This is a genomic window from Rhizobium sp. Root1220, from assembly GCF_001426265.1.
Lineage (GTDB): Bacteria > Pseudomonadota > Alphaproteobacteria > Rhizobiales > Rhizobiaceae > Rhizobium.
The window spans coordinates 113545-163534 of the sequence record NZ_LMDG01000004.1 but is presented as its reverse complement, the minus strand read 5'-3'; the positions used below and the strand labels follow the sequence as shown (position 1 = coordinate 163534).

At 58.8% G+C, this 49990-nt stretch carries 56 protein-coding genes and 2 pseudogenes (1 of these 58 cut by a window edge); 39 read left to right on the top strand and 19 right to left on the bottom strand.

All coding sequences use genetic code 11. The annotated features are described in order from the left end of the window. The first annotated feature begins 102 nt into the window (after positions 1-102). The 11 genes and pseudogenes from ASC90_RS05710 to ASC90_RS05665 all read left to right on the top strand — a co-directional run bounded on the left by ASC90_RS05710 (position 103) and on the right by ASC90_RS05665 (position 10204). Positions 103-525 carry a hypothetical protein gene (locus ASC90_RS05710; RefSeq protein WP_056536583.1) on the top strand — a complete coding sequence of 141 codons (423 nt, stop codon included), beginning with the start codon at positions 103-105 and terminating at the stop codon, positions 523-525. A gap of 10 nt (positions 526-535) precedes the next feature. Further along, positions 536-1636, top strand: a complete 1101-nt coding sequence (gene dinB, locus ASC90_RS05705) for a DNA polymerase IV (protein WP_056536656.1) — start codon at positions 536-538, stop codon at positions 1634-1636. Between the two features lie 109 nt (positions 1637-1745). Then, positions 1746-1840 (top strand): annotated as a pseudogene (locus ASC90_RS27785) (cold shock domain-containing protein); the annotation flags it as partial. A 29-nt stretch (positions 1841-1869) separates the two neighbouring features. Then, positions 1870-2073, top strand: coding sequence for a cold-shock protein (locus ASC90_RS05700; RefSeq protein WP_056536653.1), 204 nt, complete (start codon positions 1870-1872; stop codon positions 2071-2073). 146 nt (positions 2074-2219) lie between these two features. Beyond that, positions 2220-2441, top strand: coding sequence for a hypothetical protein (locus tag ASC90_RS05695; protein WP_056536581.1), 222 nt, complete (start codon positions 2220-2222; stop codon positions 2439-2441). 429 nt (positions 2442-2870) lie between these two features. Next, positions 2871-3500: a hypothetical protein gene (locus tag ASC90_RS05690; protein ID WP_056536578.1), complete on the top strand. Its 630-nt coding sequence runs from the start codon at positions 2871-2873 to the stop codon at positions 3498-3500. A 108-nt stretch (positions 3501-3608) separates the two neighbouring features. Beyond that, positions 3609-3938, top strand: a complete 330-nt coding sequence (locus tag ASC90_RS05685) for a restriction endonuclease (protein ID WP_056536575.1) — start codon at positions 3609-3611, stop codon at positions 3936-3938. A gap of 242 nt (positions 3939-4180) precedes the next feature. After that, the gene (locus tag ASC90_RS05680; protein WP_056536571.1) at positions 4181-4729 is read left to right on the top strand and encodes a hypothetical protein; all 549 of its coding nucleotides are present in this window, start codon (positions 4181-4183) and stop codon (positions 4727-4729) included. 41 nt (positions 4730-4770) lie between these two features. After that, entirely contained in the window at positions 4771-6720 is a 1950-nt protein-coding gene (locus ASC90_RS05675; protein ID WP_056536567.1) for an ATP-dependent helicase, read from the top strand. A gap of 4 nt (positions 6721-6724) precedes the next feature. Further along, positions 6725-7174 carry a hypothetical protein gene (locus ASC90_RS05670; RefSeq protein ID WP_056536564.1) on the top strand — a complete coding sequence of 150 codons (450 nt, stop codon included), beginning with the start codon at positions 6725-6727 and terminating at the stop codon, positions 7172-7174. A 300-nt stretch (positions 7175-7474) separates the two neighbouring features. Then, the gene (locus ASC90_RS05665) at positions 7475-10204 is read left to right on the top strand and encodes a hypothetical protein (RefSeq protein WP_056536561.1); all 2730 of its coding nucleotides are present in this window, start codon (positions 7475-7477) and stop codon (positions 10202-10204) included. Positions 10205-10347: 143 nt separating this feature from the next. Here the strand turns inward: ASC90_RS05665 and ASC90_RS05660 are convergent, their stop codons facing one another. After that, on the bottom strand, positions 10348-10980 hold the full coding sequence (locus tag ASC90_RS05660; protein ID WP_056536559.1) for a tyrosine-type recombinase/integrase: 633 nt from the start codon (positions 10978-10980) through the stop codon (positions 10348-10350). Between the two features lie 193 nt (positions 10981-11173). Then, positions 11174-12070, bottom strand: coding sequence for a LysR family transcriptional regulator (locus ASC90_RS05655; RefSeq protein WP_056536556.1), 897 nt, complete (start codon positions 12068-12070; stop codon positions 11174-11176). A 227-nt stretch (positions 12071-12297) separates the two neighbouring features. Here ASC90_RS05655 and ASC90_RS05650 point away from each other — a divergent pair, with 227 nt between their 5' ends. The 5 genes from ASC90_RS05650 (at position 12298) to ASC90_RS05630 (ending at position 15702) form a co-directional block, all read left to right on the top strand. Then, on the top strand, positions 12298-13032 hold the full coding sequence (locus tag ASC90_RS05650) for an SDR family oxidoreductase (RefSeq protein ID WP_056536553.1): 735 nt from the start codon (positions 12298-12300) through the stop codon (positions 13030-13032). A gap of 50 nt (positions 13033-13082) precedes the next feature. Next, positions 13083-13835: a glucose 1-dehydrogenase gene (locus ASC90_RS05645; protein ID WP_056536551.1), complete on the top strand. Its 753-nt coding sequence runs from the start codon at positions 13083-13085 to the stop codon at positions 13833-13835. Positions 13836-13866: 31 nt separating this feature from the next. After that, positions 13867-14469, top strand: coding sequence for an NAD(P)-binding domain-containing protein (locus tag ASC90_RS05640; RefSeq protein ID WP_056536548.1), 603 nt, complete (start codon positions 13867-13869; stop codon positions 14467-14469). An 80-nt stretch (positions 14470-14549) separates the two neighbouring features. Next, complete coding sequence (locus ASC90_RS05635) at positions 14550-14963, top strand: nuclear transport factor 2 family protein (protein ID WP_056536545.1); 414 nt, start codon at positions 14550-14552, stop codon at positions 14961-14963. A 106-nt stretch (positions 14964-15069) separates the two neighbouring features. Then, positions 15070-15702: a class I SAM-dependent methyltransferase gene (locus ASC90_RS05630; RefSeq protein WP_056536542.1), complete on the top strand. Its 633-nt coding sequence runs from the start codon at positions 15070-15072 to the stop codon at positions 15700-15702. Between the two features lie 198 nt (positions 15703-15900). On the opposite strand, the pseudogene ASC90_RS29650 reads toward ASC90_RS05630, so the two are convergent. From ASC90_RS29650 to ASC90_RS29235, 5 genes and pseudogenes are all read right to left on the bottom strand, one after another. Next, positions 15901-16119: pseudogene (locus tag ASC90_RS29650) on the bottom strand (MgtC/SapB family protein); the annotation flags it as partial. Between the two features lies 1 nt (position 16120). Then, positions 16121-16413, bottom strand: a 293-nt coding sequence (locus ASC90_RS29645) for an MgtC/SapB family protein (protein WP_244480315.1), incomplete at its 3' end; no start/stop codon positions are given. Between the two features lie 173 nt (positions 16414-16586). Beyond that, a partial coding sequence (locus ASC90_RS29245; RefSeq protein WP_244480314.1) for an MgtC/SapB family protein occupies positions 16587-16752 on the bottom strand: 166 nt, incomplete at its 3' end. A gap of 660 nt (positions 16753-17412) precedes the next feature. Then, positions 17413-17676: a hypothetical protein gene (locus ASC90_RS29240; RefSeq protein ID WP_200950848.1), complete on the bottom strand. Its 264-nt coding sequence runs from the start codon at positions 17674-17676 to the stop codon at positions 17413-17415. Next, positions 17657-17965, bottom strand: coding sequence for a hypothetical protein (locus ASC90_RS29235; protein WP_200950847.1), 309 nt, complete (start codon positions 17963-17965; stop codon positions 17657-17659). Before ASC90_RS29235 ends, ASC90_RS29240 begins: the two co-directional genes overlap by 20 nt. Before the next feature lie 228 nt (positions 17966-18193). Between ASC90_RS29235 and ASC90_RS05615 the strand changes: the two genes are divergently transcribed. After that, positions 18194-19390, top strand: a complete 1197-nt coding sequence (locus tag ASC90_RS05615) for a site-specific integrase (protein WP_082519825.1) — start codon at positions 18194-18196, stop codon at positions 19388-19390. Between the two features lie 51 nt (positions 19391-19441). On the opposite strand, the gene ASC90_RS05610 is transcribed toward ASC90_RS05615, so the two are convergent. Then, the gene (locus tag ASC90_RS05610) at positions 19442-19732 is read right to left on the bottom strand and encodes a DUF1330 domain-containing protein (RefSeq protein WP_056536538.1); all 291 of its coding nucleotides are present in this window, start codon (positions 19730-19732) and stop codon (positions 19442-19444) included. A gap of 251 nt (positions 19733-19983) precedes the next feature. Between ASC90_RS05610 and ASC90_RS05605 the strand changes: the two genes are divergently transcribed. Then, positions 19984-20790: an SDR family oxidoreductase gene (locus ASC90_RS05605; RefSeq protein WP_056536535.1), complete on the top strand. Its 807-nt coding sequence runs from the start codon at positions 19984-19986 to the stop codon at positions 20788-20790. Here ASC90_RS05605 and ASC90_RS05600 read toward each other — a convergent pair. After that, positions 20787-21698, bottom strand: a complete 912-nt coding sequence (locus ASC90_RS05600) for a LysR family transcriptional regulator (RefSeq protein ID WP_056536532.1) — start codon at positions 21696-21698, stop codon at positions 20787-20789. The genes ASC90_RS05605 and ASC90_RS05600 overlap by 4 nt on opposite strands. 95 nt (positions 21699-21793) lie before the next feature. Here ASC90_RS05600 and ASC90_RS05595 point away from each other — a divergent pair, with 95 nt between their 5' ends. Both ASC90_RS05595 and ASC90_RS05590 read left to right on the top strand, forming a co-directional pair. Further along, a complete protein-coding gene (locus ASC90_RS05595) occupies positions 21794-22123 on the top strand; it encodes a nuclear transport factor 2 family protein (RefSeq protein WP_056536644.1) in 330 nt (109 codons plus the stop codon). After that, entirely contained in the window at positions 22120-22908 is a 789-nt protein-coding gene (locus ASC90_RS05590) for an SDR family oxidoreductase (protein WP_056536530.1), read from the top strand. The genes ASC90_RS05595 and ASC90_RS05590 overlap by 4 nt, the downstream gene beginning before the upstream one ends. Before the next feature lie 87 nt (positions 22909-22995). Here ASC90_RS05590 and ASC90_RS27780 read toward each other — a convergent pair whose 3' ends face one another. The 4 genes from ASC90_RS27780 to repA form a co-directional block, all read right to left on the bottom strand. After that, the gene (locus ASC90_RS27780; protein WP_082519824.1) at positions 22996-23163 is read right to left on the bottom strand and encodes a diguanylate cyclase; all 168 of its coding nucleotides are present in this window, start codon (positions 23161-23163) and stop codon (positions 22996-22998) included. A gap of 352 nt (positions 23164-23515) precedes the next feature. Beyond that, positions 23516-24733 carry a plasmid replication protein RepC gene (gene repC / locus ASC90_RS05585; protein WP_056536527.1) on the bottom strand — a complete coding sequence of 406 codons (1218 nt, stop codon included), beginning with the start codon at positions 24731-24733 and terminating at the stop codon, positions 23516-23518. Between the two features lie 174 nt (positions 24734-24907). Continuing rightward, entirely contained in the window at positions 24908-25867 is a 960-nt protein-coding gene (gene repB / locus ASC90_RS05580; RefSeq protein WP_056536524.1) for a plasmid partitioning protein RepB, read from the bottom strand. 123 nt (positions 25868-25990) lie between these two features. Next, on the bottom strand, positions 25991-27187 hold the full coding sequence (gene repA / locus ASC90_RS05575; RefSeq protein WP_056536521.1) for a plasmid partitioning protein RepA: 1197 nt from the start codon (positions 27185-27187) through the stop codon (positions 25991-25993). Positions 27188-27555: 368 nt separating this feature from the next. On the opposite strand from repA, the gene trbB reads away from it, so the two are divergent. The 14 genes from trbB to ASC90_RS05505 all read left to right on the top strand — a co-directional run bounded on the left by trbB (position 27556) and on the right by ASC90_RS05505 (position 38504). Then, entirely contained in the window at positions 27556-28521 is a 966-nt protein-coding gene (gene trbB / locus ASC90_RS05570) for a P-type conjugative transfer ATPase TrbB (protein WP_056536518.1), read from the top strand. Then, on the top strand, positions 28511-28906 hold the full coding sequence (locus tag ASC90_RS05565) for a TrbC/VirB2 family protein (protein WP_056536515.1): 396 nt from the start codon (positions 28511-28513) through the stop codon (positions 28904-28906). The genes trbB and ASC90_RS05565 overlap by 11 nt, the downstream gene beginning before the upstream one ends. Continuing rightward, entirely contained in the window at positions 28899-29198 is a 300-nt protein-coding gene (locus ASC90_RS05560) for a conjugal transfer protein TrbD (RefSeq protein WP_056536512.1), read from the top strand. Before ASC90_RS05565 ends, ASC90_RS05560 begins: the two co-directional genes overlap by 8 nt. A gap of 10 nt (positions 29199-29208) precedes the next feature. After that, entirely contained in the window at positions 29209-31644 is a 2436-nt protein-coding gene (locus ASC90_RS05555; protein WP_056536508.1) for a conjugal transfer protein TrbE, read from the top strand. Then, positions 31637-32446, top strand: a complete 810-nt coding sequence (gene trbJ, locus ASC90_RS05550) for a P-type conjugative transfer protein TrbJ (RefSeq protein ID WP_056536504.1) — start codon at positions 31637-31639, stop codon at positions 32444-32446. The genes ASC90_RS05555 and trbJ overlap by 8 nt, the downstream gene beginning before the upstream one ends. Continuing rightward, on the top strand, positions 32443-32646 hold the full coding sequence (trbK, locus tag ASC90_RS27775) for an entry exclusion protein TrbK (RefSeq protein WP_082519823.1): 204 nt from the start codon (positions 32443-32445) through the stop codon (positions 32644-32646). Before trbJ ends, trbK begins: the two co-directional genes overlap by 4 nt. Beyond that, on the top strand, positions 32640-33821 hold the full coding sequence (trbL, locus tag ASC90_RS05545) for a P-type conjugative transfer protein TrbL (RefSeq protein ID WP_056536501.1): 1182 nt from the start codon (positions 32640-32642) through the stop codon (positions 33819-33821). The genes trbK and trbL overlap by 7 nt, the downstream gene beginning before the upstream one ends. Before the next feature lie 21 nt (positions 33822-33842). After that, complete coding sequence (locus ASC90_RS05540; RefSeq protein ID WP_056536500.1) at positions 33843-34505, top strand: conjugal transfer protein TrbF; 663 nt, start codon at positions 33843-33845, stop codon at positions 34503-34505. A gap of 14 nt (positions 34506-34519) precedes the next feature. Further along, positions 34520-35350, top strand: coding sequence for a P-type conjugative transfer protein TrbG (gene trbG / locus ASC90_RS05535; protein WP_056536498.1), 831 nt, complete (start codon positions 34520-34522; stop codon positions 35348-35350). Between the two features lie 3 nt (positions 35351-35353). Then, positions 35354-35800 carry a conjugal transfer protein TrbH gene (gene trbH, locus ASC90_RS05530; RefSeq protein ID WP_056536495.1) on the top strand — a complete coding sequence of 149 codons (447 nt, stop codon included), beginning with the start codon at positions 35354-35356 and terminating at the stop codon, positions 35798-35800. A 15-nt stretch (positions 35801-35815) separates the two neighbouring features. Next, on the top strand, positions 35816-37114 hold the full coding sequence (gene trbI, locus ASC90_RS05525; RefSeq protein ID WP_056536492.1) for an IncP-type conjugal transfer protein TrbI: 1299 nt from the start codon (positions 35816-35818) through the stop codon (positions 37112-37114). Positions 37115-37156: 42 nt separating this feature from the next. Then, positions 37157-37426 (top strand): hypothetical protein, encoded by a 270-nt coding sequence (locus ASC90_RS05520; protein WP_056536489.1) that lies wholly within the window; start codon positions 37157-37159, stop codon positions 37424-37426. Positions 37427-37820: 394 nt separating this feature from the next. Next, positions 37821-38033 (top strand): hypothetical protein, encoded by a 213-nt coding sequence (locus ASC90_RS05510; protein WP_056536483.1) that lies wholly within the window; start codon positions 37821-37823, stop codon positions 38031-38033. 171 nt (positions 38034-38204) lie between these two features. Next, complete coding sequence (locus ASC90_RS05505) at positions 38205-38504, top strand: transcriptional repressor TraM (RefSeq protein WP_056536480.1); 300 nt, start codon at positions 38205-38207, stop codon at positions 38502-38504. Here ASC90_RS05505 and ASC90_RS05500 read toward each other — a convergent pair whose 3' ends face one another. Then, complete coding sequence (locus ASC90_RS05500; RefSeq protein WP_056536478.1) at positions 38505-39209, bottom strand: autoinducer binding domain-containing protein; 705 nt, start codon at positions 39207-39209, stop codon at positions 38505-38507. A 268-nt stretch (positions 39210-39477) separates the two neighbouring features. Between ASC90_RS05500 and ASC90_RS05495 the strand changes: the two genes are divergently transcribed. Together ASC90_RS05495 and ASC90_RS05490 are read left to right on the top strand one after the other, a co-directional pair. Next, entirely contained in the window at positions 39478-41103 is a 1626-nt protein-coding gene (locus ASC90_RS05495) for a hypothetical protein (RefSeq protein WP_056536476.1), read from the top strand. Continuing rightward, positions 41093-42088, top strand: coding sequence for a dienelactone hydrolase-related enzyme (locus ASC90_RS05490; protein ID WP_056536473.1), 996 nt, complete (start codon positions 41093-41095; stop codon positions 42086-42088). The genes ASC90_RS05495 and ASC90_RS05490 overlap by 11 nt, the downstream gene beginning before the upstream one ends. Positions 42089-42260: 172 nt before the next feature. Here ASC90_RS05490 and ASC90_RS05485 read toward each other — a convergent pair whose 3' ends face one another. Genes ASC90_RS05485 through traA form a run of 5 tightly spaced genes read right to left on the bottom strand, consistent with a single transcriptional unit; the run spans position 42261 to position 49060 of the window. Next, complete coding sequence (locus ASC90_RS05485; RefSeq protein ID WP_056536470.1) at positions 42261-43067, bottom strand: DUF3800 domain-containing protein; 807 nt, start codon at positions 43065-43067, stop codon at positions 42261-42263. Positions 43068-43127: 60 nt separating this feature from the next. Continuing rightward, the gene (locus tag ASC90_RS05480) at positions 43128-43745 is read right to left on the bottom strand and encodes a TraH family protein (RefSeq protein WP_056536467.1); all 618 of its coding nucleotides are present in this window, start codon (positions 43743-43745) and stop codon (positions 43128-43130) included. Between the two features lie 14 nt (positions 43746-43759). Further along, positions 43760-44926, bottom strand: a complete 1167-nt coding sequence (locus tag ASC90_RS05475; protein ID WP_056536464.1) for a conjugal transfer protein TraB — start codon at positions 44924-44926, stop codon at positions 43760-43762. Further along, positions 44916-45482: a conjugative transfer signal peptidase TraF gene (gene traF, locus ASC90_RS05470; RefSeq protein ID WP_056536461.1), complete on the bottom strand. Its 567-nt coding sequence runs from the start codon at positions 45480-45482 to the stop codon at positions 44916-44918. The genes ASC90_RS05475 and traF overlap by 11 nt, the downstream gene beginning before the upstream one ends. Then, positions 45479-49060 carry a Ti-type conjugative transfer relaxase TraA gene (traA, locus tag ASC90_RS05465; RefSeq protein WP_056536458.1) on the bottom strand — a complete coding sequence of 1194 codons (3582 nt, stop codon included), beginning with the start codon at positions 49058-49060 and terminating at the stop codon, positions 45479-45481. Before traA ends, traF begins: the two co-directional genes overlap by 4 nt. A 265-nt stretch (positions 49061-49325) precedes the next feature. Here traA and traC point away from each other — a divergent pair, with 265 nt between their 5' ends. The 3 genes in view from traC to traG are tightly spaced (at most 4 nt apart) and all read left to right on the top strand, a layout consistent with a single transcriptional unit that may run on beyond the window. Beyond that, positions 49326-49598, top strand: a complete 273-nt coding sequence (traC, locus tag ASC90_RS05460; RefSeq protein ID WP_056536455.1) for a conjugal transfer protein TraC — start codon at positions 49326-49328, stop codon at positions 49596-49598. Positions 49599-49602: 4 nt separating this feature from the next. Next, positions 49603-49815 (top strand): conjugal transfer protein TraD, encoded by a 213-nt coding sequence (traD, locus tag ASC90_RS05455; RefSeq protein ID WP_056536452.1) that lies wholly within the window; start codon positions 49603-49605, stop codon positions 49813-49815. Next, positions 49805-49990 carry the 5' portion of a Ti-type conjugative transfer system protein TraG gene (gene traG, locus ASC90_RS05450; RefSeq protein ID WP_056536449.1) on the top strand. Its footprint extends 1764 nt past the window's final position, so the window shows 186 of its 1950 coding nt (coding positions 1-186); it begins with the start codon at positions 49805-49807; its stop codon lies off the right edge, out of view. Before traD ends, traG begins: the two co-directional genes overlap by 11 nt.

Here is a 49990-nt window from a genome sequence, read left to right as displayed (position 1 = left end):
CGCTGCTGTAGCTGCAAAACTCCTCAATTGCCTTCGCGCTATTTGACTCTACAGCCAAATGTTCTTATTTTGTTCCCTATTCCATTAGGGAAAGGATAGGACATGAGCTGGCTCAAACTCGACCCCGCACAATCGTCGATGCCGGAACCTCAATTTCGGCTCGCGGTCCAGGATCATTTTCTGAAACTGTTTCTGCCGCACCGCGACAGCTTCGACTGGGATGTCGCCGCCTTCTACCGGAGCCGGGACGAGCGACCGATCTACTATTTTTCGCCCGGCGCTGCGGACCTCCTCACGCGGTTCGACAAATTACCTTACGAGCCGTGCGGCCGGCCGGAATCCAGTGCAGTGGACTTGCAAGTTGGCTCGTCGCTTGCCCGCGACACGGCTTGGGTCGAACTGCCGGATGACACGCGGCCTTATCCGGAGTTGGAACAGGAACTCGATGAGGCCGAGACCGGTTACTGGGAGCAAGTCATGGGATCAGGTGGAAAGCGCGGGCCGAATGATGGCGGTTCCGCCTGAGATCGCACCGATGGATATCATGGCCGCTTCGACCATCCGGAAGATAATCCACGTCGACATGGATGCCTTTTATGCGTCGGTGGAACAGCGCGATAATCCGGCGCTGCGCGGCAAGCCGCTGGTGGTCGGCGGCGCTGCCGCGCGTGGCGTTGTCGCGGCCGCCAGCTATGAAGCACGAAAGTTCGGTGTTCATTCGGCAATGCCATCGGTTACGGCCGCGCGCAAATGCCTTGATCTGATTTTTGTGAAGCCGCGTTTCGACGTCTACCGCGCTGTCTCGCAGCAGATCCGCGAGATCTTTGCCGAATACACGCCGTTGATCGAGCCGCTGTCGCTCGACGAGGCCTATCTCGACGTCACGGAAAATCTGAAAGGCATGCCGATCGCGACCGAAATTGCTCTCGAGATCCGCGCGAAAATCAAGGCGGTCACGGGGCTGAATGCGTCAGCCGGCATTTCCTACAACAAGTTTCTCGCCAAAATGGCCTCCGACCTCAACAAGCCGAATGGCCAGGCCGTCATCACGCCGAAGAATGGGCAGGCATTCGTCGAACAGCTCGCCGTCAAGAAATTCCATGGTGTCGGGCCCGCCACGGCCGAGAAGATGCATCGACTTGGGATTGAAACCGGCGCCGACCTCAAGGCACAGTCGCTTCAGTTCCTGACCCAGCATTTCGGGAAGGCTGGCCCCTACTTCTATGGCATTGCCCGGGGGATCGACAATCGGCAGGTTCGTCCGGATCGCATCAGGAAGTCGATCGGCGCCGAAGATACGTTCATGCAGGACATCGAGACGCTCGATGTCGCCAACAGCGAGCTCAGGCCGCTCGCGAAAAAGGTATGGTCATATTGCGAGGCGAAGGGTTTCAGCGGCAAGACAGTCACCGTGAAGGTCAAATACTCCGACTTCACGCAGGCAACCCGAAGCAAAACGACCGCCCTGCCCTTCAGCAGTTGCAACGACATTCTCGACGCCGCCACAGATTTGCTCGCAACAGTCTATCCGTTCAAGCGATCAGTGCGACTGCTTGGTGTGACGCTCTCGTCCCTGACGAGTAGAGAACCCGACATGGACGGACAGGCGCAGCCGCAACTCGATTTCAGTCGATGAGATCCCCGACCGGCGCTTATATTGCCGGCCGAAACTACGCGGCAGCCTTGCCGCGCCTAACCTAGACCGCTAAAGCCGTTAGGACTTGGCATTTCAAAAAGAGGACACCATGGCAACTGGCATTGTAAAATTCTTCGCCCAGGACAAGGGCTTTGGCTTCATCACCCCTGACAACGGCGGACCTGATGTCTTCGTTCACATCTCNGAAGCCGGCACCGGGCGCAGAGGACACCATGGCAACTGGCATTGTAAAATTCTTCGCCCAGGACAAGGGCTTTGGCTTCATCACCCCTGACAACGGCGGACCTGATGTCTTCGTTCACATCTCGGCTGTCGGTTTTGGCGGCTCGCTTCAGGATGGCCAGAAGGTCAGCTTCGACGTCGGTCAAGACCGCAAGACGGGCAAATCGAAAGCTGAGAACGTCACGGTTCTCTGAAACAATTCGCTTGGCCCGTCTTTCGCACGGGCCAAGTCTTCCGTTCGGAAGAGCTCGACCCTTGTCACTGTGAAAGCGCGGATATGAGCGATAGTCATCTTTCGATTTTCTGGTATCGTGCGATCATAGCGTAGGGAGTAGGCGTTATGAAGAGTTTGGTTCCAGGCGGGTTCTATTGGGCTCGATCAAACAAGTATGCAGCCGGCCGGGCGACAATCGTGCAGGTTTCCACGATCTTTGGCGAGAGCCCTGACTTCTGGACACTGGCGGTCCCAGGATCCGACCAGCATCACATGATCGGGGATTTCGAGATCATCGCCCCGGTTGAGCCGCTTGAAGTCTACCCTCACCGTCAAGCCGCGGAATAGCGTCCGATTTGGGGCCAAGTCGACCTGCAAAATCGTCATCGAACGGTTGATCAGGGAGAGAGGCACTCCTCACAAATCCCGCAGCAATCTTCCTCAATGACAGCGCGACGCCCACAGCAGTCGCATAGCGAAATTTCACTCCCACCACAGGTCTTCCGTTCCGGCGGCAAGATTTCGATCGTGTCGTCGTCGAAGACAGTCGTGAGAATGAGGTCGTCCATGTCGGGGCTCCGGGGGAATTCAAACTCAAGATGGTGATGCCTGCGTTGAAGACAAGATGGGCGCCTTAAGGGTTCGAAAGCGGACGCCATTTCTGTCGCATGAGCGGCCTCGGACTACGAGTGATCTGCAGGCGGTCCTCATCGACCTGGCACTGCACCTTCGCATCAACTCGTTGACGCGGGAGGCTACACATCCCATCTACGCGTCATGCCGAAACACGAAAAGAACGACGTAGAGCTCGTCCGGACATGGACGCTTTCTTCTGCGGCCACCATGGGATCGTTCGTACGCGCGAAAGGAATACTTCAGGAGCTGCAATCGCGTGTTCCTGCCACGTCGAAGAAGTCGCTGGCGCTTGATGGAAGCGACATCATCCTCGCCATGCCGGCCAACGACAAAGCCGCGTTCAACGCTGCGGCCGCCGTCGTCGGGAGGGCGATGGTGGATGTCGAAACACTACCCGTCATCCCGCGAGAGATTGAGGACATCCTCACGATCAAGTCCAGTGAACGGCATCGCTGGCTCGCAGACGGCCGGCTACCGAGTGCTGGCACGCGAACCGTTCGGCTGAATGGACGCGCCCGGAGGATCACGTTCCACGTCTTCGATCCAAAGGTGGTCGTGGACCTGCTTGATCGGGGCGCTGTCGACGAGTGGCGGGAGGACGACGTCGCAGCGAAAGCGGAGACCAGGCAGCAGGCTGCGTATCGCGCGAAGCTCACACGTTCGCTCAAGAAGCAGACCACCAAACCAAAAAGATCGGCGAAGCAATCCGAAGCTACGGCAACGGAGCTTCGTGGGTGGGATGAATTCGATATCGACGGCCTGTTACGATAACCACGGTAGCATTTCGTTAAAACGACTGGGGTGTTGCCGGTATGTCTGGGATGGTCTATCGAAGCCGCGCCGACGCAGCCTAACAGCCGTTTGAAAGACCCTAAATCGATGGCACGCAAGAATAGAGTCGATTTCACTTCGCAGGATGTCGAGGTGGAGCCCGTCATCTGCCCGCTCTGCGAGCGAGCGATACCGGACGAGCAGATAGAGTACCACCATCTCGTTCCCAAGAGTAAGGGTGGCAAAGCAAAGGTGCCTTTGCACCGGATATGTCATAGCCACATACACGCAGCCTTCACGGACGCGCAGCTGGCGAAGAAGTTCTCCACGATCGCCACTATTCTCGAGGGCCCCACGATCCAGAAGTTCGTTGGTTGGGTGAAAACAAAACCACCAGGCTTCGAGGATGAGGCAGAGGAGCGTGGACGCCGCCGCTGAAAATTGGCCAGGAGACAGCGCACCAAGCCGCCCGCTTCCAAACGTGTAAAGGTCTTGAGCGGAACCGAACCGAAGACCGCTGATATGATTTCCTTCAGAGCCAAATTTTCTGGCTAAGACATTAATTTTGACTGAGCGCGAACGACTGATTTGGGGCCGGGAGAGGACTGTCGGCTTTTAGTCGTCTAAAGTGGAACAACTGCCATTCAGTTAGCTGCAGCATTATAAGGGTGGGACCACAGATGGGGTATGACGAAGGTGAGCACATCAAGGAGGTCTTCGCCTATTTCGGGAGGGCATATTATGAAGCCGGCGTGCTGGAAACGGGATTAGCGATTGCACTGATGCAGTGCGCTTTCCTGAGCCGCGTCCGTGATCAATATTTGACTGATCGGGGAAAGTCTTTTGATCGGACGCAGTACGAAGCTGAATTCGATCGCTTTATGGAGAGCCAACACTCGCAGACGTTCGGCAATCTTCTCAAGCGCGTTTCGGCATTGCCCGAGCTTAGTGACGCCCTAAAAGAAAGGCTCTGGGACGCTAAGAAGCGTCGGGACTTTCTCGGCCATCACTACTTCAGGGAAAGAGCAGTCGATTTCAGCAATCGCATCGGCCGCGACAAGATGATAGCGGAACTGCACAATGACGGCGATATGTTTGAATTGATCGATCGCGATCTTTACTCTGAATTGGCTCCAATCCGTGAAAAGCTTGGGATGGACGGCGAGAACTTCCAAAAGTATCTCGCGAAGCTTTATGTTGCTGCCAGCACCGAGTCTTTAACAGATTAGGTATTAAAGCCAATGTGGGCACGAGATTCTTTGAGGGAAAAATGGCTTGGTCTGACGGGTTAGCATTAGGAAGTCCTGCCTACGAGATTGCATCGTCAACGAATCTCCGCGTGCGCGTTGTAGCGGGTCCCGGCACGGGCAAGTCGTTCGCGATGAAACGTCGGGTGGCACGACTCTTGGAACAAGGAATCGCGCCTGCGTCGATCCTGCCGGTCACGTTTACTCGCGTAGCCGCAGAAGACCTGCATCGTGAGCTGGTCAACATGGACGTCGCGGGCAGCGACGGATTGACGGGTGTTACGCTCCACAGTCTCGCTATGCGTATGCTGATGCGAAATCACGTACTTGGCGCAACCGGCCGAGTGCCGAGGCCACTTAACGAATTTGAACTGGAACCGCTCATTTCCGACTTAATGGGCGCACATGGAGGCAGGAGAACCGTTAAAAAGCTTAAGCAAGCGTATGAGGGGGCTTGGGCTCGACTACAACATGAACAGCCGGGATATGTCCTCGATCCCGCAGACGCGGCGTTTCAACTGGACCTGCTAAATTGGCTCCGCTTTCATCGCGCCATGCTAATCGGCGAGGTGATCCCTCAACTATACCAGTACCTCCGAAACAACCCAGCAGCGCAAGAACGCAGCGAGTTCCAGCATATATTGGTTGACGAATATCAGGACCTCAACCGCGCGGAACAATCGGTCATCGAGCTCCTTTCCAATCACGCACAAGTCTGCGTTGTCGGTGACGATGACCAGTCGATCTACAGCTTCAAACACGCTCATCCGGACGGGATCCGAGAATGGCTTGTTGCAAATGCTGGTGCGGACGATCTTGGGCTAGATGATTGTCGCCGCTGCCCCACCCGCGTCGTCCAGATTGCTAATAGCCTAATAGGCCACAACCAAATCAGACCAGTGCCTCGCGCGCTGGTCCCGCTACCCGCCAATGGGCCAGGCGATGTCAGGATTATTCAATATCAGTTGCTCACAAACGAGGTGAACGGCGTTGCGAACATCATCGCGGCAATGATTGCGGACGGCACGCCACCCGGCGATATATTGGTGCTTGCGCAGCGTGGTGTGATCGGGACGCCGATCTATGAGGCGCTTGTCGACCGACAGATTCCAGTTCGGTCCTACTACGCGGAAGCGGAACTTGACGCATTGGAAGCCCGGCGTGCGTTCGCGAAGTTGAAACTCCTCATAGACAGAGACGACCGTGTCGCCCTGCGATGGCTGGTCGGCATTGATGGCAATAATTGGCACGCGGCAGGCTACCGTCGTGTGCGCGGACATTGCGAAGCTACCGGTCTGACGCCTTGGCAGGCGCTAGAGCAGATCGCCGCCGGAAACCTTTCTCTGCCTCATACTGCCGGGATCGTCGTTGCCTTCAACGACCTCATGGCGGAGCTCAACGCGTTGGAGGCACTTCCGGATTTAGCTTCTATCGTCGACGAGCTATTCCCGAATGGGCAGATTACAACACGCGACATCCGGCAACTGTCGCTCAACATTCTTGGCGAAATGGACACGGAGGAAGGCATCGAAGGTGAGGACGTAAACAACGAGTTCATGTCGCGACTTCAAGAGGCCATAAACCAGCCCGACATCCCTTCGGAAATCCAAGACGTCAGGATCATGAGCCTTCACAAGAGTAAGGGGCTAAGTGCGCCTGTCACGATCATCGCGGGCTGTATTCAAGGCTTGCTCCCAAAGCAACCCGAAAACGCACTGCCGGCTGCGCAGCAAGCCCAAGAAATGGAAGAGCAACGGCGACAGTTCTACGTCGGCATCACACGGGTAAAAGCAGCGCCCAATGCTGGCAAGCCCGGCACGTTGATCCTTACTTACTCACAGGCGATGCCGCTAGCATCCGCCCTTGGGGCTGGCATCGCGCCAGCGCAGACGCAATATGGCATCGCGTCTCTTCATGCGAGCCAATTTATCGGCGAGTTAGGTCCGGCGGCGCCACAACCAATCGCGGGCTAGGACATTGGCGACACACGATGAACTTTACGCAAAGTTCGGCAAAACGGCGGAAGCCGCACAACTATTCGAGGTTGAATTAGGTACGCTAATTCTTTGCGCCCGCGCGATTGAACAAGGTTGGATTTTGGAAGCCGACTCCGTCAAGGCGCGGAAGCTACTTGACGACATCGACCGGAGCACGCTTGGCCACCTGCTTCGCAGCTTGAAAAAATGCGTAGAGCTTGACGATGCATTGGCTGACCGATTCGGGTCCGCGCTGCAAACTCGGAACAGGTTGTTTCATCGCTTCTATGAATTCCACAACTTCAAAATTCAGACCGACGAAGGACGCGACGCGATGATAGCGGACCTCGAGGCTATGCATACTGAGCTTTTTAACGCATGGCAGATCGCCAGCAGCATGACAGAGACAGCGACAGCATTCTTGCTTGAAGTAAGTAGCAAGACAGCTTAGTCGCTGCATCGATCGACGGTGCACACTCGCGCGTAAGGTCCGCTTCTCGCCGAGTGGCAAAGTCTGCTCGAGCGTCCGAATTGGGGGCGGAATTCCGATTGGCCGGTTCCGACCGCTCGCCGTGACGTCGAATCGGATAACGCTGATGACAGAACGTCGCATGCCCGGCTTCGACTGAATTCTGGCGGCAAGCGACGCAATTGCATAGACAACGCGGAATCCGTCGTACACCTTCCCAACTCCTGACGCGACGCGTCCTCCGCAAAACCGACTGCGATCGACCTTCATCTGAGGAACTGAATGAATCCGAAGCGCCGAACCGCACTAATCAACCGGCTGGCGAACGGGATAGGCTACATAGCCACCGATTTCGAGAGGTTCGGCGGCCTGTTCGTCCAGGCTTTGCTTGAGCTGCCGTTGGATCACCGGGGACTGAACTTGCTCGGCTATCCTGTCGCAGGCGTTGTAGATACGACGAACGGCGACGGGAAAGTCGCGGTTGAGTACTCCGACCGCAAGAACTACTTCAGCGGGGACATGGATAAGGCGCGTGGCGACCTCGCCCACGCTCTGGCCGGAGTGCCCGGTGCCGAAAGGATATTCCTCCTGTCCGGGCAGCCGAGCCGACCGCAGGTCGCTCAGGAGTTCGAACGTGCGGTGCTCGACCTGCCCGAGATGGAAGGCAAAACCCTCTATCTCTGGGGTGCGGTGGAAATCGCGACGCAGTTGGTCGACCATCTAGTCCTGAGCGATGCGGTGGTCCGCAGGCTCTCTCCATACCTTCCAGATCTGGAGCGGATTCGGGAGGAGGAAGCGGCGAGCCGAATGGTGCCAGAGCCCGTGCCGAGTTGGTTGCCTCGAGACGATATCGACATGGCGATCGTTGAGCGACTGAGACAGAAACCTGTTTTGGCCATCGGCGGAGTGGGCGGTATTGGAAAGACCGCGACCGTTCAGGCTTTCGCCCATCGGCATCAGGACGATTACGAAGTCCGCATCTGGCTAGACGGCGACGAGATTCGCAGAGCGGATGATCTGCATGCGGTCCCACTCCTGCGTGCGGGCGAAAGCCGCAACGTCGTTGGATTGATGCAAACGTTGCGCTGCTTGCTGGTGATCGACGACGCTCCGGCAAATCTGGACATGACCGTGTTGGAGAGAATCTGCGGCAAGGGCACCCACGTACTGTTGACGCAACGCTCGACCGACGCGCAATCGTTCTACCTGCCCATGCTGGATCGACTACAGTCCTCGGCGCTTCTAGGGCTTGCCCCAGTGAAGTGTCCGGAGGCGGTTTTCCACAAGATCTGGGGAACGGTGAAAGGGCATCCACTGACACTTTCGCTCATCCTCGCTGCGGTGAGCGAGGGAGCGACGTGGGATGACATCCTCGAAGATTGCGATGTCATCGGCGATATGGAAGTCGGGGGGCGGCGATTAACCGATGTCCTTCTCGAGCGGCTGCGGCCATCGCTGACCAAGGAATTATCAGTGTTCGCGTGGTCGGGCCTTCCTGTTTGCGACGAGGATTTCCTAAGTTTCGCGATCAAGCCGCTGGGCATTCGAAAGTTGAAGGGGAACAGCCTCACCGTCCCGGATCGCAACAGGGCCGTCCGCCTGCACGACGTGGTCCACGCCTCCCTCGACGGAAGTTGGTGCACTAACGAGCGCTCCGTCGAACTGGAGCATCTGCTGGACACTTATCTTGTCGAAGCCTCCCGTGGCGAAGGCCTCGATCTTTGGCGCAATGCTCGCGTCTTCCTGCCCAAGCTCGAGGATATGGTAGCACGCGGCGGGACGCCGCCCAGTTTTCTCTTCGCGCTACTTACTACGTGGGACGCTCTCGAGACCAAGCCAGAGCTGGTCGGAGAACCTTTGGAAATTGTGCGTCTGATGGCTGGGCGCAAACCAGGACCGCTCGGGATCAACACGGTGATTGAATCCATCGAGCAGCTCTTTCTCTACGACAAGGAGCGAAACGACCCCGCTGCCCAGGACAGGCTGCGGGACCGTGTGGTCGCTTTCGACAAGATGCTTGAGCTTCCAAGTCTGACGGCTCGTGAGATAGCAGAGCTGTTGCATCACAAGGGCAAAGCCCTGAAACGTCTGGGCGATAAGTCGGCTGCCGCCGATCTTTTCGAACAAGTGCTTACCGGCCCGGTTCCGCTGCACGAAGCCCGGCTCCAACTGGTCGATCTCTACAAGGGACACGCCGAGAAGGAGGCGAGGGCCACGCAGCTCGTGGACGAGATGCTCGGACCAGGCGCCAACACCGACGGCTTGTCCTATTCCGTGCTCCTCGGGGTAATTGAGCGTCTCCCGTCCGGCTCTGGCCGGTGGCGTGCGGCGCTCATCGACCGCCATGCCGCCTCGATTGAGCAGACGATTGTATCGGCCGCCAATGCCGGCGCGCAACACGCGTTCGACGCCTTCGCCGCTCTTGGCAGGTACATCTCCCTAGAGCGGCCAGACATGTTTCGGTCGATCTTCGATGGCTTACCCGAAGTGGAATTGGAAAGGCTGCAGTCTGATCGAGAGCGGGCAGCCCGCGCCGAGATCTTCTGCGAGGCTGCCCGTCTGTCGCCGGCATCGGCTGTCGAACTGAGGGAGAAGGCGCGCGCTCACTACCGCGCCATTGTAAAACCTATGCAGTTTCATCACCAGCGCCATGCCGAGCTGTTGATCGACATGGGAAAGCCGGAGGAAGCCGAGACTATCCTTAGGCAGAAGACGAGCCTCGACACCGAATGGCTGGAACGACTGCTAGCGCGATGCCGGCTTGGTCAGGGCGATGCCGACGGCGCCTTAAAATGGGTCGACAGCGCTTTGGCCAAGCTCAGCGCCGAGCGTTTTAGGAGCGAGTTCCTTGAGTTGCGTCACGATATCCGCAGCGCGCTTGGCGAGGAGGATGCCGCTATGGATCTGGAAGCTGCCGTTGCCGCGAGCCAGAAGGAAAATGAGCGCCTGCGCCTGCAACGCAAGCTCGACGATTTATGCGTCGGCAGCTTCTCACCTCCATTTCGAGCGTAGAGCCGACAAAATCAAGAGGTCCGCTTTCGGTATTCGCCAAGTTCGCTTGAATGACAGGAATGCGGGCGCAAAGCAGATCGAATCCTGTGAGAAGGTCTAGCAGCGAAAGGGCGCGGCCCCACGATGCGCAGGGCCGTTCCCCTTCAGATTTCAGTCCGCTCTGCCAGTTCCAGTGCATCCTCAATATCGACGCCGAGATACCTGACTGTATTCTCAATCTTGGTATGGCCAAGCAGGATCTGGATCGCTCGAAGGTTACCAGTTGCCTTATAGATCATGGCAGCCTTCGTTCGCCGAAGGGAATGCGTCCCGTAGTCCTCCCGACGCAACCCAATAGCAGTGACCCACTCATCGACCAGTCGGGCGTATTGCCGAGTGCTGAGATGATCTGCGTAGTCTACTCGACTGGGAAAGGCATAGTCATCGACTGTTCCTCCCCTTTGCTGAAGCCATGCAAGCAGACTCGCTCTGACCTCGGTCGTAATCTCGAACTGCACGGGGCGTCCAGTCTTCTGCTGGACGACCATCGCACGAGTTCGAATTTCGTGGCCCGTGACGAGGGTCCCGATTTTCATTTTTACCAAATCGCAGCCGCGGAGCTTGCTGTCGATGGCAAGATCGAACAATGCACGATCTCTCATCCTTCCCTCTCGGTCGAGAAAGAAGCGGACGGCCCAAATCTGGCGCTGCTTCAGGGGCTTCTTGACGCCAACTTGCTTGCCTGCGTTCCAAGCCGGTCGGCCGAGCGCACCAGGATCATATTGTGAGATACCCATTTCAGTTCTCCTATGGCCACCATTGGCCGGAGGGAGAATGCACTGCTCTCGGTTCTATGACGGGGCCGGGAGCGGACCATCCGCTATGCGTTTCGATTTCACGAAGAGCGGCCGCTCCGTAGCCTGTCCCCTTGGGAATGCAAATCTCCAACAGCAATTTCCCCAGCCCATTTGTGGCGTTTGGCGCGGGACGTCAGCCCCCTGATATGGACCGCCCGGCGAGGAGCAGAGCGTACGCGGCGAGTCGGTGGGATATGAACTCTGTGAAAAGCCGCACGCGCTTCGTCTTGCGTGTCTCCCCCTGCGTGAGAAGCCAGATCGTCGCAGGTGATTTCAGATCGATGCCCGGAACTCTCGCCAGAAGGTGATCGGCATCTCCGACGAAACAAGGCAGTTTGGTCATACCGATCCCTCGCCTTGCCGCAGCGATCTGCGCGTCGGCGTCTGGCGTCCTGAACGGAACCCCTGTGGCGCGAAACTCCCCTTCGTCGATCCAGTCCGGAAGAGCCTGACCGCCGATGACGATCGGCCGGACTGGATCCGGCGCACCCGCACGCCACGCGGCCAGCCTATCGCGAGACATATAAACACCCGCAAGCAGATCCGGACCTTTCAGGCCATGAAGATTGAGCGGCAGGGTCTTGCGATCGGAGACCATCCGGATCGCCACATCCGCTTCTCGGTTGGTCAGATTCACGACTTCGCCGGTCGATACGATCTCCATCTCGATGTCCGGATGCAGACGCGCAAAATCGGCGATATCCGGCATGAGCAGGTGTGTCGCAAGGAACGGGGGCAGCGTCACCCGCAGAAGCCCGCGTACGCTCTGATCGCGCCCGAAGACGCGCGTCTCCAGTTGGTGCGACGAGGCTTCCATCTGGTTCGCGAACTCGAGAACCTCCTCGCCCGCGGCCGTCAGGCGGTAGCCCGAAGGCAGCTTTTCGAACATCTGCGCCCCGAGGTGCTCCTCGAGCTGAGCAATACGTCGCAGCACGGTCGAGTGGTTGACTCCCAGGCTCTTGGCGGCAGCCCGCACTGAGCCGCCACGCCCGGCGGCAAGAAAGTAGCGAACGTCATCCCAGTCGATCATGGTTCATTCCCGCGCCGCGTGGGGCGGCTTCCGAAGACCCGTCTACCATACTGGGCCGGATTGCGCGTGATCGTCGCCGCGTTTCGATCACGTAAGCGGATCGTTTTCGCACCACGGATGCGCGCGATTGGGCACTCACCGCCGGGCGCGGGCGAACCCATATCCATGCTGTCGGAGGATGTCTCCGCAAAGCGATGACCCGAGACGCGACACAAGGAATGCATGACATGACCAGATTGAATGGAAAGACCGCCGTGATCACGGGCGGCGCGACCGGTATCGGCCTCGCCGCTGCAAGGCGCTTCATCGAGGAGGGTGCCTTCGTCTTTATCTACGGCCGCCGGCAACAAGCACTCGATGCGGCTATGGCCGGGCTTGGACCCAACGCCCGAGCGGTGAAGGGCTCGGTCTCGGATGAGGCCGATCTGGATCGGCTCTACGCGGCGGTGAAAGCCGAGCGCGGAATCCTCGACATCGTCTTCGCCAATGCCGGGGCCGGAAGCCCGCTTCCTCTCGGCCAGATCACCGCCGAGCACATCGACGACACGTTCGACACCAACGTGAAGGGCACGATCTTCACGGTCCAGAAGGCGCTACCACTGATGGGCCCGGGCGGTTCGATCATCCTGACGGGATCGAGCGCCGGGACCACCGGCGCCCCGGCATTCACTGCCTACAGCGCCAGCAAGGCGGCCGTGCGCAATCTCGCGCGGACCTGGGCCGAGGACCTGAAGGGCACCGGCATCCGGGTCAACGTGCTGTCGCCCGGCGCAACGGCGACCGAACTCGCGAAGGAAGCGCTCGGTGAGGAGGGCCAGAAGGCCTACGGCGCAATGACCCCGCTCCGGCGCATGGCCGATCCCGCGGAAATCGGGGCCGTCGCCGCTTTCCTCGCGTCGGACGACAGCAGCTTCATGACCGCCAGCGAAGTCGCCGTCGACGGCGGCCTGGCTCAACTCTGACCCCGGCGCGGTGCCGCGCCTAACTCCCACACAACGAAGGACAAAAGATTATGAAAGCACTCGAAGGTAAAATCGCAGTCATCACGGGCGGAAGCAGCGGGATCGGCTTGGCCACAGCCAAGCGTTTCGTGGAGGAAGGTGCACAGGTCGTGATGATTGGGCGACGCGAGCAAGCCTTACAAGAGGCCGCGGCCCTTATCGGGAAAAACGTGACAACAGTCGTGGGCGACGTCTCGCGCTTGGAAGATCTGGACCGGCTCTACGCCACCGTGAAGGAGAAGCATGGTCACATCGACATTCTCTTCGCAAACGCGGGCGCAGGTACGGTCGCGCCGCTCGCGGCAGCTACTGAGGCCCATTTTGACCAGACCTTCGATGTGAACGTGAAGGGTCTGTTCTTTACGGTCCAGAAGGCCCTTCCCATCTTCAAAGACGGCGGATCGATCATTCTGAACTCTTCGGTCTCGAATGTGATGGGGCTGCCGGCGTTCAGCGCCTACGCAGCAAGCAAGGCGGCTGTTCGCAGCTTCTCGCGGTCTTGGACCCAGGAGCTGAAGGACCGCAATATCCGCGTCAATACGATGAGCCCCGGCGCGATCGAGACTCCCGCCTTGGCGACAACGACCGGCCTCACCGCTGAGCAAGCCGAGGAGGCGGTCGCGCAGTTTGCTGCACAGATCCCAATGGGTCGCAGGGGCAAGCCTGAGGAAATCGCGGCGGCGCTCACGTTCCTCGCCTCCGATGAAAGCTCCTACATCACCGGTATAGATCTCGCCGTCGATGGTGGTTGGGCGCAGGTCTGACCCAGCGTCAACACAGGATCGGAGAAGCATTATGAGCTACTCAATCATTGGCTTCGGCAATATCGGCCGAGCTCTGGCCAAGGCCTTTTCCCGCAAGGGCATCGAAGTATCCGTTGCAACCACACGGGACCCGGAAAGCTTTGCAGCCGATGCGGCCGCGATCGGGCCCAAGGTCATTGCCAAAACGCTGGCGGAAGCCGTCAAGGCGGACGTCATCTTCTTGGCTGTCCGGTTCGAGGCACATCCGGATGTCGCGAAGGCGCTTCCCACCTGGCAGGGGAAGACGATCGTCGATGTCACCAACGCCTACGGCGTTCCGCCGGAGGAGCTGGGAGGACAACCGTCTTCCAAATTCGTCGCACAAGCCTTCCGTCGTGCAAGGCTGGTCAAGGGTTTCAACCACTTGGGCGCTGCCGTTCTTGCCCAAGATCCAGCCCTGCGTGGTGGCAGACGAGTCGTGTTCCTGGCGAGCGACGATGACGACGCTGCGGCGGAGATTGGTGCGCTCGCGGAAAATCTGGGCTTCGCGCCGATCAAGCTTGGCGGGCTGTCGGAAGGCGGGCTGCTGGTCCAGGCGCGCGGAAAGAGCTGGGGTCATCTGATCTTCAAGGACCTGGTCAAGTTCGACGGATAAAACGACAGCCCCACCGACAGGACCACGATGTGCGGATCGGATCAAGCGCGATCCGATCCCAGCGAAATGGAGACATTCCCATGAGTATTGAAAAAAACATCGAGACCGTGAAGGACTTCTTCGCCGCGATAGGCCGCGGCGACAGACAGGCTCTGTTGGCGCTGGTTGCCGAAGACATCAAGTGGATCATTCCGGGCGAGGACTGGCCGCTGGCCGGCACCTACCGGGGGCACGCGGGACTGGCAGATTTGCTGGATACGGCATCCAGGTCGATGGAAACCTCCACTGAACCCCGGGAGTTTGTCGCACAAGGAGACCGGGTTCTCGTCGTCGGCTGCGCCAGCGGGAAGGTCAAAGCAACGAACAAGTCGTTCGAGGACGACTGGATCTTCGCCATCACGGTCCGGGACGGCAGACTGACCAGAATCCAGGAATACATCGACACGCAAGCGTTGGCACGCGCCGCGCAGATGGACGCGTCCGGGCCCGTATAGCGCAGGCCTTCTGCAACGATCGGGTTTCGCCGAAGGTGAATGAGCCGCGGATCGCCGTCTCGCGCGCCGCGCGCTCGTCGAATACCCAACCGTAAAGGAGATTTCGATGTACGACCAATCCAAACTATCCGAATTGATCCGGTTCGCACGCATTGATGCGGGTGCCATCGTCATCGACGTTTATCCAGGCGACGGCGACTGGACGCGCCTGTTCTCCGACGTCGTTGGACGCAAAGGTCGAGTCACCAGCTTCGTGCCGGCCGAAGTCGGGCACTTCAAGAACGATCCGGTCGGTCTCATGCGAACGCTCGCGCAAGAGCCAGGCCGGGAAAACGTCGAAGTCGTCTCAGCGGACCTCGTCGCAATGCCGGAGATCACGCAGCCAGCGGATGTCCTGTGGCTGCACCTGTTCTACCACGATCTCCACACCGCGCTGATGCAGGCCAGGGGCGCGACGGCGGCCGACTTCAACCGTGCCGTCTACGAGCGGCTGAAGCCCGGTGGGTTCTACGTCATCGTCGATCACGCCGCCGCCGCCGGAGCGGGCACAGGTCATGCCCAGTCATTGCATCGCATCGATCCTGCCTTCGTGCGCGAGGAGGTGGAGGCTGCCGGCTTCGTACTGGATGCGGAAAGCACCCTGCTCGCGAACAGGAACGATCCACACGCGATCAAGGTCTTCGATCCCTTGATCAAGGGCGAGACCGATCGCTTCGCATATCGGTTCGTGAAGCCCTGACAGAGTCCGGCGCCAACCTCAAGTCGACCTCCCAAGGATGCCAGGCTACTGCTCAACTGCGCCCGTCTGCAGCAACGTCGGCTTTCGGAGCTCGCTGGAGAGCCTGCAAAGGTCAAGCTTGGGGGCGCTTTTCAGGCTTTTCGCGCTACCTGCTACAGATTAAGTTGAGGGCGAAATATCTTCGCTGTCGTCCTACGGTCAATCCTCCCCACTAGACTTTGAGTCCGTCTCGGATGGCGTGGGCAACATGAGAGGCACCGCTGCGAGAATGACCAAGACGATCGCGGTCGATAAGACGGCAGTTACCTCCAATCCCAGRCCGGCCATTACGCCGATCGCGGCTGTCGCCCAGATACTGGCCGCTGTGGTGAGCCCTTCTACCTCGCGCTGCGCCGAGCGGATTATGATAGCACCCGCNCCGGCCATTACGCCGATCGCGGCTGTCGCCCAGATACTGGCCGCTGTGGTGAGCCCTTCTACCTCGCGCTGCGCCGAGCGGATTATGATAGCACCCGCGCCGAGGAAGCCTATTCCTTGAACGACACCCTGCAGTACCCGTGACAGATCGCCGATCTGCATGCCGCTCTGCAGTGGACCTAAAACGAAAAGTGCAGCACCCACGGCAACCAACATGTGAGTCCGCAGGCCAGCACTTCTGCCCTTGCTCTCGCGTTCGAACCCGAGAACCCCACCGAGTACCGCCGCGATCACAAGGCGCACAGYGATGCGAGTTATGGCCGACGCGTCTGGAACATCAGAGAATTCTTTGACTAACGTCCCCCAAACTTCGTCTCCCACGGTCGCATCCTTATGTCGTTCGCAAATTTGGCATGTAAACGAGGTGCCATACAAACGCTGCGCTGGCAACTTCACTGCCGCCGTCNCCTGCAGTACCCGTGACAGATCGCCGATCTGCATGCCGCTCTGCAGTGGACCTAAAACGAAAAGTGCAGCACCCACGGCAACCAACATGTGAGTCCGCAAGCCAGCACTTCTGCCCTTGCTCTCGCGTTCGAACCCGAGAACCCCACCGAGTACCGCCGCGATCACAAGGCGCACAGCGATGCGAGTTATGGCCGACGCGTCTGGAACATCAGAGAATTCTTTGACTAACGTCCCCCAAACTTCGTCTCCCACGGTCGCATCCTTATGTCGTTCGCAAATTTGGCATGTAAACGAGGTGCCATACAAACGCTGCGCTGGCAACTTCACTGCCGCCGTCGTCACCCGTGAGGGTAGCGTTTGTGCTCATAGGGGGAATAACAGCCATCTCGCACCGTCAATTGCCGCGGGATGCCTTCCCCCACCGTCTAGCGGAGCGATTACTCGTGCGAGCGGAAGCAGCAAGCACCGGGATGTAAAGCCATGTCTGCATTTAGGTACGGGCAAACACGGTGTCTATGACTGGAATGCGGGCGCAAAACTGCCATAGCCGGAGCCACCTTTGCCTTGATGGGGTTCGAACCGTCGGCCCTTTTGATATAAGAGCTATCTATCTGAAATTTGTAACGGATATCAGCTTTGCCTACAGGTAATAGCTGATTTTGGGCCGTGAGCGGACTGGCTGTTTTCGGCGCTAATGACGAGATACACACGTAATACTTGCTGGTATTTCAATATTCTCAGAAACTTGATTCTTTCGGTAGCACCCTCAAATGACCCTCGACGGATTCCTGACCTTCCTTGGACTAGCTGCTGCCGTCTTCGCGATTAGACCTTTTGGAACCGGCAGTGTGCCTGGCACCAGGCCGCGGCGGCCGGGGACAGCCAGCCGGTCATTTCCACCATGCTTTCGTAGCGCTTCGGCAGGTTCCACATGATGATAGGCTCGTGATGGGCAATGCGATTGCGCAGGCTGCGGATTTGCGCCAGCGGGCCGGAGAAATCCTTTCTTCGCAGCCCCTTTCCGTCTGGCTTGCGGCCGATCTTGTGCAGCGTCGTCTGCCACAACGTTTCATAGTCCTTTCCGAACATCGCGGTCCAGAAGCTGAAGGTTCAGGGCCGCAACGATCCGGCCGGGGGTCGGTTCTTTTTTGTCTGCCTCAATGTCCTGGATGGCCTTGGCGAGCTGCTCGGGCTGCCATTCACCGAGCAGCAACCCCGGTTCATGAAACCAGCTTTCATTGACCGCTTCGGTCATGACTGCATGGATTCGGTTGACCTCATGAGTCAGCGTGCGGATGTCGTGGCCAGCGTCGCGCAGCACCGTGCTCGAGATGAGCGAGCTCGCTATCGAGCCATAGCAAGGCGCGGGCATCGGCAAAATGGGATCGTTCGATCAATCCGCTGCCAGCTTCCGCCTTCCGCAGCTTCCGCGGGGGCAACTTGAACGGGAAGTAAGGTGATGAATCTATGGTAAATATGCCGCTAACCAGAAGCGAGATGGATCATTGCTTCCGCTGTCGCTGACGATGTCGGGCAGCAGCTCTAACCATCGATAAGTATCGCTTATCGATGGTTATTGATTTTGTCGCGCAAATCAGAAAAAACAATGCCAGGGGACGGCTGCATCGCCGGACAGAACCCTGTTTCGGAGCTTCCTTTGACGCCGTCCACATCGAAATCCGCCGTCGAACGCCGATCGGAAGAACTCGACACCATCGCCGCCGTCTTGCCGATGGAGCGCCGCGACGAGCTCGCCGAGCTGCTCACCGACCAGGACGTGGAGACCCTGAAGCATCTTGTCGAACGCGGCATGGGCGACAACACGTTGCGGGCGCTGACATCTGATCTCGCCTACCTCGAAGCCTGGGGGTTGGCGGCCACGGGCCGGTCACTGCCCTGGCCGGCGCCGGAAGCACTGCTACTCAAGTTCGTCGCCCACCACCTCTGGGATCCAGAGAAGCGTGCAGGCGACCCCGATCACGGCATGCCTGATGGAGTCGCCGACAATTTGCGCGCCCAAAAGTTTCTGAAATCTACCGGCCCGCACGCACCGGATACGGTGCGCCGGCGGCTGGCCAGCTGGTCGACCCTGACCAAGTGGCGCGGGCTCGACGGCGTGTTCGCCTCCCCTGCCCTCAAATCCGCCATTCGTCTCGCCGTGCGCGCCGTCCCGAGACAACGCCGTCGCAAGAGCGCAAAGGCAGTGACATCAGACGTTCTGGCAAAATTACTGGCGACCTGCGCGACAGATAGTTTGCGCGATATCAGGGACCGGGCAATTCTGATGGTCGCCTTTGCCTCCGGTGGCCGTCGGCGTAGCGAGGTTGCCGGGCTACGCTGCGAACAGCTGACGGTCGAGCCACCGCTCGAGGTGCCGGATGGCTCTCCCCTCCCCTCTTTGGCCATTCATCTCGGTCGCACCAAGACGACACCAGGCGAAGAGGACGAGGTCGTTTATTTGACCGGCCGACCTGTCGAATCCCTGAACGCCTGGTTGGCGGCGGCGAAGATCGACAAGGGCAGTGTGTTCAGGGGGATCGGACGCTGGGGCACCGTCTCCCGCCGGGCGCTCGATCCCCAGTCGGTCAATGCGATCCTCAAGCAGCGGGCGGAGATGGCCGGGTTGAACAGTGGGGAGTTTTCGGCGCACGGCCTGCGATCCGGATACCTGACGGAAGCAGCCAATCGTGGCATCCCCCTTCCCGAGGCCATGGAGCAGTCTCGACACAGATCGGTCCAGCAGGCTTCCAGCTACTACAACAGCGCTACGAGGCGCAGTGGACGGGCCGCCCGGCTGCTTTGAAGAACAGGAGAGCCCGATGATATAGACCTGGCCGGGCTCCGAGAAGTACGGTCACAGCCCCTCCACAATTCGGATGTCCCTCTCTACGCCGCCAGATAGCAAAGCCATGGCCTCCTGGTAGGCGGGGCTGTCATGAGCTGCTTGGGCATGCTCCACACTGTCAAACTCGATCAGAACTGTTCGCTGTTGCAGCCCCTCTTCATAAACAAGTGCAGGCAACCCGCGCGCCAATATCCGGCCGCCGGCCGCCATGATCGCAGGGCCACTCAGCTTGGCATATGCGGCCAAGGCGTCAGGATTGGTGACTGAACGGTATGTAGCGACCCAGTACGCCTTAGACATTTTCTTCTCCTCAGCTTCAGCTCGATCTAAAACCGAAATCTTTTCAGTAGCAATCCACGAGAGATAAGCCGGATGCGGGAGAAGCCGGTCGCCGAGGGTCCAACTGCGATACCGGCGCCAAGTAACGCACTTGTTTGGCGAAAGCCCTTGATCTATGCCGGAAACAACTGCGGCGAGTGCGCGTTGATCGAGATGACTGAGAAAACCAAGTTTTCCGACCGCCAGTGTGTTCTCTCGAAAGGATCGATACGATGAACTCGGTGAAATCCCACAATCGCGTAACCATCGTCACCGGGGGCGGCAGAGGTCTCGGAAGAGCGATGGCTCTCGGCCTTGCCGGTGCGGGGTTCAATGTCATCGCTACCGCTGCGAGAGAACGAGCGGAGATCGATAGTCTGGCCGCCGAAGCCAGCGACTTGTACGGCGAAGCGCGTGTCCTTCCCGTCATCGCCGATGTTACAAGCGAGGATGACTGCGACCGGGTGGTCGATACGGCCGTCCGTCGCTTCGGCGGCGTTGATGTCGTCGTCAATAACGCCGGCCGGGGCATGAAGTATGTCAGCGAACAGTTCTTGACCCAGCCGACGCGCTTTTGGGAGGTGTCGCCATCGCTATGGAAGATGGTGATCGACACCAACGTGAACGGTCCTTTTCTGATGGCCAAAGCCGCCGTGCCTTTGATGCTGAAGGCTGGCTGGGGCAGGATCGTCAACATCTCGATGAACTCCGAAACCATGCAGCGCCAGGGATTTTCTCCTTACGGCCCGTCGAAAGCGGCTTTAGAGTCAGAGACAACCATCTGGGCACAAGACCTTATTGGCACCGGCGTCACGGTAAATGCTCTTCTGCCGGGGGGAGCGACTTTAACCGGAATGATCCCCGATAGCGTCTCTGCCGAAACGCGGTCCAAGCTGCTCGATCCCCAGATCATCGTCCCGCCATTGCTTTGGCTCGTGTCGTCGGATGCAGATGATGTCACCGGTAAACGCATCGTCGCGACACAATGGTCGCAGGCGGAGCCGCTGGCGGATCAGGCTTCTGACGCGCAGCAGGCTTAATCCAGCGCAAGCCGTCCGGCCGCGTAGTCGCGCGCAAGCGCGATAAAGGCCTGAAAGGCCGCGGAGGAATTGCGCCGATTATAATAATAGAGGCACAGCGGCAGGAGCGGCGGAGTCCAGTCTTCAAGAATGCGCGCGAGCCGGCCCGCCGCGATGTCGTCGCGGACGTCGGTCTCCATGAAGTAGCCGATCCCCACGCCGTTCGTCACCGCGATCCGCGCCAGGGATGCTTCGTCAAGAGTGATCGGCCCCTCGACGTCGAGCTGCAGTTCTTCGCCGCCCTTCCCGAACCGCCATCGAAACAATGTGCCATCGGGAAGCCGCACGCGAACGCAGGGGTAAGAGAGCAGATCCTGCGGTACTTGGGGGATTGCCCTGTTTTTGAAAAAGGCGGGCGATGCGGCAACCGCCATGCGTCGCATCTGACCCAGAGGTATGGCGATTGCGTCGCTGGGCACCAGGTCCGCGCTGCGTAACCCCAGATCGAAACCCGCCGCCACGACGTCGACAAGCCGTCCCTCGGTAACGATGTCGATATGAACCTGCGGATAGAGCTTCAGATAGGTGAGGACCAGCGGCGCCATGATCTCGCGCGCAGCCGTCGCGAAGGCATTGATGCGCAAGATGCCGGACGGCGTCTCCTGCTGGGAGCGCGCCGTGTTCATCGCTTTTTGGATGCTATCGAGCGCCGGCTTGATCTGGGCGACGAAGATCCGCCCCGCATAGGTGAGCGAGACGCTGCGCGTGGTGCGATTGAATAATCGCACGTCAAGCTCCCGTTCGAGCTTGCCCACCGCGTTGCTGATGGCCGTGGTCGACATGCCCAGTTCGAGCGCCGCCGCCCGAAACGAGCCGCACCGAACGATGGCGAGAACCGCCTCAAGTTCGATCAGCGAATGGCGCGTCATTGTCCCGATTATCGTAATACCCCATGGCGGTTTGTCTCGCTTATCAGGCGAAAAGTCCATCGCTAAATTGGCTTCATCACATCAAGGCGATGAACATGTCACTGACCCTACCCAAGCCGATTGCCGAATATATCGCGGCAAATGCCAATCTCGATCTTGAGGGCATGATGAAACACTTCACGGATGATGCCGTCTTTATCGACAACGGCAAGCGTTACGAGGGACTGGCTGAAATCCGCAAGCTACTCAGGGACGAAGCAATCGCGGTGAAGGCGATCTTTGAGCCCGACACTGTTCGGGAAGAAGAAGGCAATGTCGTGCTCGAGGGTCCCGCTCATGGTGATTTCCCCGGCAGCCCGTTGCGCTTCACCTATCGTTTCATGCTGGCGAACGACGCCATCAAAGTTCTGGAGACCACGATATGAGCATTCAGGCAGATCCCAACGAGTTCGCTAGCAAGCGCGTGCTTGTCAGCGGCGGCACCAAGGGCCTCGGCCGCGCCACCGTCAAGCGTTTCCTTGCCGGTGGAGCCCGCGTTGTCACGGCCGCCCGCACGATCAAGGATGCCATCGAGGGCGTTGAATATGTCCAGGCGGACCTGACCACTACGGAGGGCAGCGAGGCCCTAGCCAAGGCCGCACTCGAGCGGCTGGGTGGCATCGATATCCTTGCCCATGTTATCGGCGGCTCGGCTTCGCCGGCAGGTGGCTTCGCTGCGCTGACGGACGATCACTGGCTCGACGAGCTAAACCTGAACCTGCTGGCGACCGTCCGGCTCGATCGCCTGATGATCCCGCAGATGCTTGAACGGGGCAAGGGCACTGTGGTCCATGTCACCTCAATTCAATCCGTTCTGCCGCTGCCAGAATCTACGACAGGCTATGCCTCGGCAAAGGCCGCGCTGAGAACCTACAGCAAGTCAATTTCGAAAGAGCTCGGCCCCAAGGGCGTACGGGTCAACTCCGTCTCGCCCGGCTGGATCATGACTGGGGCCGCTGGAGACTTTCTCGAAATGCTGCGGAAGGCCAACGGTGGCACGATCGAAGACGCGCGCCAGTTCGTACTCGATGTCTTGGGCGGGATCTCGATCGGGCGCGGAGCTGAGCCTGAAGAGGTGGCTGACCTTATCGCCTACCTCGCCTCCGACCGTGCTGCTGCGATCCACGGCGCCGAGTTCGTCATCGATGGCGGTACGATCAAGACCGTATAATATATGAGCGGCTTCTCGGCGCTCGCTCAGGCGCCGACGCCGAGAAGCCAGCCTACCCTTGTCAGGGATAAAGCCGTCGCGGAGTGCCTATGCGACCACCTTGTTTCTGCCGAGTGTTTTGGCCCGGTAGAGATTTTCGTCCGCGGCTTTCAGGCGCTCGGATGGATCAAAGCCGGACGGGCAATGACACGCGCCGATACTGGCCGATATCTGCACCCGCCATGTCGTTTTGCATTTAATCGCAAGACTCCGCATCCAATAATTTCAACAAGATAGCGCGGCACTTCCGAATCGGAGAGCATCAAGCGCGAAAAATCGAACCGGCGAATCTCAAATTAAGTGCCATAAGCTGCCGGAACGGGCGCATTCTTACAGTTAAATGCCAACGACACTATTGCAGCCGTCGATAAAAATGCGACTAACAGATCCGACTCAATCCGACCTATCCCCACCGGTTTTCAGTGACCTTCTCGCCGGCGCCTCTGCTTGCTAACGCTTTACCTTGCCTAGGTGGCCCTTCTCGGTCTTCAAAAGTTGTCAGCCGGAAACTTCTCAAACCGGAGCGAAAATATTAAACGCAACCAGATAGCTATGGGTGTCCCGAGTGTCATGCTGTGATTTTGGAACTCACTCCGTTTGCTCGCAGTAGTGCGAACAGCATCGGCCCAAGTGAGAACTCCCCTCGCCGCGCTTTCCCTGTCAGATCTCGAAGATACCCCCCCGCCGAGTTAATGTGCCCGCCACGCTCGTAGATGCAAGCTATCGCTATCGCCGCGCCGGCCTGCCCCATCACTTCGCAGGCGTCCTCGTACGCTGACGGACTGACACCGAGCATGGAGCGAATAGTCACTGCGGCCGACATCATATCGCGCCAGCTACTGATTGATCCCTTCGGACCGAAGGGCAGAATCTCGGGGCATGCACGCAGTACCATCGGCAACGCAAATGTCTCCGTTCCTCCCATCCGCTCTGTCCGGCTGTTTGTCTCGGACTTTTCGCCCTGCTTCTTTTCGAAGCGAGGTTCAAGTTCATAGCTGGATTCGGTGTTTGAATTCTGTATGTGGCATCCGTATGCGGTGGCATTGCCATCGTTTTTTGTGGTTTCTTCCTGCGTTTCCAACATCCTGGAGACTTCTTCGTGCAGCAGGGTCATCTCGTCGAGGCTGGCTGTCAGATCCTGGATAGTGGGGCGTCGCGAGAACCTTCCGACAATCTCAACAAAGCATGCTTCCGCAGCAGCCCAATCGCCCATCAGGCTCTCTTCCATACCCACCGTGATGAGCTTGCGGACATCTCGCCGGACGATCGTGAGGCGGTCCTTCGTGATGCGGAAGCGACGCTGTTCAGCCGCTACCTCTTGGGCGAGTGCAGCAAACTCGCCAGCTCGTGCGAGAAGAGGCGCGAGACTAAAGCCATAAGCATCCTCGATGTTGCCTTCACCGCTTTTCCGAGCGTAGCGTTTCCCGTTGGGACTGTCTTTGCGAATAATCACCCCAGCCTCCACAAGCAAACCGAGGCACTTGCGCAGCGTCGTGCCGGCGATTCCATTTGTGCGCGCTGATAGCTGAGCGTTCGATGGGAAGACAACCAAGTTCCCCTGATTGCTGAGTTCGGGGCCTGGGGAAAATGTTAAGAGTGCATTCAAGACAGCTAGCGCACGATCTTGGAGGCCAAGTCGCGAGCGTGCGTCGCTGACGTCGCGAAACACTCGCCACTTATCAATGGACCCTTCTGCTTGAGCTTGCTCAGTCGTAACCTGACGCTTCACCAAGGCAAGCGTCATCGGCCGCCGCCCAAATGGCGTCGTGATGTAACCCGTTTCCATGTCCTTCACCTTTCGCAAGGCAAAGAAAAGGCTACGCCGGCGTGGCGTTGACTCTTGACTGTGATTCCGGGAAATGCGATTCTCTAAGCGACCAAACTGAGAGAGGCCTTCTGGAACACCGTTTCGGAGGGCTTTTTCTTTGCGCTATCGGCACCTTTCTTCGTTACAGCTCATCTATTGCTTCGACTTTTTGAACGAAGCGTAGATCTCGGGAAGAGCCGACATCAGGAACTCGCCGAATTCCGGTGCTGCCTTCTTGTCGATCATCAATGTCAGTGTTCGTTTATCCTCACGGAAACTCGCAGCCTTGACCCCATCGTCGGCTTGCCAGACGTTAGGCCGAACTTTTTCCTTTTTAGACTTCTTTGGAGCAACCGCGTCGAATACCCGGACAAATCGCTCATCGGACCCTAGGGAGACTAGCTCACCGGTCGAAAGAAGAGCACGCGCCTTCGCGGTGGCACCATCTGTAGCCAACCGCGACGATAGCTCGTACCAGCGATCACGGCCGGTCTTTGGTGCCGCACCAATCAGGCGGATGATGTCGTCTGGCAGTTGGGTCGCAGCCTGAATCAACCGCGAAAGATTGCTCTTGTCCACAGCGAGCGCTGCCATGATGACGGGACGCAGGTAGCCACTCGCTTCGAGCTGGGCTGCGTAGAGCGCCCGCTCGATAAATGATAGATCCTGACGCGCGTTGTTTTCCTGACCTTGTGCCAGGACAAGCTCGTCATCTGTCAGATTTCTGATAGCGGCTTTGACCTTGATGCCGGCAGCCTTGACCGCCCGCAATCGTCTCCGACCGTAGGCTATCTGATACCTTCCCTCGACCGTCGGGTGAGGGCGGACAAGAATTGGAACCTGCTGGCCGTTCTCGCGGATGTTGCGAGCGAACTCCTCGAACTGGTCTCCATCCTCATCGAGGCGGTCGGTAACAGACGGCGCATCTATCAGTTCGGGATCGAGTTCACTCAGTCCCTGCGACTTTAACGCTTCAATCGAGCGCGATACTGCACCAATCGCACCTCGTGGCGTATACTGCGGGGTAGGGGCGTCTGCCGTCCTAGCTTCACCGAACTCTGTAGTCGATGAGGTAGGGGCTTTTAAATCTGAAAGGAGATGTTTTCTAGCCATCTTATTTTCCCCTGCAGTGTCCGTGTTCAGTCGAACGCCCCGTCACAAAGGGTGCGAGATTTGAAAAGTTTCCGGCTGGCAACTTTCCTCTCAATCTCGCTTTTTCGTGGATGTTGGCGAACATCATTTGCGACCCCACGAGGATTGAATGAGCTGTTCGATCTCGCTGTTCACGTTGTCGAGCGATTCCATGGCCCGGTCATATGTTGCTCGCGTGAACTGGTCGCGGCTCACCTCATACAGTGTCTGTTTGGTGATCCCCGCGTCTGAGATGGCTGTGCTCTTGAGCATCGGGTGGTTCAGAACGTGGTCACCAAACATAGTTCGCATAAACGAGACCATTTGATTCTGCGGTCCGTCTCCTGGCTCGTAGCGCGTTACCAGATAGCGCATCCAATCGTAGTTCATGCTGCCACCGGCGTCCGCAACGACACTGAGGAGCTCAGACGTCATCAGGAGAAACTGGCACATCGACATAACATCGAGCATCTGAGGATGGACGGTAACGAGAACGGCGGTCGCAGCGCATAGTGCCGAAATGGTCAGAAAGCCGAGCTGGGGAGGGCAGTCGACAACGACAACGTCATATTCGTCCGCGACGGACGCAATCGCATCGTCCATGCGCGTGAAAAATATGTTCTTGCGATCGTTTGAGCCGAGCACTTTGGCGGTGTCGTGCTCGAACTCCATAAGCTCAAGGTTGCCCGGTACAAGATCAAGGTTCGCAAAGTAGGTCTTCTTGATGATGTCCTTCAGGGGACGCCGATCTTCGTCGTAACGGACAGCGCCATAGAGCGTTTCGTTGTCGCCAACGTCAAATTCAGGCTGGAACCCGTGCAAGGCTGACATACTGGCCTGCGGATCAAGATCGATCGCAAGCACCCTGTATCCATTTAGCGCGAGATACTGAGCCAGATGCGCAGCCGTGGTAGTCTTGCCGCTGCCACCCTTGAAATTCACTGCTGTGATCACCTGCAGGTGCTCGCGACCGCTGCGGCGTGGTGAGTACCGACGGTCTCCTTTACCATTCTCGTCGAGATACACGCGGAGCGCCTGAATAGTTTCGATCGAATACGATCGGCGATTATTATTCCCTATCTCAGGCTGCGGTCCTTTACCCTCGATCGAAAGATGGCGAAGATAACCATCGTTCACGCCAATGAGCTTTGCAGCCTCTATCGATGAAAATGACCGAAGGGTCTTTCGAGCCTCAGGCGGATAAAGTTTCACACGGTGCTCGTGAAGCGCGCCCGAGAGATCTCGCGCGTGGGCCGCAATCAGTTTATGAATAGCTTTCTGAAGCTGAGCGGGATTCTCCACAACGTCCTCTCGTACACACGGTAAATTTCGTAAATACATCTTTTTGCCGTGGATAAGACAACTCATTCCAGCTCATTTTGCAAGATTTTTAAAGTTAACAAAGCCTTAACGCAAAACGGCCATTTCCGACGCAAACGCTACTAGCGCTTAGATTCCAGCGATTTACCGATCATACGGTTCAATCTCCCTGTTAATCTTTCCTGTGATTCAAAGTCCGCTTCGATAGCGGAACGAGCCGCCAGGTCACCGAATCGAAGCGAGCCTGACGGAATCGGCCGCGACTCGCGAGGTGCAATATTGCACGTGGACTTTGCGTGGCCACCGAGGTCTGTCTCCTCCTGAACTCAAACGAGGAGACGAGCTCACCCATGCTTCAGTCGCACTCCCGCCTTGTCCGCAAACTCCAGGACGCCCTCGGCGAACACCTTTGCATTGCCCTTGAGGACCCAACAGTCGTCGAGATCATGCTCAATCCAGACGGCAAGCTCTTCATCGAGCGCCTAGGTCACGGCGTTGCGCCAGCCGGCGAAATGATGGCGACCGCAGCTGAGACCGTTATTGGGTCGGTCGCGCACGCTCTCCAGTCCGAAGCCGATGGCGAACGACCAATCATCTCCGGTGAATTGCCGATCGGTGGCCACCGCTTCGAAGGTCTTTTGCCTCCTGTCGTCAATTCGCCGACCTTCACGATCCGCCGGCGCGCGTCTCGGCTTGTTCCCCTCGACGACTACGTGACCGCGAAGATCATGACGGAAGCGCAGGCGTCGATCATCCGCAGCGCCATTGCTGATCGATTGAACATCGTTATCGCCGGCGGGACGGGCTCAGGCAAAACGACGCTCGCGAACGCGGTCATCGCCGAAATCGTTTCGGCCGTGCCGCAAGACAGGATGGTGATCCTCGAGGACACGTCCGAAATCCAATGCGCCGCGGAGAACGCCGTCTGCCTTCACACGAGCGACGCGATCGACATGGCCCGCCTTCTCAAGAGCACGATGCGGCTGCGTCCCGACCGCATCATCGTTGGCGAGGTTCGTGACGGCGCCGCACTGACCTTGCTGAAGGCCTGGAACACAGGACACCCCGGAGGCGTCACAACCATCCATTCCAACTCCGCCATGTCGGCGCTTCGACGCCTTGAGCAACTGACATCGGAGGCCAGCCAGCAGCCGATGCAAGCCGTGATTGGCGAGGCGGTTGATCTCGTCATCTCGATCGAACGCGCCGGGCGGGGACGCCGGGTGAGGGAGGTCCTCCACGTCGAGGGGTTCAACGGCTCGCGCTACCAGACAGAACACTATCCGCAGATCGACGAGGACAGTCATGCAGCATAATCGCTCTCTCCGTTTGGGAATTATTGGCGCATTGCTTTGCGCCTCGCTTGCTGGACCAGCCCTTGCAGGTTCAAGCGGCGGAAGCCTGCCGTGGGAGGGCCCGCTCGAGCAGATCCAGCAATCCATCACTGGACCGGTCGCCGGCTATATTGCTCTCGCCGCCGTCGCGATTGCCGGCGGCATGCTGATCTTCGGCGGCGAGCTCAACGATTTCGCACGCCGATTGGTGTACGTGGTGCTGGTCGCAGGGATCCTGCTTGGAGCGACGACGATCGTCGGCCTCTTCGGCTCGACCGGCGCTTCAATCGGCGGCTCGTTTGTCGCCGAACAAACCGCGGTCCCGAATGGAAATCGCGTCGGGGGAGGGGAGGGGCGTCATGGCTGACGCCGGCGCTGGCCTTCATCGCAACCGGATCCATCGCGCATTGTCGCGACCCAACCTCTTGATGGGGGCGGATCGAGAGCTCGTGCTTCTCACCGGGCTCGCGGCTATCATCCTGATCTTCGTCGTGCTGACCGTCTATTCGGCCCTGTTCGGCATGGCAATCTGGATCGTTGTCGTCGGCGCGCTGCGCATGATGGCGAAATCCGACCCGATGATGCGCAAAGTCTACGCGCGCCACATGCGCTATCAAGCGCATTACCTTCCGACCTCCGCGCCTTGGCGCCGATACTGAGGAGCTGTTGATGGTCGCCTTACGCACATTTCGATCGACCGGTCCATCATTCGCTGACCTGGTTCCCTATGCGGGCCTCGTCGATAACGGCATCCTTTTGCTGAAGGACGGTAGCCTAATGGCGGGCTGGTATTTCGCTGGTCCGGATTCCGATAGCGCTACAGGTTTCGAGCGCAACGAGCTTTCCCGCCAGATCAACGCGATCCTCTCGCGACTGGGTACAGGCTGGATGATCCAGGTCGAGGCCGTGCGCGTGCCGACGACGGAATACCCGTCTGCTGAACGCAGCTATTTTCCCGATACAGTCACGATACTGATCGATGACGAGCGTCGGCGGCATTTTGAACAGGAGCGCGGGCATTTCGAAAGCCGGCACGCGCTCATCCTAACTTATCGGCCGCCTGAACGACGCCGATCCAGCCTGACCCGCTATATCTACTCAGACACCGAAAGTCGCTCCGCAAAATATGCCGATACTGCCCTCGATGCGTTCCGGCGCTCGATACGGGAGATTGAGCAATATCTCGGCAATGTTCTCTCGGTGCAGCGCATGCAGACGCGAGAGGTTTCCGAGCGCGAAGGTAGTCGCGTCGCGCGCTACGACGAGCTCTTCCAGTTCATTCGGTTTGCCATCACCGGCGAGAACCATCCCGTCCGCCTGCCAGAAATTCCGATGTATCTCGACTGGTTGGCTACGGCGGAGCTGGAACACGGACTGACGCCACGGGTCGAAGGCCGCATTCTCGGCGTGATCGCGATCGACGGGCTTCCGGCCGAGAGTTGGCCGGGGATCTTGAACAGCCTAAACCTCATGCCGCTGACGTATCGCTGGTCGTCGCGTTTCATCTTCCTCGATGCGGAGGAGGCCAAGCAGCGCCTGGAGCGGACCCGCAAGAAGTGGCAGCAGAAGGTGCGGCCGTTCTTCGACCAGCTGTTCCAGACCCAATCCCGCTCCGTCGATCAGGATGCGATGGCCATGGTCGCTGAGACTGAGGATGCGATCGCTGAAGCCTCCTCGCAGCTGGTGGCCTACGGCTACTACACCCCTGTTATTATTCTCTTCGACGAGAGCCGCTCAGCGTTGCAGGAGAAGGCGGAGGCGGTTCGTCGCCTCATCCAATCCGAAGGTTTCGGCGCCCGTATCGAGACACTAAACGCGACCGATGCCTTTCTCGGCAGCCTGCCGGGCAACTGGTACTGCAACATCCGCGAACCGCTCATCAATACGCGCAATCTTGCCGATCTTGTGCCGCTGAACTCTGTCTGGTCAGGTCAACCGTCCGCGCCATGCCCCTTCTACCCACCCGATGCACCGCCGCTCATGCAGGTCGCATCCGGCTCCACCCCTTTCCGATTGAACCTGCACGTCGACGATGTCGGCCATACGCTGATTTTCGGGCCGACCGGCTCCGGCAAGTCGACACTCCTCGCACTGATCGCCGCGCAGTTCTGCAGGTATGAAAATGCGCAGGTTTTCGCCTTCGACAAAGGCAATTCAATGCTGCCGCTGACGCTCGGCGTCGGCGGCGACCACTATGAGATCGGTGGTGAAAGCGGGGAGGGGACCAATCTTGCCTTTTGCCCGTTATCAGAACTTGAGACCGAGGCCGACCGAGCCTGGGCGTCTGAGTGGATCGAGACCCTCGTTTCGCTCCAAGGCGTGACGGTTGCGCCGGACCATCGAAACGCGATTTCGAGGCAGATTGGATTGATGGCGTCGGCGCCCGGCCGTTCGCTGTCTGACTTCGTCAGCGGCGTCCAGATGCGCGAGATCAAGGATGCCCTCCATCACTACACGGTCGATGGTCCGATGGGGCAGCTCCTCGATGCGGAAGAGGATGGTCTCACGCTTGGGCGCTTCCAGTGCTTCGAAATCGAGCAGCTCATGAATATGGGCGAGCGCAATCTAGTGCCCGTCCTGACCTATCTCTTCCGACGGATTGAGAAGCGGCTCGATGGCTCGCCAAGCCTCATCGTCCTGGACGAGGCATGGCTGATGCTCGGCCATCTTGTTTTCCGCGACAAGATCAGGGAATGGCTCAAGGTGCTGCGCAAGGCAAATTGCGCCGTCATCCTCGCCACGCAGTCCATATCCGACGCTGAGCGCTCTGGCATCATCGACGTGCTGAAGGAATCTTGCCCGACCAAGATCTGCCTTCCGAATGGTGCCGCCCGGGAAACCGGCACCCGCGAATTCTACGAGCGGATTGGCTTCAACAAACGCCAGATCGAGATTGTCGCAAATGCAATTCCCAAACGCGAGTACTACGTCACCTCGCCCGACGGCCGCAGACTTTTCGATATGGCGCTTGGCCCAGTCACGCTTTCCTTCGTCGGCGCTTCTGGCAAGGCCGATCTAGCCCGCATCAGGGCGCTCTCATCGACCCACGGCCACGAATGGCCGGGGCAGTGGCTCATCGAAAGGGGGATCAACCGCAATGAGTAAAGCAATCCAGTTCTTGAAACTCGGTAAGTCTTTGATGACCGGGTTGGTCGCCGCCGGGCTGACCGCGACGTCCACTGTCTCCTACGCAGGAGGGGCGGTCACCGGCGCGACCGAGATGACGCAGATGCTCAACAATGGTGAGCTCATCCATCTTGTTGGTCAGTCGACCGAGCAGATCAACAACCAGATCAAGCAAATCACGCAGCTTGCCGAGCAGATCCAGAACCAGCTCAACATCTACCAGAACATGCTGCAGAATACGGCACAGCTTCCGAATCATATCTGGGGCCAGGTCGAAGGCGATCTGAACCAGCTGCGCGGTATCGTCAATCAGGGTCAGGGCATCGCCTTTTCCATGGGCAACGCTGACGATCTTCTGAAGCAACGCTTCAAAAGCTACTCAGACCTGAAGACAAGCCTTCCGAATGCCGAGGGCTTTTCGTCCACCTATCAGACGTGGTCGAATACGAACCGCGACACGATTTCCAGCACGCTCAAGGCAGCAAGCCTCACCGCCGATCAGTTCGACAGCGAAGAGGACACGATGGGCCAGCTGCGATCAATGTCGCAATCGGCGGACGGCCAGATGAAGGCGCTTCAGGTCGGCCACCAGATCGCGGCTCAGCAGGTCGCCCAGATGCAGAAGCTCCGCGGAATTGTCTCGCAGCAGACCACGATGATGGGGACCTGGCTGCAAAGCGAACAGACGGACAAGGATCTCGCACAGGCGCGTCGCGAGAAATTCTTCAATGCCGACGTCCAATCCATTCCCTCCGGACAGAAAATGGAGCCCCGCTGGTGACCCGCCCCGTATTGATTGCCTCTGTGTGTGTTGTGATCGCAGGGATTGCTGCGTTCACCACAGTCGTTCTGATCCGTGGAGAGAGCTCCGCCGCGCCGCAGATGAGTGAAGAGCAACGAGCAACACGCGAGAACGTCTCTGGTACGGGCAAGGCGCCGCCGCCGATCGAAAAGGGTCAGGAGATGCGCCCGAGATGGTGAAGCGCGGTCGCAGAAGCACCATCCTGGTTGCGGGTATCGCCTTCCTTGCTTTGGCGGGGCCGGTTCTTGCCCAACAAGGCCAAGTTCTGACGGAGTTGGAAAATCAGGTCTCGACGGCCGCGAAAGGGTGGGAAACCACCGTTATGGATGCGGCGAAATCGCTGTTCTGGGTCCTCGCAGGCATCGAGGTCGGTATTGCAGCGGTATGGCTCGCGATCCAGGCTGCATCGCTGGACAGCTGGTTTGCCGAGCTTGTCCGGCGCATCATGTTCATCGGCTTCTTCGCTTTCGTTTTAACGCAGGGGCCGTCCTTCGCCAGGGCCGTCGTCGACAGCCTGTTTCAGATCGGCGCTGGCGGTGGCTCTGCATCTCCGGCCGAAGTCTTCGACGCGGGCATACGCGTCGCGTCTCAGATTTCAGAACAGGCGAAGTTCGGCGTCTTTGAGGACAATGCCCTGGCGATCGCCGCAGTACTTGCCATGGGCATCGTCGTCATCTGCTTCTCGCTGGTGGCGGCAATCTTCGTCTCGGTCATGGTCGAAATGTATGTCGGCTTGCTGGCAGGCATGATCATGCTGGGGCTCGGTGGCTCATCTTTCACCAAAGACTTTGCGATCCGCTATCTCGTGTACGCTTTTGGAGTGGGGATGAAGCTGATGGCCTTGGTCATGATCGCCAAGATCGGCTCCAACGTCCTGCTTGGCCTCGCGCAGGCGCCGACAGCCGAAAACGACCAATTCATCACCACGCTCGCGATCGCAGGGATTTCCGTCGTCGTCTTCATCATCGCGATGTATGTCCCGAACATCATCCAGGGCGTCGTGCAGGGGGCTTCGGTCTCCGGCGGCATGGAGACAATCCGCCACGGCGGGCAGGCTGCGTCCTTCGCGGCGGGCGGCGCATTTCTTGGCGCCGGCGCGGTTGGCGCTGGTTTTGCGGCCGCGCAGGCAGCGCGGGCCGGTGGATCCTCGGCCGCTGGCTCGGTGCTCAAAGGTATGGGCGCAAGTTTCAGCTCCGGTGCCATGGCTGCCGGATCCGCCGCCAAGGAGAAGGCGATCGGATCGCCCGGTGCCTATGCCGGCTCGCTTCTTGGCCTGGCCAACGCGAAACTCGATCAGGCAAGGGGCAATCCTTCGGCTCCGCCACCTCCTCCGGAAAGACCGGACAAACCATAATTCACGGACAGGATCACACACATGGCAGGGCATCCCGCACCTGAGAACCCGTATCTTGCCGCACGGCAGGAATGGTCAGAACGTTACGGCTCCTACGTCAAGGCGGCCTCCGCCTGGCGGGCCGTTGGCATCCTGAGCCTGGGAATGGCCGTTATCGGCTTCGGCTACGCGCTTTACCTCAGCACGCAGGTTAAACTCGTCCCTTACATCGTCGAGGTCGATAAGCTCGGGAACACGGTTTCCGGCGGCTTCCCGCAGCAGATCGAATATGCGGATACGCGGGTGGTTCGCGCGACCCTTGGGAATTTCGTGACCAGCTTTCGTTCGATCACACCGGATGCTGTGGTCCAGAAGCAATACATCGACCGCACCTATGCCCTGCTGCGGACGAGCGATGCCTCGACGCAAAAGGTCAACGCCTGGTTTCGCGGCAACTCGCCGTTCGAAAAGGCGCTCAACGCGACAGTGGCGATCGAGGTGAACAACATCGTCGCGCTTTCGAACCAGACCTATCAGATCGACTGGACCGAGTACGAGCGCGACCGGAAAGGCAAGGAGGTGGCAACCCGGCGCTTCCGAGGGATCGCGACCGTGTCGATCACCTCACTACAAGACGAAGCAACAATCCGGCTCAATCCGATCGGCGTCTATGTGACCGATTTCGACTGGACCGCGCAACTTTGAGGGCAGGATCTGCAATGAGGATCAAACATAAACGCGTCGCGCTTCTCTGCATGCTGGCGCTTGCCGTATCGCCCGAGGTCTCATCCACTGCGATCGCGCAGAGCCTGACGGGCAACGAGGCAAAGGGGACGAACCTCTCCGGCAAATGGCGAGGCCAGGCCGGGCTGGTGACACGTGGGCCGGACGGTAAGGTGATTTTCCTCTTCGGTGAAACGCAACCGTCAGTCGTCTGCTCACCCTTACAGGTCTGCGATATCGAGCTGCAGGGTGGGGAAATCGTCCGCGACGTGCTGGTCGGCGATACTGTTCGGTGGAAGGTCGAACCGGCAACCTCTGGCGCCGCCGGTGGTCAGGCGATCCACCTGATCGTCAAGCCGTCCGAGCCAGCGCTCGTCACGTCCATGGTGGTGACGACCTCACGTCGCACGTATCATATCCAGCTGAAATCGCACCCCTCGCAATACATGGCCCGCGTCGGGTTCGAATATCCCGAAGATGCCGCCACGAAGCTCTCCGACATCAATGCCCGCATCCAGGCCATGACTGGGCCGGAGGGCGGTGTCGCTCCCGAACAGCTTGCCTTCTCCTACGCCTTGAGCGGAAGCGCTCCATGGCGCCCCAAGCGAGTCTATTCCGATGGGCAGAAGACCTACATCCAGTTCCCCCGCGCAATCTCCGGTCAAGATGCGCCGGTCCTGTTCGTTGTCTCGGGCGGCCAGAACCGCATCGTCAATTACCGCATGAAGAACGACATGATGATCGTCGACTACAATATCGACAAGGCCATCCTGATTTCCGGGGTCGGCTGGAAACAGCAGAAGATCACGATCCGGCGGGGAGAATAATTCATGCAGCTTCATCGCCTCATTCCGATTGCAATCGCTCTCGGCCTAACTGGATGCCAGACGGCAACCGACGGGCTCTCCACAACTACTGCACCCGCTGAAATCACCGGGCCCGCAGCGGGCGCTATCGCCGGCGACATGGCAGGACGGTTCGCCGAGCAAGCCGGATCAACGACCACTCCCATCAAAATGCACAAGGACATGTCTGAATTCTCCGTCGCGCTCGAGGCGGCATTGAAGGGTTGGGGCTTTGCAGTCGTTACCGATGACAAGAGCGCCGGCGCGAGGGATTCAACCAGGCCGGTAGAGCTGGCCTATTCAATTGCTGCCGTAGACGGGCAGGTGCTCGCGCGCCTGTCCACGGACACCATGTCGCTCGGCCGGGCGTATTCGGTCAGCAATGGTGTGGCGACGCCGGCAAGCCCACTTTCCCTCATGAAGCGAAACTGACAGACGGAGACGATCATGGTCCAATCGCTGCAACTGGGAACGTCAAATCAATCGGCTGACGACAAAGGGATGAAGCGCCTCAATCGCGTGCCTCTGTTCGTCGGTATCGGTATCCTCGTTCTGTTCCTCGCCGTTCTGGTCTACGGCCTTTCCTCGCGTGGGCTCAGATTTGGTCAGCACGACCCGAATGATGGCGGTTCCGGCACGCCGGCTTCGACCTTCGCCGATCAGCTTAAGCGGGGTGTCAAGGATGGCATTATCGGTGACCGGGAGGAACAGCAGCCGGTGTTCCAACCAACTCCTGTTACGCAGCAGCAGGAAGCCGCTCGTCACGTCGAGGCAGAACCAAAGGTTGAACCACGGCAGCCCAGTAGGTCTCGCATGGAATCGGACGAGGAGTGGAATGCCAGAATGCTTCGCGAACAACGAGAACAGATCTTCCGCGAACAGCAACGCCAGCGCATGGCAAGCCTGCAGGCGAGGGGGGCGGCTCTCGATTCGCCGCTGAAGGTCGACATGTCAGATGTCTCGGCACACTCGCCGGTCGCTCAGTCTGCCGGAGCGCGTCAATCGAACACCGCGTCGAGCGGCGCGCAAGATCTCTATACCGAAGCGTTGAGAGCGGGCGCTGCGGGTCAGGTCGACCAGAATGGACAAACGTCCAAGGAAGATTTCTTCAACGCCGATATCAAGGATCTCGGCTATTTGCCCAATCAGGTCGTGCCACAGCAATCACCCTACGAGCTCAAACGTGGATCGGTGATACCCGCGACGCTAATCACCGGCATCAACTCCGACTTGCCGGGCCGTATCACGGCCCAGATCAGCCAGAACGTTTATGACAGCGCGACCGGCCACTACACACTCGTGCCACAAGGCACAAAGCTTCTTGGCCGATACGACAGCAAGGTGTCATTCGGGCAGAACCGCGTTCTCGTCGTCTGGACCGACATCATCTTCCCAAATGGCTCGACCCTTCAGATCGGCGGCATGGCTGGGACAGACTCGGAGGGCAACGGCGGTTTCAACGACAGGGTCGATAACCACTACATCCGGACGTTCGGGTCGGCCGCGCTGGTCGCGCTGATCGGGACGGGGATTGACATGTCGATGCCTGAGAGCTCGACTCTTGCAACGCAGGACACAGCCTCAGACGCGGCACGTCGGAATTTTGCCGAGACTTTTGGAAGGGTTGCGGAACAGACAATCTCCAAAAACCTCAATGTCCAGCCAACGATCAAGATCAGGCCAGGATACAGGTTCAATGTGCTCGTTGATCAAGACATTATTTTCCCAGGAAACTACCGGGGTTAAAGTCTGACACGCTGCCGGGCTCATAAGGACAAGGAGTTGTCGATGGTCGATAGAATGTCAGAGCGCGCGAAGGTCGATCTCGACCGTGTGATGCAACAGCTCTACGCTATCGCGCCTGAGGTTGATAAGCTTGCCACCGACTGTGCGAATGCACTGCAGTCAAACGTCGATGCCGACGGCGACTACATCTCAAAGCGGACCGTGAAGGCATTCACGGACATTCGCGAGGCGATTGCGCACCACTATGCTGCGGGGCACGAAGTCATGGAAGAGCGCGACCGCTTCTTTGGAAAGCCATTAGTGCGTCGCTGATCCGATCAGGCGTTCGCTGGCAGCTTCCATGTTCCGCTAGTGCTTTCCAGCGAGGAAGTTCTTGGCTTCGTCGGTCAAGATCAAAGCCGGGTTCCCGTTGAACGCGACCTCTCGCACAAGGCCTTTCTGCTCGAGCATTTCGATAGTGCGGGTTGCGACCCGACGGTCACCAATGAGCCAGACTCGACCCAGACATCTTTGGTGCCGAAACCTGGCAATCGCAGCAGAGCTTTCAGCGAAGCCTTCGTGATAGATGTAGCTTCCGCTCTCATGGTGCCGATCCGTGTTTGCCATCTGGTCATTTGGGAGGCGGCCGAGGTTACTTCAAGATGGTGGCCGTTCCATGCGGCCTCCCCGGATGCTAGCCGTATCGGCAAAGAGCCGGGGGAAGAGCATGCCGTTTTACAAAGTGACCTCACACAGCTTGCTCGTCGAAGCCGACAGTCCAGTAGAGGCAGCAATGAACGTTTACCGGATGTTTGAAGACCGAACGCCCACCGACTTTGAGGTTGTCGGTCCTGACACAGAGATCAACGAGGTGCATCTCACTTCTGAGCAGCAAGAGCAGGCAATCGCAATAGCGTTCAGCAAACGAGCTGTCCCGTAGGGCACCGGCTCCCGCGTCGACTGGGAACGCCTGGTCCTGCAAGCTGCAAAACTGCAGTGGAAGTGTTACCGGCCAATCGCTAAAATGCCTTCCAAGACAGTACGCGACATGTTGCTCGATTCTCACATGAGCGATCCGGTTGGCGCAGGTCATGCGAGGGGCTAAGAAATTATGGATCACGAGAGAAATGACATGACGTCGGACATCGACTTACGGCCGATTGTGGGATTGCTCTCGAACGAGCCCGAGCAAGTGATCGAAGGCCTGACGGTCGATGCGATCAAGAAACACCGAACCCTGGTCGACCGTGCAGAAAGGCTGTTTCGAATCGCCCACCCTGACGGTCTGCTGGTCGATAAACACCCAAGCGATGCGCATGTAGCATATCTGGAAGCGACAATCGAAATGCACGCGCAGATGTGCGCACTCACAACGCTTGTCAACATTCTGGGGCGGACGCCGGAAGTCTGATCAGATCATGCCCCGTCGGATTGCCAGAGCCACAAGCTGCGTGTTGTTACAAAGGTCATAGCGGCGCCTGGCGTCCGCGAGCGCAATTCGGACGGTGTTGTATTTGACGTCCTCAATCTTGGCTGTGTCTTCTACCGTTTTGCCAAGAGCAAGCCACCGAGCGTACGTCGCCTCCTTCGGCGAGAGATAGAACGGTTGCTGGATCGATGGCATTACATTTATCTGTTCAATGCGGGCGTGCAGCTGACCAACCGCAGACGATGCGGCGATTGGATCGACTTCCTCCCAACCTCGCAGGACCTCTTTCGGCGAGACGAAGCTGAGCACTGAAATTCCGCCGTTAGAAATTGCGATGGGAAAGGTGATGCCTGACCGGATCCCGAATTGCGATGCCGTTTCATAGAAGATTTTGTTTTCCTCCGGAATCGTCCCCTGTTCTTCCTTAGCAGACCATACAAAGACGCGACGGATTTGTTGGGCTCGCTTCATGATTGGATGGCGGCGCTCCACGTCGAATTTCCTGCTGCGTTTCAGCCAATCAGGCGATAGGTTTGATATCACGGAAAAGTCGCCTGGGAGCAGCTTGGCGTAGTCGTAACCCGTAAACTCGAACCGTTTTGCCAGATCGGCCAATGCGGTCTTCAGCGTTGCATCATCATGTGCGACAGCACCGATCTCCAAAAGCCCTGCGACGAGTTGGTTCATGTAAATCCCCTCCATTCAGTGCTGGTTCCCCGGTACCGTGCATCATGGCAACATCGGCAGACCTGGACGCTCTTGCCCCCTTGGACTAACGTTGACGACACACGCCAACTCGTCCTGGGGTTGATTCATTTGTTTGCGCATGTCGACCACGCGCTATGCGTTTATGCGAAATATATCCAACCTGAATTCGATAAAGGGTGATTGAGTGATTTGGCACGATGTAATATGAAGTGCCGCGAAACGAAACGAAATCAGAACTGGTAATCGATTGTTTCAGAACGGGAAATTATTTCTGCCTCCACCCAATGACGGTAGTGACTGGAAGGAATTATTCAAGAAACTGGCTGCGGCGGGCGCAGGCAGAGCAATCGGTGAAGACGGGTTTCCAGCCGGCCCTTGGACGCCAGAGCTGCTTGCCGACGCGATCTCACAGATAGATTCGAACCGCGTTGGGGTTGATCTGAGGACTGTTCAGCTTTGGTTTCAGGAAAACGACAGGGGAGTTAGCTCGGCGAATATCCGCTGGCTTGCGAGGGTTTTTGGATGTGATGATCCGGAATCAACGGCGGCTTGGCAGGTGGAGCTAAGTGCGGCCCAGGCACGACTGCAGGCCAAGAGACGGGAGGCGAAAAAGATAGATGGCCATGCGCCAGAACGTCCAGATCCATCACCTGACCCCCAAGTTGACCATGAGACCTTGTCATCGGTCGAGCCCACGCCCCATACAGAACCAGAACCCGGTGACGTTCGGAACGTACCGCGCCTCAGTCTAGCGAGAAGATCGGAGGCGTTTTTTAGCGGCGGCTCTCCGCTGAACTTGCCCGCGGCTGTGTTTGCCGGCGCCTCCGCTCTCGGCTTCCTTTCCTATATGGTTGGGATCCACAGCGCCATTTACCTGCGCGCGGACAATGTCGCGAAAGAGGTTGGATTTCTTTGGGCTCCGAATTGGACCATCCTTTTCATGGTGCTCTTGCCACTGTTTTTCGCACTTGTAGCCGAACTGCTCGCCTTTTGGACAGGAGAGGCACGCCTGAAGCTGTGGACGTGGAGCCACACGAGCACCCGCGACGATGGATGGGCTAGCCAGGTGCAGGCTTCCTCCTTGTCCTACTGGGCAGTTTTCCTGATCTGCGTGTTGTTCGCCGGTGTTTTCCAATGGATTGGCGTTTGCCTAATCCCGTTACTAAAAGGCGGAGCCGACTACGCTACAAGCTGGGGTACGCTGGCAATTGTGCGGCCGGAGGTCATTTCGGTCCCGGCGGCGATCGTGTTCACTGCGCTCGCTTACCTCTACATGTGCCTGTGCTTCTATCTATTTTTCGCCGGGCTCATTCTGCTGTACACGATGATCCACGACTTCAGGAAAATTGGCCTGGACGCGGCGGCCCATCATCAAACTAGGTCCCGAGGCGAAGTGTACAAGCTGTGCCTGAGACTAATGCGCGGTTTATTCCGCTGCACAATCCTCGGTCTTCTCGTCGCGTTGTGCATGAAGGCTCAGAGTTCCTATCTGACATCGAACGCCAGAAACATCCTCGACTGGCTGGCCGGGGATTTCACTTCAGTGCTGGCTGGCCGCGATGCTGCGAGCAATGGGTTCCACTATCGCATGCCCACCCACTACAGCAGCCTGCTTGTCGCCCTTTCGACCATCGTCGTTTTTGTCTACGGTTCAATCTCGATCCGCGCTATCGGTGGGCGATTGCATAAACCGCTGTGGACGATGGCGGCGGTCGTGACATTGCTGTTTGCCGCATACCTGCTGATCGACGCGTTCGTGGGATTCTCAATCCTTTTGGCTATCGCTGTGGTCGTCGCGGTGTTCAGCCTGATTGAACCTGGCCTAGGTAGAGGGCGATCCAGTGAAGTAGGAACCAAGCAAATTGTATCTTAGGTGGCTTGATCAGTGGGATGAACAGCGGGCGCGACGCGGTGAAGACGGCAAGGAGGCGACGCGTTTCATTCTGGATGCCGACCGTGCCTTTCCCGGTGAGAAGATCGAGAGCATTTCCGAATTTTGTGTCCGCGCGGATGAAGCGTCGGTTGACCCTGGGTTTTTTGATGAGCCAAATCGCGGCAATCAACGGTTCGAGGTGAACGAGGATTGGATTAAATTCCGCTCGGATATATCCACCGATGTCGCTGAGAATAATATCGTCTGGGCGAAGATCACCAGAAGTGGATCCCTCCGCAAGGCACTCGTGATTTTTCACCATTGGAATGCACGGGCTCGAAACGCGCAAATTGCCGGCTTTATGTCACGGCGCGGGATCACGGTCGTCGAGATCGCGATGCCTTATCACCTCGAGCGTAGCCGTCCCGGCTCATTGCACGCGGATTACATGTTGAGCGCCAATCTTGGTCGTACGATCCAAGCGGTGAAGCAGGCAGTGTGTGATGGAAAAAAACTCATCGGCTGGCTGAAGGGTGAAGGCTACCAAGAAATCTCCGTCCTGGGCATGAGCCTTGGATCTTGGGTCGCAGGATTGATTGCCGCCCATGATCTGAGCGTTTCGAAGGCTTCGCTGTTTCTACCAGGGGGGAGCCTTGCGGATATGGTTTGGACGGGTCGCGCCACACGAACTATCCGCAACAGCCTGGAGCATGAGATCGAGCTGGCAGATCTCAGGAGAGCATGGGGTCCACTCAATCTCGAAAACTACACGCGTCGTTTGGCGCGGGCGGAGCTCGATATCCAGATGGTCTTGGCCAGAAGAGACAAGGTTGTGATGCCAGCGATCTCGGAGAGCCTGTTGTCCAGCTTGAAGAACGACGGTGGCCGACCACAGATCTTGAAGCTGAATTGTGGCCACTATTCCCTTGGACGGCTGCCGTACATCCTGCATGCGGGCCTGAGTTTGAAACGGTTTCTCTATTGATAGGACCGAACGCCCTGCGAGCGCTTCAGAGCGTTTCCGCACCCAATCTGGCGACTGGCCCAAATCAAACTTGCAAAACAGTTTTACGTGCACTACTTTTCCAGTAGAGCAACGCTCCGGGGTCAGCGCTAGGCGCTGGCCGAAACGAATTAAGGTCCGCAAGGACCTTTTTTCATTTGAAGCAGCTGTATTTGATTCCGAGGCTCGACCGGTCCTGTTCGGGAACCAGCGAGTCGATCAGTTTGCCCGACCTGATGAGATCGACATAGGGCTTGTAGGTGGGATCATATCCACCCTTGGCCATCGGATAGAGCATCAGGTCAGCGACCTGCATCATCGCCGCCTCCTTGGTCCGGCGCTTGGGTTCACCTCTGACGATCCGCCGGAATTCCTCTGGAGGAAGCGAGCCATAGGCATTTGCGCCGTCGCCCGCGAATGGCATTCCGTCGGCCTTGAGCGCCTTGGCATAGGTCATCAGATCCCGGTCTTCGTGTTTGCCGCTCGCCTCGAAGAAAACCCGAAGGGTCCGGCCCTGACTATCGGCGAACTTTGCCGCCCGCTCAATGAGGATCGAGTAGGCGGTTTTACACATCAGCCACAGTCGTTCCTGATATTTCTCGCGATACCGCAAGACATACCCCGGTCGATCGATGACGGCTGCAATCCCAATCACGGGCAGGGAGAGTATAAATGCGTCGAGTTCCGGAAAGAAGAGCCGCGCCTTCTCAGGATTCCTTAGCCAACCAAAATCTCCGCGACCGCCACGAATTTTGTGCGAGTGCAGGGGGTAGTCGATCCCATGCTGAGCGCAGAATTCGGTGTGTCGCACCTTCAGTTCACCGATATCTTCTTGCTTGATCAGGAACCCACCCAAGCCGAAGCAATCCATGCCGTCCTTTCGCTGTTGAGGAAGCTCATGGTCGGGATCTCGGCTGCCGGTGTCGTCGATAAACAGGTGATATTCGGGAGGTGTGGTCATTGGCACTGAGCTTACCCGGCAGAAATCGGGAAAGCTATGTTTTTGCCGCCCAAATCAGACTTATCTACCCCCGCCTATCCGGGAAAGGTCGATCCTCATTCCTCCCACGTTGGCACTACTCGGCTCGGCTGACTGTGTGCTATTTTCACTTTCGGGAGGAGGCGCCGCGGGTTCACCATCGTCAGCCGGCTTTTCTGAGCTTTTATTCATGAAGGTCGGACCACCGGGATCGTTGGCTCGGAACACGTTGTCGCCCTCGAAGGTTCCTGTCTTCCAAGCGTAGACCGTATCATCGAACAACTGCGGAAGGAGCTCGCTGTTCGTGGGACGGCCGTACCATTTGGTGACGATGCGGGCGACCTTTGCAAATATGCCTGTACCTGTTCGCAAGTTCGCGCATGCGTCGAACATGTCTGGCTGAAGCTGTGACGGGTCGCCAACGCGAACGTCTGCGGGAAACTGTGTGATGCCGACGCGAACGATGGCATGACCGACATAGTCCTTGATCACAGCCATTGCCTCGTCGGGAGAGCGAGGCTTGGGGATGAGAACCAGCCGACCATCCGCCTTCACGGTTACGGCCAGTGGATCGTCGGAACCGACTGCCGAAATGAACTGCTCGACGATAGCAGGGGGAAGGCTTGGGTCGGCGCATTTCGCGATAAGGGCAGCGTCCATGGTCTTTCTCCAGATCAGGTGTTGAAGGACATCACGAGAGGTTTGCCGAACAGCCGAGCCCAGGCTTGCGTGCTGGCGCGCTGAATCGCGACGATGGATGTCCCCTCGGTCCACCAGTCGTTTCCGACGGCGATGATGAGATCAGGGTCATGAAGCATCGACTGCAGGACGGGCCAGATGATCAGCTGCTCATAGCAGATGAGCGGAGCCACGCGCCGGCCGCCGACAGACACGGCCGGATTCGAGAAAAAGTGTGCTCTGGCTCCGCCGCTCTTTCCAATCAGCGGCAGCCAGGGTTGCCACATCGAGCCAGGCACCGGCATGCGTTCCCGATAGAGGATCTCACTTTCGGTGGCCGAGACTCGGACCAGGACATTATCGTATCCCTCCGCATCGACTACAGCTGCGCCGGCGATGACGCTCAGATCGCCACCGGCGAGCTGCTGCCGCCACGAACGCTCCACCGAGGGCGTCCAAAACCCGAGAGCACTTTCAGGCAAGAGCATGTAGGCGGTGTCGGGCCGGCGCTGTAGGCGCAACGTTGCAACAAGGTCACTATGGCGAGCAAGACTGGTATCGCGGCCCAGACTATTTCCGAGCTGCAGGTCGACGCCCTGCCACCCACGCCCTATGTCGGGAGTGGTCCAGAATGCGGCGGACCAGAGCCAGAAACCTACGAGGGTGATGGCTGCAGCCGGTCTATATTGCGTTGTCATGATCGCGAGACCGGCTGTCACTGCCGCAAGCCCTGACCATCCCCACCCTGGAAAAAGAATGCCTGCCGCAGTGACCGGATGGGCCCAGCCGACAATGCCGAACGGTGGCAGCGCCATCAGGACCATCGCAATCGTGTATCGCAGGGCTTTCCAGGCGCCGTAATGGCGCGACCACAGGGCGCCGTGAACCATAACGAAGCCGCTTGAGGCGACAAGCCACAGCATTAGTCCCGGCCAGATGTCCGATTGATAGAAGGCCACCACGCCTTGCGGAAGACCACGCGACGCCGCCAGAAAATAGGCAGCAGCAGCCATACTTGCAGTGCGACGGCTGCGTGCCAGTGACCAAAGCGCCGGAAAAGCGATTGCTGCGGGAAGCGCCAATGCGTGTCCGGTCCAGGCGATACACCCAACCGTGGCAGAAGCCAGCGCGAGGGCAAGTGGTTGAATCCAATCAGGGCGCATAGGTCAGTACCTGCATTGCAAAACCAAGGACACCAGACGCGGGGACCGGCCCAAAGTATCGCGAGTCCCAGGACCCGGGAAACGGTGAGTGCAGGAACAGGAAGCCGGCCGGAACCGTCCCTCCCGCATACGGGCGCAGAGGTCGTCCTTGGCCGTCCCGAGACACGGGGTTCGAGCTTTCGATCGGCCGCCCATCGATCGTGACGTCGCCGGTGACATCAATGCGCTGACCGCCGACCGCCGCAACCGTTTTAATGAGCGGACCAAAACCACCCGGGCACAAGCCCGCGCGAAGGTAGCCTCGCGCGAAACCCTCCGAGACAGTTTCGGTCACAGGCGGGCAAACGAACACCATGTCGCCTACGTGAACCGGGCGATCGAGCCGTGCGATACGCCATAGACCGAGCGGCTCGCTGGGCGTGGTGTTGATCCGCAGGCCGCCGACGACCCCGCCGATGATCACCGCTAGGGCAGTACCGCATGAGGCAGCGATCAGAGCGAGGGCAGGGCGCCTCTGGCGCACTTTCGCAGGAGTGGGTTTTTCGCGAGGGGTCATTTCAGCGACAACCCTTTCGTCTGGGTTTGGCGCATGGTTTCCGCCTGCTTGAGCGCCACCGCTGTCCGTTCATGCGCAGCCAGTTGCTGAACGGTGCGGATCGTGTCCCAGGCGGAACGTAGTTCGTTCTTCTGGGCCGGCTGCATACCCGCGGATGCTACCTCGAACGCCTTGCCGTCCGCAGTCTTTGCCGCGAGTGTCAGGAAGGTTCTCTCTCCGAAGCGCTCCGACACAGTCTTGGCGAAACCTTCGAGCTCGGCCTTCACCATCTTGTCCGCGAGGGCAAACTCGAGACCGGCAGGGATATCGTTTCGATCGATCGCATCGCGCACGCGCTCGAGCACCTGCTTTGCCGATGCGGAGAGGGCAGGGATGTCGAGCGAGAGCTTGGTGCGGACCGCGCGCTCCTCGTCCTCATAGCGGCTGGTAGCCTCCGCGCGTTGCGCGATGAAGCCCTGCAGATCGCGGGCAAGGGCTGGCGCGTTGAGGATTGCTGTATCGCGCGCCTGCTTCTCGGTGCTGCCGGCAAACAGACCGGTCTTGCCCTTCAGCGCGCCGAAGCTTTCCGGCCGCTCCGCAATCCGCATAAGCGTCGTTGCTGCTACCGTCTCATTCGTCAGCATGGCGTCGACATTGACCGCCTTGAAGGCTGCCTGCGGATCCGCAAAGACGTAATGGAAGCGAGCGGAAACCTCCTGCCAGCGGTCCTTCAGGCCGGGGTCGGCCGAGAGCCTGTCTTCGACCGCCTGAGCGATCGATCTGGGGAAGGTCGTCGTACCTGAGACCATGGGTTTTACCTCCTTGATTGCAGATGTTGTCGATGCGGTCGACTTCGTTCCGCCAAGGCCGAGCCTTGTCGCAATGGCGGCAAGGCGTGCGCCCAGCTCGGCGAGTTTTGACGATTGGCGGACGGTCCATTGGATCTGATCGTGCGCGATCGTGCGGGCGACGTTTATGAGATGGAGGCCACGTGCCTCGGCAAATCGCAGCGCCGCGCGATAGTGCGAGGCGTCCTGGTAATCGAGCGTCGTCTCCTTCGATCCGGAACGCGAAAGCCGCTCATGGAGCCGAGCCATCGCCAACTCCTCGATCGGCACGACCTTCCAGGAATTCCGATCGACCTCCTTGCCGTCGGGAAGCGTGACGCGCTGCGATCCGACGTGTTTCAAGCCAATGCGATCACCGATCTCGGCTTTCGATTCATCCATCGCCCGCGCGAGATCGACGCCCCAGACGGTGCGCTCCTGGCCATCGGCATAGCCAAGCGTCACGTAGTAGCTGTCTCGGATGCCGGGCTTGTGTTCGTAGGGCGCTTCGCCATGGGCGATCAGCACGCCGCCGCGCCGTTGCGCGAACTCTTCCAGCCCGACATAGAGCTCCGCCGTCTCGCGGTGACGGGTCATGGCGACATAGGAGAGATGCCGGTCCAGCGTGCTCGACGCCAGCACCTTGACGCGGTCGACGGTGGCACCCTGGCTCTTGTGGACCGTGGTGGCATAGCCGTGATCGACATTGGTGTAAAAACGTTGTTCGACTACGACCTGACGCCGGCCTTCGCCGGTGCCGGTCTCGGCCACGATGCGCCTAGGCTGCGCCTCGATGACCCGCGCCAGCATGCCGTTCTTGACGCCGAGTGATCCCTCATTCTTCAGGAAGACGATCTGATCGCCAGCCGCAAAATGCCTCGTCCCGTCTTCCGTCTTGAACGCATGACCGGCCTCGATCACACCTCGTTCTAACAGCTTGCCGCGCGCCATCTCGTTCAATAGCCGCACATCGACACGGCGATGGGCCAAGATCAGGGTCACCTTGGCCGGATCGTATTCGCGGTCCCAATCGGCGATCAAGGACGTGATCGCATCGCCCCTTGTCCAACCGGTCCGCACCATATCCCGCTGTACGTAAGCGTCGAGTGCAGCCGAGACGTTCCCACGCGCGAGATCAAGGGAAGCATCGCGCATCCATTGTTCGCGCTGGCGGTAGATCGTCCCGAGTTCTGCATAGCCGATCCGCTCGGAAATGGCGCGGAAGGCAGCACCAGCTTCGATCGGCTGAAGCTGCTCGGGATCGCCGACCAGGACGAGCTTCGCACCTGATGCCGTGACCGCTTCGACAAAGCGTGCCATCTGCCGGGACGAGACCATGCCGGCCTCGTCGAGGACGAAGACGGTCTTGTCATCAAGTCGGTCTCGCTGCTGATCCCATCGGAGCTCCCAGGCCGATAGCGTACGGGAGGCGATACCGGCTTCCTTCTCAAGTCCTTCTGCAGCCTTGCTCGCAAGCGCGCCGCCGACCACCCTATAGCCGGCCGTCTCCCAGGCTTCGCGCGCCGCCTTCATCATCGTCGTCTTGCCAGCGCCGGCGCGCCCGATCACGGCGGCGATCCGCTCCGGACCAGTGACATGATCGATCGCATTCTTCTGCTCGTCCGACAGGCGGTCATGATGAGAGAAGACACCATTCAGGGCCGCCGACTTGACGGCGTGAGAGGATCGCTGCGACAACCAGATCGCCTGATTGGCCATCTGCGCTTCAAGGCGGATCAGCTCCCGCGTCGTGTATTTTGCCGCTGCCCTGACGCCGGTGGCGAAATCCATGCGCTCACGGTCAAGCCGCAGCGTCTGCGGGCTCTGCAGGATCCGCGCCATCAGGTTCTGGAAGAGCGCAGCATCGTCGATATAGCGGTAGAGGACCTTGGCGATATCGCGTTCCTCGAAGACGCTCTTTTCGCGGGTGATGAGGTCCAGCACGATCTCCGGATTGCGCTGGATACGCCGTGCATTCTCGGCGCGGCGTTCTTCCTGCAGCTCCAGCCGCTCGAGTGAGACCTTCTCCTCCGCAGCGTCGCCTTTCCGTTCGATCGCCTTCGTCCCGACGCCGAGATGAATTGTCGGTGTCAACTCGATCCCTTGCTTCTCGAAGGAGCGGCCATCCACACGGATATCGAGACCCGCCAGCGCCAGATGCTGGTTCTGGATCGTAAACCATCCGTCGCGGAACGCGTTGAAGTTCTCGGCTCCGCCGGCCCAAAGCTCGTAGACGATCTTGCCCGCATCGTTACGAACAGGATTGCCGTCAGCGCCCAAGACCGCGACCTTCTTGGCGCCGAACCCGTCCTCGGTCAGCGGCCGCAAAGTGGTCATCAGGTGGATATGCGGATTGCCGGGAGCATCGTGAAACACCCAATCGGCGACGATGCCTTTGGCGGTGATGTGCTGCTCGATAAAATCGCGAACCATCGCGATATTCTGATCGGCGGTCAGCTCGATCGGCAGGGCAATGGTCACATCCTTGGCGAGCTGCGCATCGCTCCGTTTCTCAAAGGCCTCGACCTTGTTCCAGAAGGCTTCCGAGGCGCTGGAGACCGAGCAATCGGCAATCATCTCCCGCAGCCATTCCGGTGCGTCCTCGGGAATGACGATCTCCTCATGCAGCAGCCCTTGCTTGCGGCTGTAGTCGATCGTCCTGGCTTCCCGCTCGAACTCCATCTTGGCGCAATGCCGGTAGGCCGCCGACAGCACGGCGCTGCGGCCGGAGCCGCGGGCAACGATGCTGACTGAGAAATGCGGGACCGCCACGACGAGTACGAGCTCCTAAGATCGAACGAAATCAAACTGTTCGTCGGGAGCGGAAGGCCGTCTCAGGCCATTGGCAGGGCCAAAAAACAAAGCGTCGCGCCAGCGACGTATAATTGCGCCCTTCGGATCCGCTCCTTCGGAACGGCGGGATCATTCGCCGAAAGCTGGCGCTTTGGCGAGGTGCAACGTTGCACCTTCCCATCGGGAGAAAATTCGGGGCAAGGTTCGGTTTCATCGGACTGAAAGCCACGAGGAAGCGACGCCCATGAAGAAGCCAACCGCCAAAATCCGCGAAGAGATTGCTCGCTTGCAGGAGCAACTCAAGCAGGCAGAAACCCGTGATGCCGAGCGCATCGGGCGCATTGCGTTACGTGCGGGGATCGGGGAGATCGAGATCGAAGAGGCTAATCTTCTATCGGCATTCGAGGAGGTCGCCGGCCGGTTTCGCGCAGGAACGAAACTCGCCCAGGGACGCAAGCCTGCCACCACGCCGCCGAACGGCGCTGGCGAGGCTGCGGGCCAATCTGCGGAGACTTGAGCGGATGCAAAAGATGACAGCGACTGAAGCCCGCAAGAAGGACGCGCGGGAGAAGATCGAGCTCGGCGGCCTGATCGTCAAGGCGGGCTTGCGCTACGAGAAACGTGCGCTGCTGCTCGGGCTTCTAATCGATGCCAGCGCTCGGATGAAGTCTGACGAGGCGGAGCGAACCCGCCTGAGTGAACTCGGAGCGAGGGCATTTGCCGATGACGCCTAGGAAGATCCTTGTTGCCATTTTGGCCGTTGCCATGATCGCCGTTTGTTTGATCTTCCCCGGCATCGAACGGTGGCTCGCCGCGTTCGGAACGACCGAGCAGGCAAAGCTGATGCTCGGGCGGATTGGGCTGGCATTGCCCTATGCGCTCGCTGGCGCCTGCGGGATGATGTTTCTG

Excerpts from the sequence above, each read along its gene's own strand:
- ASC90_RS05695 (WP_056536581.1), top strand. The coding sequence starts at position 2,220 with ATGAAGAGTTTGGTTCCAGGCGGGTTCTATTGGGCTCGATCAAACAAG.
- dinB (WP_056536656.1), top strand. The coding sequence starts at position 536 with ATGGATATCATGGCCGCTTCGACCATCCGGAAGATAATCCACGTCGAC.
- ASC90_RS05690 (WP_056536578.1), top strand. The coding sequence starts at position 2,871 with ATGCCGAAACACGAAAAGAACGACGTAGAGCTCGTCCGGACATGGACG.
- ASC90_RS05590 (WP_056536530.1), top strand. The coding sequence starts at position 22,120 with ATGAGCATTCAGGCAGATCCCAACGAGTTCGCTAGCAAGCGCGTGCTT.
- traF (WP_056536461.1), bottom strand. The coding sequence starts at position 45,482 with ATGACCCCTCGCGAAAAACCCACTCCTGCGAAAGTGCGCCAGAGGCGC.
- trbI (WP_056536492.1), top strand. The coding sequence starts at position 35,816 with ATGGTCCAATCGCTGCAACTGGGAACGTCAAATCAATCGGCTGACGAC.
- ASC90_RS27780 (WP_082519824.1), bottom strand. The coding sequence starts at position 23,163 with ATGCGGAGTCTTGCGATTAAATGCAAAACGACATGGCGGGTGCAGATA.
- ASC90_RS05475 (WP_056536464.1), bottom strand. The coding sequence starts at position 44,926 with ATGCGCCCTGATTGGATTCAACCACTTGCCCTCGCGCTGGCTTCTGCC.
- traD (WP_056536452.1), top strand. The coding sequence starts at position 49,603 with ATGCAAAAGATGACAGCGACTGAAGCCCGCAAGAAGGACGCGCGGGAG.
- trbL (WP_056536501.1), top strand. The coding sequence starts at position 32,640 with ATGGTGAAGCGCGGTCGCAGAAGCACCATCCTGGTTGCGGGTATCGCC.
- ASC90_RS05605 (WP_056536535.1), top strand. The coding sequence starts at position 19,984 with ATGAACTCGGTGAAATCCCACAATCGCGTAACCATCGTCACCGGGGGC.
- traC (WP_056536455.1), top strand. The coding sequence starts at position 49,326 with ATGAAGAAGCCAACCGCCAAAATCCGCGAAGAGATTGCTCGCTTGCAG.
- ASC90_RS05480 (WP_056536467.1), bottom strand. The coding sequence starts at position 43,745 with ATGGACGCTGCCCTTATCGCGAAATGCGCCGACCCAAGCCTTCCCCCT.
- ASC90_RS05500 (WP_056536478.1), bottom strand. The coding sequence starts at position 39,209 with ATGAACCAACTCGTCGCAGGGCTTTTGGAGATCGGTGCTGTCGCACAT.
- ASC90_RS05505 (WP_056536480.1), top strand. The coding sequence starts at position 38,205 with ATGGATCACGAGAGAAATGACATGACGTCGGACATCGACTTACGGCCG.
- ASC90_RS29240 (WP_200950848.1), bottom strand. The coding sequence starts at position 17,676 with ATGTTCGGAAAGGACTATGAAACGTTGTGGCAGACGACGCTGCACAAG.
- repB (WP_056536524.1), bottom strand. The coding sequence starts at position 25,867 with ATGGCTAGAAAACATCTCCTTTCAGATTTAAAAGCCCCTACCTCATCG.
- trbG (WP_056536498.1), top strand. The coding sequence starts at position 34,520 with ATGAGGATCAAACATAAACGCGTCGCGCTTCTCTGCATGCTGGCGCTT.
- ASC90_RS05680 (WP_056536571.1), top strand. The coding sequence starts at position 4,181 with ATGGGGTATGACGAAGGTGAGCACATCAAGGAGGTCTTCGCCTATTTC.
- trbH (WP_056536495.1), top strand. The coding sequence starts at position 35,354 with ATGCAGCTTCATCGCCTCATTCCGATTGCAATCGCTCTCGGCCTAACT.
- ASC90_RS05650 (WP_056536553.1), top strand. The coding sequence starts at position 12,298 with ATGACCAGATTGAATGGAAAGACCGCCGTGATCACGGGCGGCGCGACC.
- ASC90_RS05685 (WP_056536575.1), top strand. The coding sequence starts at position 3,609 with ATGGCACGCAAGAATAGAGTCGATTTCACTTCGCAGGATGTCGAGGTG.
- ASC90_RS05595 (WP_056536644.1), top strand. The coding sequence starts at position 21,794 with ATGTCACTGACCCTACCCAAGCCGATTGCCGAATATATCGCGGCAAAT.
- ASC90_RS05660 (WP_056536559.1), bottom strand. The coding sequence starts at position 10,980 with ATGGGTATCTCACAATATGATCCTGGTGCGCTCGGCCGACCGGCTTGG.
- ASC90_RS05635 (WP_056536545.1), top strand. The coding sequence starts at position 14,550 with ATGAGTATTGAAAAAAACATCGAGACCGTGAAGGACTTCTTCGCCGCG.
- ASC90_RS05610 (WP_056536538.1), bottom strand. The coding sequence starts at position 19,732 with ATGTCTAAGGCGTACTGGGTCGCTACATACCGTTCAGTCACCAATCCT.
- ASC90_RS05600 (WP_056536532.1), bottom strand. The coding sequence starts at position 21,698 with ATGACGCGCCATTCGCTGATCGAACTTGAGGCGGTTCTCGCCATCGTT.
- ASC90_RS05710 (WP_056536583.1), top strand. The coding sequence starts at position 103 with ATGAGCTGGCTCAAACTCGACCCCGCACAATCGTCGATGCCGGAACCT.
- repC (WP_056536527.1), bottom strand. The coding sequence starts at position 24,733 with ATGGAAACGGGTTACATCACGACGCCATTTGGGCGGCGGCCGATGACG.
- ASC90_RS05540 (WP_056536500.1), top strand. The coding sequence starts at position 33,843 with ATGGCAGGGCATCCCGCACCTGAGAACCCGTATCTTGCCGCACGGCAG.
- trbJ (WP_056536504.1), top strand. The coding sequence starts at position 31,637 with ATGAGTAAAGCAATCCAGTTCTTGAAACTCGGTAAGTCTTTGATGACC.
- ASC90_RS05645 (WP_056536551.1), top strand. The coding sequence starts at position 13,083 with ATGAAAGCACTCGAAGGTAAAATCGCAGTCATCACGGGCGGAAGCAGC.
- ASC90_RS05615 (WP_082519825.1), top strand. The coding sequence starts at position 18,194 with ATGCCAGGGGACGGCTGCATCGCCGGACAGAACCCTGTTTCGGAGCTT.
- ASC90_RS05510 (WP_056536483.1), top strand. The coding sequence starts at position 37,821 with ATGCCGTTTTACAAAGTGACCTCACACAGCTTGCTCGTCGAAGCCGAC.
- ASC90_RS05630 (WP_056536542.1), top strand. The coding sequence starts at position 15,070 with ATGTACGACCAATCCAAACTATCCGAATTGATCCGGTTCGCACGCATT.
- ASC90_RS05640 (WP_056536548.1), top strand. The coding sequence starts at position 13,867 with ATGAGCTACTCAATCATTGGCTTCGGCAATATCGGCCGAGCTCTGGCC.
- ASC90_RS05485 (WP_056536470.1), bottom strand. The coding sequence starts at position 43,067 with ATGACCACACCTCCCGAATATCACCTGTTTATCGACGACACCGGCAGC.
- ASC90_RS05655 (WP_056536556.1), bottom strand. The coding sequence starts at position 12,070 with ATGATCGACTGGGATGACGTTCGCTACTTTCTTGCCGCCGGGCGTGGC.
- ASC90_RS05565 (WP_056536515.1), top strand. The coding sequence starts at position 28,511 with ATGCAGCATAATCGCTCTCTCCGTTTGGGAATTATTGGCGCATTGCTT.
- ASC90_RS05665 (WP_056536561.1), top strand. The coding sequence starts at position 7,475 with ATGAATCCGAAGCGCCGAACCGCACTAATCAACCGGCTGGCGAACGGG.
- ASC90_RS05700 (WP_056536653.1), top strand. The coding sequence starts at position 1,870 with ATGGCAACTGGCATTGTAAAATTCTTCGCCCAGGACAAGGGCTTTGGC.
- ASC90_RS05560 (WP_056536512.1), top strand. The coding sequence starts at position 28,899 with ATGGCTGACGCCGGCGCTGGCCTTCATCGCAACCGGATCCATCGCGCA.
- ASC90_RS05555 (WP_056536508.1), top strand. The coding sequence starts at position 29,209 with ATGGTCGCCTTACGCACATTTCGATCGACCGGTCCATCATTCGCTGAC.
- ASC90_RS05520 (WP_056536489.1), top strand. The coding sequence starts at position 37,157 with ATGGTCGATAGAATGTCAGAGCGCGCGAAGGTCGATCTCGACCGTGTG.
- trbB (WP_056536518.1), top strand. The coding sequence starts at position 27,556 with ATGCTTCAGTCGCACTCCCGCCTTGTCCGCAAACTCCAGGACGCCCTC.
- ASC90_RS05675 (WP_056536567.1), top strand. The coding sequence starts at position 4,771 with ATGGCTTGGTCTGACGGGTTAGCATTAGGAAGTCCTGCCTACGAGATT.